This is a genomic window from Porphyromonas sp. COT-052 OH4946, from assembly GCF_000765965.1.
Lineage (GTDB): Bacteria > Bacteroidota > Bacteroidia > Bacteroidales > Porphyromonadaceae > Porphyromonas > Porphyromonas gulae.
Map to the genome: position 1 here is coordinate 57,672 of NZ_JQZY01000017.1, position 57,671 is coordinate 115,342.

Consider the following 57,671-nt stretch of genomic DNA (forward strand, 5'->3'; position numbering starts at 1 on the left):
GCCACTCGTCCCGGATGGATGATAAACACTCACGACAGAAAGATCGCCGAAGTCGGCACGGATAAAACGACCTTCCGCATCGTATTCTTCCATACCCATACCGTATTCTATATGATCAGGCTGATGCTTTGTGATGATGGCGACACCGCTATATCCTTTCTTTTGGGCCGAAAAAAGATAGGAGCGGTAGCCCAATGCTTCAAATTCTTCTTTTTCGAACTGGTCATTCTGCATCTTGGTTTCCTGCAGGCACAGCACATCGGGATTCTCTTCTCGAAGCCAACCGATCAGATCTTTCTTCATCGCAGCCCGAAGGCCATTGACATTATAACTGATAATTTTCATTCTTCTATATGTTTACACTATCCAAATAATTAGGAAACTGGTTATCTCCCTTTTGTGATCATACCACTTCCGTAGCAGAGATGGTGGTTTTCATCGTAGATCACACAATATTGCCCGGGAGCAATACCCTGGATTCGATCTTCGCTCTCAAGGCGATAGCCTTTTTCGCCCTTATAAAGCAATCCGCGTGTGAATTCGGGTGTATGCCGGATCTTGAACGTCACGGGTGTAGCATCTTCCCGATCCCAATACCCTGCATCATAGGCATCCTCGGTAATGAAGTCGAAGGTCTCCATCTCTATCGTCTTGCCGTATTGGGTATCAGGGTCGTACCCTCTGCTAACGAGGATGATATTACGTTTGATATCTTTCTTGACTACGAACCAAGGCCCTCCACTGAGTCCCAATCCCTTGCGCTGCCCTATCGTATGGAACCAGTAACCCTGATGGCGGCCTATTACTTTCCCTGTTTCCAGTTCGATTATCCGGCCTTCTTTCTTTCCCAGATAACGTTCTATGAAGTCATTGTAGTCTATCTTTCCAAGAAAACAAATACCCTGACTGTCTTTTCTTTTGGCACTCGGCAATCCGGCAGCATCGGCAATAGCACGCACTTCGGACTTCAACAGATGGCCAATGGGAAACATGAGTTTGGATATTTGAGCGAAGTTAATCTGCGCCAAAAAATCCGTTTGGTCCTTCACTGGATCTTTGGCTGTAGCCAGATAAGTCTTTCCGTTCAGGATGTCGGTCGTAGCATAATGTCCTGTGGCGATTCGATCGAATTGGTAACCCCAACGCTCTTCGAAACAGCCGAATTTGATCAGCTTGTTGCACATCATATCGGGATTGGGTGTCAATCCCCGGCGAACAGTTTCCACCGTATAACTGACCACACGCTCCCAATACTCCTTGTGGAGATCGACTACCTCAAAGGGGCACCCATAGCGAAGTGCAATCAGTGTCGTCAGTTCTATATCCTCTTCTGCCGGACAATCTATATAACCATCCTTATCCTCCATTCCTATCCGGATGTAGAAGATAGCAGGCTTATATCCCTCCTCACAAAGACGATGAACGACTACGGAGCTGTCCACTCCTCCCGACACCAATGCTGCTACATTCATCTGCTTACATCCTTTCGGGCATCTCGATGCCGAGGAGAGCGAAACCTTTCCGCATCGTGAGAGCTACAACCTCGGAAAGAGCCAGACGGAATGCACGGACACGTTCATCTTCCTCCTTGAGCACCGAAAAGTCGTGATAGAACTGGTTGTACTCCTTCACCAAATCGTATATATAGTTTGCTATAAGAGCAGGGCTGTAAGAGCGACCGGCTTCACTGACAACCTCAGCATATTCGCTCACTTTTTGAATCAGAGCCTCCTCCTTCTCGCTCAGGGGAAGGTCCGCAGGCAGCTGAGATGGGATGTCATAGCCCGCAGCCTCTGCACGCCGCATCAGCGAACGAATACGTGCATAAGTGTACTGGACAAAAGAACCCGTATTGCCATTGAAATCAATAGACTCTTTCGGGTTGAAAGTCATGTTCTTACGCGGATCTACTTTGAGGATGAAATACTTGAGAGATCCCAAGCCTACGATACGGGCTACCTCACGAGCTTCCTCTTCGTCCATTTCTGCCGCCTTGCCGGCTTCGGCAGCTATCTCGGCAGCTGTTCTGATCATTTCATCCATCAGATCATCCGCATCAACGACTGTACCTTCGCGACTTTTCATCTTCCCTTCGGGCAACTCCACCATACCGTAGCTGAAGTGTACCAGCCCTTTGCCAAACTCAAAGCCAAGAAGATCCAACAGGATGGACAGGACTTGGAAGTGGTAGTTCTGCTCATTGCCGACTACATAGATCATACGGTTGATAGGATAGTCATTGAAACGCATCTTGGCCGTACCTATATCCTGTGTCATGTACACCGATGTACCATCAGCACGCAAAAGCAATTTTTCATCCAAGCCATCCTTTGTCAGATCCGCCCACACAGAACCATCCGAATGTCTGACAAACAAGCCTTCCTCCAAACCCCTCAGCACTTCTTCCTTGCCGACGAGATAGGTCTCAGATTCATAGTATATCTTGTCGAAGTCTACACCCATCATCTTGTATGTGGCATCGAATCCGTCGTATACCCACTGATTCATCGTACGCCAGAGATCGACGACCTGCTCGTCTCCTGCCTCCCACAATCGTAGCATCTCACGAGCTTCAGCCATGAGGGTGCTTGCGGCTTCGGCTTCTTCTTTGCTCTTACCTTCAGCCATAAGGGAATTGAGTTCGGCTTTGTAGTGCTTATCGAAAAGGACATAGAAGTCTCCGATCAGATGATCACCTTTCTTACCGGCCTTCTCCGGCGTTACACCATCTCCCCACTTTTGCCAAGCGAGCATGGACTTACAGATATGAATGCCTCGGTCGTTTACGATATTAGTCTTGACCACACGATAGCCATTGGCTTTCATGATCTCGGAAAGACTATAACCCAATAGGTTGTTACGTACGTGCCCAAGGTGTAACGGCTTATTGGTATTCGGAGATGAATACTCCACCATTACCAGCGGGCTATCCTCTGTAGCGACCTTATGACCGAAGTTGATGTCCGCTCGGATCTCGTTCAGCAACTCCAACCACACCCTCGGAGCAATGGTCAGATTGAGAAAGCCCTTTACCACTTCGATGGCAGATACTGCCGACTCGTTTGCAAGCAACCATTCTCCTATTTCTGTGGCAGTCGCTTCGGGACTTTTTCGAGACATCTTGACAAAAGGGAAAACCACCAAAGTCAGGTGTCCTTTGAATTCGCGCTTGGTCTTTTGTAATTGAATCTGCCCTTCCATAGGATCTGTTCCGTAAAGGGCTTTCACTGCTGCTGCAGCACTATTCTCCAATTTTTGCAGGATGGACATATATTTCTAATTGTCGTTATCTGTTTTTTCCTTTTAATCTAAATGTACACAAAGGTAGGCTTTTTATTGCCTTCCAAGTTAAGAGAAGGTCAGACTGATCACAAAGCCAAAAGCGCATCCGAAGAGGTAAAGAATAAAGGCAAATACAGCCATGGGGTGATCCGAATACGATCACACACAACCTCTTTCTTTCAAAACAGTTGGGATTTCCCTCTTCGGAGGGATATCTGTCAAGGTGAAATCACCCTTTTTGTAGTATCATTCGTCAGATGAAAGGTGTGCTTCCTATCGGCCAACTTCTCCATGGTCAGAAGGAGGCGATCGCAAGTCACCTCATCAGTATTGATCAGGATATGGCTGCGGTCGTGATAGGCAGATATAGCAGCCTCTCCCTCAGAAGGATGCCAATAGAATATTTTGGCAGGTTTCTCTGCCACCGGAGTCTTCCTCAGACCACGAAGCATCAAGGCAAGGGCCGTACGCGCTTTGATGACGACATTGATCAGTCCATGAAGCAGCGGGTTCATCTTGTTTCTATAGTATTTATCGAAAAACAAACCCATCGCCCCATAGAACGAACGAAGATATTTAACATCGGTGACCGACGAACTCTCTCCTTTGTAATGAAGAATAGGAGTCGGATAGTAATAGTTGTCGTATCCGCCCAATATCAAGCGATAAGAGAGGTCGATATCCTCGCCATACATAAAAAAACGCTCATCGAGCAACCCGACCTTATCCAATGCCTCCCGACGCATCAGCATAAAAGCACCGGACAGCACCTCTACTTTGTGCACCTCGTCACGGCTGAGATAACTGAGGTGATAGCGATTGAAACGAGACGAATGCGGAAAGAGTCGGTTAAGCCCGGACAACTTACAGAAGGACACCCATGGAGAAGGAAATCCGCGCTTGCTCTCAGGCAAAAAGCGGCCATGGCCATTGAGCATCTTTACGCCCAGTCCGCCCGCATTAGGCTTCGAATCCATAAAGTCCACCACTGTACGCAGTGTACTTTCTCCGATAAGGGTATCGGGATTGAGCAAGAGCACATATTGCCCCTTGCTGAGACGGATAGCCTGATTGTTGGCACGAGAGAAGCCTACATTCTCTTCGTTGGCCACAAAATGAACTTCGGGAAAACGACCTTGAAGATACTCTACCGAACCATCCCCCGAATTATTGTCTACGACCCATACCTCCGTATCAATCCCTTGGGCAGACTTTCGTACGGAAAGAAGGCACTGTTCCAAGAAATACGGAACACGATAATTGACAATAACGATGGATAGTTTCATGAATGCGCTATCCGTGTATTCAGTCCACGATGATCAGATAATAGCTTTTCTTGCCTTTTTGCGCCAGCAGATAGCGGTCGGACAAGAGGTCGCCCTCCCCTACCGTCTGTTCCGCATCGGCTACTTTCTCTTTGTTCAGGCTCACTCCGCCGGCTTTCACCGTCTTGCGCAATTCACCTTTGGACGGGAATATATCGGTAGCATCGGCCAGCAAATCGACCAATGAAATTCCCGTGGCTATCCTGCTGCGCTCCACATGATACTGCGGCACACCGGCAAAGACATCGAGGAGAGTGGCCTCGTCAAGCTTGCGCAATTGCTCTGTAGTACTCTTGCCAAAGAGGATCTCACTGGCTTCGACAGCAGCATCATAGGCTTCACGACTGTGTACCATGACGGTGATCTCTTCTGCCAATCTCTTCTGCAAGGGGCGTAGATGCGGAGCCTCGGCCTGACGATTTGCCAGTTCTGCTATCTCGTCCTGATTCAGTCCCGTGAAGATTTTGATATACTTTTCGGCATCGGCATCGCTCACATTGAGCCAGAACTGGTAGAAGGCATAAGGAGAAGTTCTGGCAGGATCCAGCCAGATGTTGCCGCTCTCCGTTTTTCCAAACTTACCACCGTCGGCTTTGGTAATAAGCGGACAAGTAAGGGCGAAGGCCTCTCCTCCGTCCTTGCGCCTGATAAGCTCCGTTCCGGTGGTAATGTTACCCCACTGGTCCGAACCACCCATCTGCAAGCGGCAGTCCTCATTCCGATATAGATAGAGATAGTCGTAGCCCTGCAGAAGCTGGTAGGAGAATTCCGTAAAGGACAGACCGGTGCTGCTCTCGGCACTAAGGCGTTTCTTCACAGAATCCTTTGCCATCATATAATTGACGGTAATATGCTTGCCGATGTCCCGAATGAAACCGAGGAAAGAATAGTCCTTCATCCAATCGTAATTGTTCACGAGCTTCGCGGCATTGGGTGCATCGCCATCGAAATCGAGGAACTTGGCCAGTTGCTGCTTGATGCAGTCCTGATTATGCCGAAGAGTGGCTTCGTCCAAGAGAACTCGTTCGGCCGACTTCATCGAAGGATCCCCTATCATTCCCGTAGCACCACCTATAAGAGCGATGGGCCGATGGCCGGCACGCTGGAAATGGCGCAGCATCATCACACCCACGAGGTGCCCGATGTGCAACGAATCAGCCGTAGGGTCAATGCCGACGTATGCCGACGTCATACCTTTGTTCAAGTGTTCCTCTGTACCGGGCATAATATCGTGGATCATACCCCGCCAACGCAGTTCTTCTACAAAGTTCATTTGTTTGTCGTATGTGTATTTTGGAAATGCATCCGAAGCCTACAGCCATGCGGTTGCGGCTCCTTGACGAGCAAAGGTAAGCATAATGCATATATTGCCATTCCTAAACCAAACGAGGATGTCGCAAACCTTATTGCCTGAACGATAACGTCAGTTCGATCCAGCCCCAAGTTCCCTATTTGCACTTAGATCGAACTGACATTCAATACGAGTATAGTCCATTATTATCTGTACCTCAGGAGCAGAGGGAACCGGCCGAAAGCCGGCTTTAGAGAGTTATTCTTTCTCTGCGAGCCATGCTTCGAAGAGAGGTTTCGATCGGTTGGTATAGGTTATGCCGACTGTTAAGAGCCGGGGCGACTTAATGCCCTGCAATCGGCGTTTTCGCCCTAAGACAACCAATACCTGAGACACCGGGGCAACCGGCTCAATACAGTGCCTGAACCCGTACTCGGAAGTCCGAGAAAGTACACATCGCTACGCCCTCCCCCTGCGATGGTTTAGGCTCCAAAAATTGCCGGCTTTACAGCCATGAAAGTGTGGCGCGTATTTTTTTTACGTTTTGGCTCGGGAGGGAAAATTTTTACGCGCCAAAGCGAAAAAATTCTCGCGCCGTTTTCTCAGGATTCGCAGACCACAATCCGGGCATTTTCGGTTCGTAATTTATCGAAGTGACAGATTTTACCGCATTAAGATCAGAGATGTCAGTTCGATCTAAGTGCAAATAGGGAAGTCGGGGCTGGATCGAACTGACGACTAACTATACCACAAGGATTATAGCGGTATTCCGTAGAGGATGATGAGCTATCCCGTACAGCTCTTCGAGCTACGCTGTAGGGCTCAGCGAAGTATGCTCTACGGCGTAGCGAGCCGAACCGTAGAGTTCCGCTCTGCGAGCCGTAGAGGTGGCCGAGCTGAGCCGTAGAGCCCGACGCGACAAGCCCTACAGCGTAGCTCGAAGAGCTGTAGAGCGTAGCTCGGTACGCTCTACGGCGTAGGTCAAGTAGCTGTAGGGCGTAGCTCGACCTCCCCTCCGAAAAAACAAATCCATCAGCAAGGTCGGGCCTGCTGATGGATCAGGGAAAAATTTATTCTTGTCCTAATAGCTGTAAAGCTTTTGTAGGACGAGACAAAAGTATTTTTAGTAGCAGATATTGCAGGAGCCGCACCGCATGCAGCCTCCGCGGAACCGATGTTCGATAATGTCGCGCAGACGTTCACGAAGTTGCTCGATATGAACCAGCTTGACTACATCATCGGTAAAGGCCACGCTAAGCATAGTCTTGGCTTCAGCCAGAGGAATGCCGCGCTGACGCAGATAGAAGAGAGCGTCGTCGTCCAGCTGCCCCGTAGTCATACCATGCGAACACTTCACATCATCGGCATAGATCTCCAACTGCGGCTTGGAGTACATGCGAGCCGTATCATCCAGAAGGAGGTTACGATTGTTCTGATAAGCTGCCGTTTTTTGTGCCCCTTTCGCCACATAGATTCGTCCGGAGAAAGCTCCCTGCGCCTGCCGGCTGAGAACGTATTTGAAGAGTTCGTTGCTTTGGCAGTTGGGAACGAGGTGCTCTATCCTGCTGTAGTTATCGACATACTGTTTCCCTTCGGCAATGGCCATTCCACCCAAGGTCAGATCAGCCCCTTCCCCTTCAAGATGGCAGTAGTAGTTGTTGCGTGTCAGACCGTTGTGAATCGTCATGCAGTTGATCGTCACATTCGAATTCTCAGCTTGACGTATATGGACTGAAGCTATACGCTTGGTGTTTTTGCTGCTTTCTTCAAGATCGTACAAGGCAAATCGACTGTTCTCCGCAGCGAATATCTCTACAACTTCCGTTACGAGGAAAGAATGTGTATCCAGGGTGTGTTCGCATATCAGCAGAGAGGCTTCGGCATCTTTGCCCAGGACGATGAGCAACCGACGATTAGCGAAGATCTCCATGTCGGCTCTGAGCAGTTGTACAAGCTGGATCGGATTCTTCAGTACAGCACCATCCGGCAGATATATGACGAATCCATCTTGAGCAAACATCGTGTTGAAAGCAATGATGCCATCGTGATCAGGTGCAGCGGCTTGAGCATAATAACGAGCTGCTATCTCCGGATGGTTGAGGGCAAAATCGCTCAGACTGCCGACAAATGCTCCTTCCGGCAGCTCGGATACGCGACTCCATTCGTTGTCGTACGCATCATTGACAATGTAGCAAAGGTCCGTGTCCAAATCCGGCAACGTACAATGAAAAGCTTCTTTCTGTCTGATTGGGAAATTGACACGATTCAGGTTTACTCCGTAGTCATAACCGAATAGTTCAGACAAATCGGTACGCTGATAGTTCTCGGTGCCATACCGAGGCAACCCCTTCGAGGCGAAAGCCACTGACGCCTTCTCCCGTTGCTCATTGAGCACTCGGGGAGAGTGGCTGTCTATTGCTTCGCGATTCTCTCGGAAGAGTTGCAGATATTGTTCTTCTACCTTCATATCCGATTATTCTCCTATCTCTTCCTTGATCCAGTCGTAGCCTTTTTCTTCGAGCGTGAGAGCCAGTTCGGCTCCTCCCGACTTGACGATGCGCCCCTTGTAAAGGACGTGTACGAAGTCCGGCTTGATATACTCGAGCAAACGCTGGTAGTGGGTGATTACAATAGCAGCATTCTCCGGAGAGCGGAGTCGGTTCACCCCACCGGCTACGATGCGGAGAGCATCGATGTCGAGTCCGCTATCGGTTTCGTCCAAAATAGCCAGTTTGGGTTCGAGCATAGCCATTTGGAAGATTTCGTTTCTCTTTTTTTCTCCACCGGAGAAGCCTTCGTTCACAGAACGGCTGGCCAATTTGTTGTCCAGCTCCACAATAGCACGTTTTTCGCGCATCATCTTGAGGAAGTCGCTTGCCGATACGGGTTCTGCTCCGATCGCTTTCCTGTGTTCATTGACAGCTGCCCTCATGAAATTCACCATACTGACGCCCGGGATCTCAACCGGATATTGGAAGCTGAGAAAGAGTCCGAGGTGTGCACGTTCTTCCGGTTCGAGTTCGAGCAGATCGATTCCATTGAATGTCACCTCTCCTTCCGTGACTTCAAAGGAGGGATGTCCCACCAAAACGGAAGAGAGTGTACTTTTTCCTGATCCGTTAGGCCCCATGATGGCATGAATCTCTCCGGCATTGATCTCCAGATCGATCCCTTTCAATATCTCTTTGCCCTGTACTGTGGCGTGGAGGTTCTTTATCTTAAGCATACTTGAGTGTTTTTTATTTTGAAATGATTGCAGAGATCTCTATCCGACCGATCCTTCCAGAGAGATACTAAGTAGTTTCTGTGCCTCTACGGCAAACTCCATCGGCAGTTTATTCATCACTTCTTTGGCATAACCATTGACGATCAGACCTACGGCCTCTTCCGTACTGATTCCTCTTTGGTTGCAGTAGAATATCTGCTCTTCGCTGATCTTGGATGTCGTAGCTTCATGCTCGATGATAGCCGTGTCGTTTTGGACATCCGCATAAGGGTATGTATGAGCACCGCAGTGGTCGCTAAGCAGTAGGCTGTCGCATTGCGAATGATTACGAGCATTGACCGCATTCTTGGAGATTTTGACCAATCCGCGGTAGCTGTTCTGACTGGAACCGGCCGATATACCTTTCGATACGATACGACTGCGGGTATTCTTGCCGAGATGGATCATCTTCGTACCCGTATCTGCCTGCTGGAAATTATTGGTAACGGCTACGGAGTAAAATTCCGCTATCGAATTGTCGCCACGCAGGACACAGCTGGGATATTTCCAGGTGATGGCAGAACCTGTCTCGACCTGTGTCCAGGATATTTTGGAATTATCGCCTTTGCAGACACCTCGCTTTGTGACGAAGTTGTAGATACCGCCCTTGCCCTCTTTGTCACCGGGATACCAATTCTGTACCGTAGAATACTTGACTTCCGCATTGGTCTCGGCAATGATCTCCACGATTGCAGCATGAAGTTGATTTTCATCTCGCTGGGGAGCCGTACAGCCTTCAAGATAGCTCACATAAGAATCCTCATCGGCAACGATCAGCGTTCGTTCGAACTGCCCTGTATTGGCCGCATTGATTCGGAAATAGGTAGAAAGCTCCATCGGACATCTGACGCCTTTGGGGATATACACAAAGGAGCCGTCGCTAAATACGGCCGAATTGAGAGCCGCAAAGAAATTGTCTTTACTGGTAACGACCGTACCGAGATATTTCTTGACCAAATCGGGAAAATCTTTTACGGCTTCGCTGAAAGAGCAAAAGATGATTCCCTTCTCTGCCAGTTTTTCCTTGAAAGTTGTTTTCACCGATACGCTATCCATCACAGCATCCACAGCCATTCCGCTCAAAATCTTCTGCTCTTCGAGCGGAATGCCGAGCTTGTCGAATGTCTTCAGTAGTTCGGGATCCACTTCGTCCAGACTCTTGGGACCCTTTTTCTTTTTCGGAGCGGCGTAATAGATAATATCTTGGTAGTCTATCGGTGGGATATTGAGGTGTGCCCAGTCGGGCTCTTTCATGGTGAGCCAGTGTCTATAGGCATTCAGGCGGAATTCGAGAAGCCACTCCGGCTCTTCCTTCTTCGCAGATATGAGACGGACAGTGTCTTCGGAAAGCCCGCGTCCTATAGTTTCTGTTTCGATGTCGGTTACGAAGCCGTATTTATATTCACTGCCTGTAACCTCATCCAATATATTATTGTTATTGTTCTCTTGCATATTTGAAGTCTCTGAGTAAGCTCTTTACGGATTTCAATTCATAAACAGCCGATGGGGGCTAAAGGTTGGGACTATGTTTTTTACATGGTCGTACAGCATCGAAGTATTGCGGAGGGACGGATTGTCGCTGTCTGTTCCATCTCTTGAAAAGACATTGTCGGCAATCAGGAAAAGATAGCTCATCAGAATAGCTGCTATACCTATCCCGACTATTCCGCCGGCCAAGTGATTGAGAAAGCCGATAGGAGTCTTGCCAACGATTTTCGAGACCTTATTGCCGACCATCGGGATGATAATCAAAATAGCCAGAAACCCAATGATCAAAGCAAAAGTATGAGCCACGCCTCGAGAAAGGCCGAAAAAGGGCCCGATCCACGTCTCTATGGGAACGGCTAATAAGGTGCAGCCATACGTGGCAACGACTATGGTTATAAGCGAAACTGCCTGTTTGATGATACCATCAAACAGGCCTTTCAGTAATCCTATCGCCATTATTATCAGTATGGCTAAATCGATCGCGTTCATGGGTGGTACCCCGTCGGTTCGATTTTAGAGAGTCTTCTTGATTTCGATCTCGTCGAAAGCTTCGATTATATCACCATCTTGGATGTCGTTCGAGTGAGCCAGATTAAGACCACATTCGAGTCCGGCTACCACTTCCTTGGCATCGTCCTTGAATCGTTTCAGAGAGCCAAGCTCTCCGGTGTGGATCACTATACCGTCGCGTATGAGACGAACCTTGCTTGTTCGCTTGACCTTACCTTCCTTGACCATACAGCCGGCGATCGTACCGACCTTACTGATCTTAAAGGTCTGCAATACTTCCAGAGAGCCGGTGACCTCCTCGCGGATCTCAGGCGAAAGCATACCCTCCATGGCAGACTTGATGTCTTCGATCGTGTCGTAGATAATAGAATAGGTACGGATCTCTACGCCATCGGTTTCCGCTTGCTTGCGAGCAGCTACGCTGGGACGAACCTGGAATCCGATGATAATGGCAGATGAAGCAGCTGCAAGCACCACATCCGACTCGGAAATCTGTCCCACTGCTTTGTGGATGACATTGACTTGGATTTCCTCTGTAGAGAGGCGAATGAGCGAATCGGACAAGGCTTCTACCGAGCCGTCCACGTCACCTTTGACGATCAGATTAAGCTCTTGGAAGTTGCCTATCGCACGGCGACGGCTGATGTCTTCGAGCGTGAGTATCTTGTGCGTACGCAGTCCCTGCTCGCGTTGGAGTTGCTCTCGGCGGTTAGCTATTTCGCGAGCCTCCTGCTCCGTCTCCAATACATTGAAAGTATCACCGGCAGCCGGTGCACCGTTCAGACCGAGGATAAGCACCGGTTCGGACGGTCCCGCTTGCTTCACGCGCTGATTCCGTTCGTTGAACATGGCTTTGATACGTCCGTGGCAGGTACCGGCCAGCACCACATCGCCCATATTGAGCGTACCGTTCTGTACCATGACGGTAGAGACATAACCCCTTCCCTTGTCCAGAGAAGATTCGATGATGGAGCCAATGGCACGGCGGTTCGGATTGGCTTTCAGCTCCAAAATGTCTGCTTCGAGCAAAACCTTCTCCAGCAATTCGGTGATATTGAGGCCTTTCTTGGCCGAGATCTCCTGACTTTGATATTTGCCACCCCAGTCCTCAACGAGGTAGTTCATGTTTGCAAGCTGCTCTTTGATCCTCTCCGGATTGGCAGCCGGTTTGTCTATCTTATTGATAGCAAATACCATCGGTACACCTGCCGCCGAAGCATGATTGATGGCTTCGACAGTCTGTGGCATCACATCGTCGTCAGCAGCAACGATAATGATGGCAATATCCGTAATCTTCGCACCACGGGCACGCATAGCCGTAAAGGCCTCGTGTCCCGGCGTATCCAAAAATGTAATACGGCGGCCGCTGGGAAGTTTCAGACCATAGGCTCCGATGTGCTGGGTGATACCCCCTGCTTCCCCTTCGATCACATTCGTATTCCTAATGCGGTCCAGTAATGAAGTTTTACCGTGGTCTACGTGTCCCATGACCGTAACGATCGGAGGACGGGCTACGAGGTCTTCCTCATTATCCTCTTCGGGAGCAATGGCTTCTACCAAATCCGCGCTGACGAACTCCGTCTTGAAGCCAAATTCTTCGGCTACGATATTGATCGTTTCGGCATCGAGACGCTGATTGATCCCCACCATCATGCCGATACTCATACAGGTGGCGATGACTTCGTTCACGGGGACGTCCATCATATTGGACAGGTCGCTTACGGTAACGAATTCGGTCAGCTTCAGTGTGTGCTGCTCTTCGCTGTTCAGCTCCATGGCATCCTGAGCTGCACGAGAAGCCGCATCACGCTTGTCTTTCCTGTATTTGGCTCCACGCCCGAGCGTGGTACTTGTCTTTTTCGTCGTGAGGCGTGCCAGCGTCTCTTTTACTTGTCTCTGTACATCTTCGTCCGAGATCTCCACCTTGGGAGGGATAGACTGACGCTTGTTGTTCTTGCGACCTCCTGAAGCATTGGACTGCTGCTGAGTCGTACGGTTGTTCTTATTGCCGGACGGATGGCTTCCTCCTCCGGCATTACGTTTGCCCTGCTCCCCACTCACCTTTGCCGCCTCTTTCTTGACATCTACGGCAGCTTTGTTGATGCGCTTGCGTTTCTTCTTGCCATCGGCATCGTTCTGCTCACGCTGGCGATCTTCCTTCGTCTTCTTTTTGGGACGTGTGGATGAATTGATCGAAGAGAGGTCTATCTTTCCGACTACCTTTACTTGAGGCTCCTGCGTATTGGTTTTGAGGCGGAAAACCTCTTCGGTGTCTTCTTTTTTCTCCATCTCTTGAGCAGGAGGAGTTTCGGCTTCTTGAGGTTTCTGTGTCACGACTGGCTGCTGTGGTTTCTCCGCAGGTTTTTCGACCGGCTTGGTTACAGGAACTACCTGTACAGGTTCTTCCCGTTTGGGTTCTTCCCGTTTAGGCTCTTCTTGCTTCGGTTTTTCTTCCTTGGGCTTATCTTCCTTGACGGGAACGACCTTTGTTTCCTCTTTTACAGGTGCAGTTTCTTTGGCGGGTTTGTCCTCACGCACGATGTCAGGCTCCTTGCCCTTGGGCGAAGGAGCCGGTGCAGCTGGCTTTTCGGTCTCTACTTTCCCTTTGATCGTGAAGCGAGGTCGCATGTCCTGGGGTACTTCCGTAGCTATTACCTGAGCTTCTTTCGCTGCCGTCCCCGCGGTTTCCTCTTTGGCGGACGGAGCAGATGCAGGAGCACCTTGCTTTTGCTTGACGAATTTCTTGCGAATGCGCTCGGTCTCACCCTTGGGCAGCGACTTGCCAAATTCGGTCAGCAGCAGATCGAACTCTTCATTCTCAATGCGAACATTGGGATTGTTGTCCTCCACATCGAAGCCTTTTTTCCGAAGAAAGCCGGCGAGGGAGCCTACTCCTACATTTAACTCTTTAGCTAAGCTGAATAATTTTATTGACATACTAACCTTTTCTTCTTCTGTGATTTATGCTGCACTTTTGTGAGGATTGTACTATGAGATGAGGGATGGGGAGGAGATCGCTTTTGTTCTTCTTACTCTTGCTTCAGGTCGTCTTCCGCAGAGAAATTGTCCATATCGTCCAAATCGTCCGAATCAGCACCTTGGTCATCAGTCACCTGATCCTCATCGGCAAATTCGGCACTCAGGACTCCGAGTACATAGTCTATCGTGGAGTCTTCCAAATCCGTCTCCTTGATCAGATCTTCCCTATTCTTGTTGAGTACGCTCTTGGCCGTGTTGCAGCCGATATTCTTGAATATGTCGATGATCCACTGGTCGATCTCGTCGTTGAATTCGTCCAGATAGATGTCCTCTTCGTCCATATCGTCTATGTCGCGGAACACTTCGATCTGATAACCCGTCAGCCCCGATGCCAGCTTGATGTTCGAAGCATTCTTACCGATGGCCAAAGGCACTTCTTCGGGACGCAGGAATACTTCGGCCTTATGCTCTGCTTCGAGCAGGCGAATCGAAGATATACGTGCCGGACTAAGTGCTCGCTGGATGAAGAGGGCGGTGTTCGTTGTGTACTGCGTAACGTCGATATTCTCACCTCTCAGTTCGCGTACGATGCCTCGTATGCGCGAACCGTTCATACCCACACAGGCTCCTACGGGGTCGATACGGTCGTCGTAAGACTCTACGGCCATCTTGGCCCTCTCTCCCGGGATACGGGCTACGCAGCGGATGGTGATCAAACCGTCGGCAATCTCGGGCACATTCAGCTCGAAAAGCCGTTTGAGGAACTCTCCGCTCGTACGCGATACGATGATCTTGGGATTGTTATTGGTATTCTCCACGCGCTCCACAACGGCATGAACAGTCTCACCCTTGCGGAAAAAGTCGCTTGGGATCTGCTCATTCTTCGGCATCAGGAGTTCGTTGCCATCGTCGTCAATGAGCAGAGCCTCGCGCTTCCATACCTGATATACTTCAGCCGAAATGAGCTGCCCGATACGTTCCGTGAATGTATTGAACAGGTTTTCCTTCTGAAGCTCCATAATTTTGCTGGAGAGAGCTTGGCGAAGATTGAGAATGGCACGGCGACCGAAGGAAGCGAAGTTCACGGAGTCCGTTACTTCCTCCCCGACCTCCGCCTCGGGGTCAATCTCGTGAGCATCCGACAGAGACACCTCGCGGCTTTCGTCCTCTACGGCACCGTCTTCTACTACCTGACGGGTGCGCCATATTTCGAAGTCGCCTTTCTCAGGATTGATGATTACGTCGAAGTTGTCGTCCGATCCGAAGATTTTTGCCAGAACATTCCGGAAGGAATCCTCCAGGACGTTGATCATCGTCTCTTTGTCAATGTTTTTCAGCTCTTTGAATTCTGCCAGCGATTCTATCATGCTGATCGTCTCTTGCTTCTTGGCCATAGGACTCTCTTTATGGTGTATTCTCTTGATTCTTTTTTTATTACTGCTTATATGACGCGCACGGCCTGTTTGATGTCGGCCATGACTATTGTCAGCTCTTGAGTTTCAGGCTTTTTGCGCTTGGCTCCTTCCGGCTTCACCATGCGCACCACCTCCAGCTTGATTGCTTCGGGAGTGACAGCAACAAGGCGACCGGTCTCCTTCATCCCATTGGTCAGCAGTACAGACAGCTCGCTATCGATGCAGTTCTCCCACTGGCGCATCACTTTCAGAGGAGACGTCAGTCCGGCCGAGCCTACTTCCAGTTCGTAGTCCTCTATATCCCGATCCACTTGGGATTCGATGTGCCGACTCAGTGCTACGCACTCATCTATGCAGACCCCTCGTGCGCTATCCAGCTCTACGACGATTCTGTTGCCCGGATGTATCGCCACCTCCACGAGGAAAGTCTCCCCTATGGACAGATAGTCCGAAACGATCCGAACGATTTGTTCTCTGTCTATCATCTCGCTCTGTACTTACTTAGACATTGGGATAAACAAAAAGGAGGAACCTTGATCGGGTCGCCTCCTCCATCCATCCGTAACAGCTGCAAAGGTAATCTTTTTTTACTATGGAACAAATAGCTTGTCTTTGCTATTTTTCAGCATCGTACACCTATTTATATATAGCGTGGGCAGATGCGTGCTGTAGCCTTCACTGTCGAAAACTTTTTGGGTAGACGAGCGAAACCCGCTTTCCTATAATTGCGGTGCAGAAAAATGCCTGCTTATGGAGCTGAAAAACATGGCGCGAAAAAAGATCAGAAGTTAGACCAAAAGCAAAAAAATCTCGCCTGTAAAAAATTTTCTTTTCGTTCGAGTTTCTGAGATTTCAGGCTCGGCAATTCTCCGTTTTGCGGTGCCAAAAACAAGCCGACGCGTCCTCTCCGATAAGCAATTGCTCCGACATCGCACCATCGGGCAGTGGCGGATCGGCTTATGGCCTATTTACCAAACGATTAGGGGGTATACGGCTATTTGCGTCCAAGTGGTTGCAAATGGATGAACCAAGGGCTTCTAACCTCATTGGCACGGGACCGGAGAAAAATTTATTTTGGGCGGATTAACTATGGAATTATTTGATACCTTTGTTTTTGTGGTTTAGCATACCACAGTCGGTATTTATATAAAGGAAGAAGTCAAATACACAACACGAAATCACTTGAAACCAATATGAAGAAGGAAATCAAATTCAGTCTGATGTACCGCGACATGTGGCAGTCGTCAGGTAAGTACCAACCGCGAAAAGATCAATTGGAACGCATCGCTCCGGTTATCGTGGAGATGGGTTGCTTTGCGCGAGTGGAAACGAATGGGGGGGCATTCGAACAGGTGAACCTCCTGTACGGAGAGAACCCCAACAAAGCTGTGCGCGCCTTCACCAAGCCATTCAACGAAGCGGGCATTCAGACCCATATGCTGGACCGCGGACTCAACGGCCTTCGCATGTTCCCCGTGCCGGCTGATGTGCGTCGCCTGATGTACAAAGTGAAGAAAGCCCAAGGAGTGGACATCACGCGTATATTCGATGGTCTGAATGATGCTCGCAATATCATTCCATCCATCAAATATGCACTGGAAGCCGGTATGATCCCGCAGGCTACGCTTTGTATCACGTTCTCTCCCGTACACACAGTGGAGTACTACTCCAATCTGGCCGATGAGCTGATCGCAGCAGGAGCACCGGAGATCTGCCTGAAAGATATGGCCGGTATCGGGCGTCCTCACTTCCTCGGTCAGCTGGTGAAGTCCATCAAGACCAAGCATCCCGATGTGATCATCGAATATCACGGCCACTCAGGCCCCGGCTTCTCTGTCGCTTCCATGCTGGAGGTATGCGAGAATGGGGCTGACATCATCGACGTAGCTATGGAGCCTATCTCTTGGGGCAAGGTGCATCCGGACGTGATCACCATCCAGCAGATGCTCAAGGATGCCGGCTTCAAAGTGCCGGAGATCAATATGGATGCCTACATGAAAGCCCGAAGCCTGACACAGGAGTTTATAGACGACTTCTTGGGCTATTTCATGGATCCGTCGAACAAAGAAACAAGCTCACTGCTCGTGGGATGCGGTCTCCCCGGCGGTATGATGGGATCTATGATGGCCGACCTGAAAGGGGTACATGCAGGTATCAATATGTTCCTCAAAGGAAAGGGCGAACCGGAGATGACCATAGATCAGCTGCTGGTACGTCTCTTCCAAGAGGTAGAATATGTGTGGCCGCGCCTCGGCTATCCTCCGCTGGTAACTCCTTTCAGCCAGTATGTGAAGAATGTTGCCCTGATGAACGTGTACAACATGATCCGGGGCGAAGGGCGTTGGCAAGCCATCGACCAGAATACATGGGGTATGATCCTCGGCAAATCGGGTCGTTTGCCCGGCAAACTCGATCCGGAGATCATCGCTTTGGCAAAAGAGAAGGGAATGGAATTTTCGGATGCCGATCCTCAGCAATTTTATCCTGACGCCTTGGACGAATTCCGCAAGGAAATGGATCAGAACGGCTGGGAGTATGGCCCGGACGACGAAGAGCTGTTCGAGCTTGCCATGCACGACCGTCAGTATCGCGACTATAAGAGCGGTGTAGCCAAGGAGCGTTTCAATGCCGATCTGGACAAAGCCAAAGCCGACCGCATGGCTAAGCAGGGATATAGCGACGAAGACATCAAAAAAGCCAAGCGCGCCGGATGCGATCCGATCGTGGCACCCTGCTCCGGACGACTCTATTGGGAAATCGATACGGAAGAGCCATCCATCGCTCCGGCTATCGGTGCCGAATATCGTACCGGCCAGCCGTTCTGCTATATCGAGAACCAATTCGGCTACATCGAGAAGGTCTATTGTACATTTACCGGCCGTATTACAGAGGTAGTGGCACAAGGTACTGTGGTAAAAAAAGGCGATGAGATCGCTTATCTGCGTGCAGCCGAGAAGGAAATCATGTGGGAGGGTGCCAATGAGCATATCGTTCGTGTAGAGACCATGCCTGAGCCGCGCAAGCGCATTACCAAGTCGGCCAAGAAGGGCTAATCCGCACTAAGACACGCGGTATTCGATTAGGAACAAAGGCTGTCGTGGAGGTGGTGGTATCTCCTCGGCAGCTTTTATTTATGGAGGATATAAAATATGAGTGACTGGAAGAACAGACTGGGGGTCATGTACAGTACGAATCCCGATTTCCAATACGAACATGAGGATAGCGAAGAGGTAGCCGAGACGCTTCCTCCGGAGAAACAACGCCTGCGCATCACGCTGGATCGCAAGCAGCGTCGGGGCAAAGAGGTCACCCTTGTGAGCGGATACGTCGGCTCGGACGACGATCTGACCGATCTGTCGCGTCTGCTCAAGCAGCGATGTGGAGTGGGAGGAGCAGCCAAGGACGGAGAAATAATCATCCAAGGCAATCAGGTCGAAAAGGTGAAAGAGATACTACGAAGTTTGCACTATGGTGTGAAGTAGTGATTAGGTACTCCCCTTTTTCACAGCACAATCATTTATCCGCCATCTTATTTTTCGGCTCTTCCTCCTCAGAGGAAAAGCCAAGCCTCGACAGGATAAAGAGCGGATAGAGGCTTTTGAGTTTTGGTATTGTCAAATAATATGTCTAAGTTAGGGGCAGAATAATAAACTGATTGTTGAACCACAAAAAAAGACGAAATTATTCCCATGACTAAGACAATCACATTCAATGAACTGAGAAGAATCAAAGACAGCTTGCCCGATGGTGCTATGCAACGCATTGCCGATGAGTTGGGGCTGCGAGTGGAAACCGTACGCAACTATTTCGGCGGTGCCAATTTCAGAGAAGGTCGTAGCTGCGGTGTTCATATCGAAGCAGGACCGGAAGGAGGTATTGTTGAGTTGGACGACACAACTATCTTAGAGAGAGCTTTGTCTATGCTGGGCGAAGCCAACGCATAGTCTTTGGGGCAGCGCGTTTCCCAAATAATAAACTCGGAGCCACTTCCGGTCTGCAATAAGAAGCGACCGAAGTGGCTTTTTTGCGAATAGCGCACAGATACACAGCACGAAAACAGCGAAAATGACACGATAAAGAACTAACCCTACAACACGTTTATTGATATGAAAGAAGAAAAATTAGTGACCCTGGCTATTCACTCCTATGAGAAAGCCCAGATACTGAAGTCTCTCCTCGAAACCGAGGGCATAGAAGCGTATCTTCACAATGTCAATCAGATACAGCCCGTTATCTCTGCCGGTGTTCGGGTGAGAATCAAAGAGACCGATCTGCCTCGTGCTCTCAGTATTATAGAGGATAACAAATGGGATCAGGAAGATCCCAAAAAGCGAGCGAAAAACACGGAAGAGTATGTGCTCATCCCTGTGGACTTCAGCGAATATACGATGAAGATATGCGAACTGGGATTTAACTTTGCAGCCCGTCGCGGTCTTCGGGTCGTATTGATGCACGTCTACATCAGCCCGTTTTTCTCCACGCCGCTTACTGTAGGCGATACTGCGGTATTCCAGCTAAGCAATGAGGTCAGCCTTCGCAAAGAATACCAGCGTGTACAGCGTCTGATGAACAAACTCAAGAAGGAACTACGCGAAAAGATAACGCGCGAGGAACTTCCCGAAATATCTTTCTCCTCTGTCCTTTTGGACGGTGCTCCGGAGGATGTCATCCTTAGTTACTGCAAGCGGCACAGACCTGTAATGATCGTGATGGGTACACGAGGCAAATCCCGCAAAGATTCGGATCTGATCGGAAGTGTTGCAGCCGAAGTAATTGATTCGAGTAAAGTACCGGTATTGGTTATTCCTGAGGAAGTGCCCTTCAACGATCTGAATCAGGCCAAGCATGTAGCAGTGGCTACCAGCTTCGACCAACGCGATCTGGTGCTCTTCGATGCCATGATGAAGCTGCTGGACAAGAACAACCCTTCGTACAGCATCTTCAATATCTCGGTGGGTACGCCGGAATGGAACCAAGTACAACTCAAAGCCATCAGGGAGTACCATGCGCATCACTATCCCGATGCCACGATCAAAGTGAGCATGCTGGACGAAGGAGACTTCTCCCTCGCTTTGGAAAAATTCATTCGTCAGGAAAAGGTGGATATGATTGTGGTCAATACCTATCGCAGGAATTTCTTCGCCCGTTTCTTCAATCCAAGTATGGCGCGGCGAATGCTCTTCCATGCTGGAACTCCCCTTTTGGTGATGCACAATTAGTGCCCATATAGCTTTTCAGCCGAGGAGGCTCGAATCCGCCCGCAAGAGCGATAAGGCTTAACAGGAAGACATCCTCACATAAGGACTGCCCGAATATCGAATGGCAGTCCTTTTTTCATTTGAAACAGGGTATTCAAAAGGGCGATAACGCCCAAAGATCTGAGCGTTTTTTCTGTCCTGAAAAGCCGTGTTTACAGCCAAGAGAAGTGTGCTTTTGAACACATTTGCAGTATGTATATTTGTGTGAAAGTGCGGAGTTCTCGTTTTTTTTTCTGTAAGTTTGTGCCGAACAATTATGTTTTAACTCAAGATTCAGCCTGATGAATGCAGCTCATGACGCTGATATTTTTGATGTGCTAACGCACTTGGAACGCCTCTTTGGTGATAGAGAGAAACTCTCGGAATTGACCCCAAACGAGGCGATTGAGATTTTTGACAGACTGAGTCGTATCAACGGCATGCTTATTCGTGAAGCATCGAGGCAAAAGGAGCAAACGACGCAGACCGTTGGGCTAACGGAAATAACACCCCAAGAGGGAAGACAAGAGGAGAGACCCTCTCCTGCAGGCTTCGATTTGCAGAAGATAGTCTCTACGTTGGATTTTTTTCGCTTTAGACGGGAGTTGTTTCAAGACGATGACAAGCTTATGCGAGATGTCTCTGCCGATCTCGGATTGCTGTCGTCAGCGGCTGAAGCTATGGCCTATTTGCATCAGCGGATGCAATGGGAGGCAGAGGATCCGACGGTAAATGACTTTGCGGAAGTAGTGTCGGATTTCTTCCGTAGAAGGAGCTGAACCGTAGGATTTGCGATGGAAGGACGTTTGACAGTCGTGCCGACTCCTATCGGCAATTTGGAGGATATTACCTTGAGAGCCTTGAAGGTACTGCGCGAAGCAGACCTGATTTTGGCCGAGGACACGCGTACCAGCAATGTACTGCTCCACCATTACGACATTCACTGTCCGCTCCAGAGCCATCATAAGTTCAACGAACATCGTACGGCCAAGGCATTGGCCGAGCGGATATCCGGAGGTGAACGTATAGCTTTGATCTCCGATGCCGGGACTCCCGGGATCAGCGACCCCGGTTTTTTGCTTGTCAGAGCATGTGCCGAATTGGGTGTAGTGGTAGAATGTCTGCCCGGGCCTACGGCATTGATTCCGGCTTTGGTAGCAAGCGGACTCCCTGCCGACAGATTTGTCTTCGAAGGTTTTCTGCCTGTCAAGAAAGGCCGCCAAACCCGAATGAAAGAACTGGCCGAGGAGCTCCGGACGATGATATTTTATGAGTCGCCCCATCGGGTGCTCAAGACTCTGACCCAATTTGTGGAGACTTTCGGTCTCGATCGACCGGCTGCTGCATGCCGGGAGCTGAGCAAACTCCACGAAGAGGTGATCCGAGGAACACTCGCGGAATTACTGGCTCACTTCGAAAACCACCCTCCAAGAGGAGAATTCGTCCTCATCGTAGGTGGAGCTGTCCCGAAAAGGAGAAACGAAGGAAAGCAATAAGTTAAGAATGAATAAAGTGTCACGCTAATAAAAGTATTACGAACATGAAGAAGAAACTGTTTATCGCCACAGCGCTAACTCTTGCCTTGGTATCATGTGGAAAGAACTCCAGTGCCTATAAAGAGCTGAAAATGCAGTACGACTCTATTGCAGCAGTAAACAGCCAACACGAATCCGAATTGGCAGAGATGGACTCCATTATCAGTGGAATTCTGACCAACTTCCAAGAAATCTCTGCCATGGAAGGCATGATCAATCTCAACCCTCTGAGCGGAGAAATTCGTGCCAGCCAGCGCGATCGTATCAATGACAATATGAGACTGATCAATGAGAAGCTCCAAGCCAACCGCAAGAGCATCGACGATCTGACTGAGAAGCTCCAAAAGAGCGGACGTGAGAACAGCCGTCTGATGAAGACTTTGGCACAGCTTCGCCAGCAACTCGAAGCAAAAACTCAGGAAGTAAACCAGCTGCGTGAAGAATTGGAGCGCAAGAACATCGCCATCGGCATGCTCGACTCCACAGTTATTTCGCAGGGTGCTCAACTTGAGAGCAGCGCGAGAGAGAACGCAGCTTTGGCAGAACAGAATGCTCGTCAGGATCGCGATCTCAACACCGTTCGCTATTGCATAGGGACAAGCAGCGACCTGAAAGAAATGAATATCGTTCGTCGCGGTCAGGTATTGACCGAAGGACACAACGATTCATACTTCACGAAAGCCGATTTGCGCAACCTGAAGGTGATCCCGCTGATGGCCAAGAAAGCAAATGTACTGACCAGCCACCCTGCGTCATCATACGAATTGATTCGCGGCACAGATAAGATGCTCACCCTTCGTATCAAGGATCCTCAGGCTTTCTGGAAAAACTCCAAAATACTCGTTATCCAAACCAATTAATCGGGCGGATCCTTTGAAGTCCTGTATATAGGACATTTCCATAAAGAGGGTGTGTCGGAACGCAAGTTTGGACACACCCTCTTCTCTTGTCTGCTAAAGGCAAAGGTCGCTCGTCCGGCGAATCGATCTGTTTTCGGCCTCGTGCACTTCGGTCTCGGCCACAACATCCAGCCCTCACTCCGTTTCTTTCATGCTAAAACATCTTTTTATCGATCTCGACGATACGCTTTGGGACACTTATCATAACAATAAGAGCAGTCTCGAAGAACTGTATCACACACATGCCTGGGATAGATATTTCGAATCGTTCGAAACCTTCTTCGGCATATATTGGCCTCACAATGAAGCACTTTGGTCTGAGTATCGGTTTGGACAAATCGACAAGCCCACACTTACTTTGGAGCGATTCAGACGACCTTTTGCAGGACATGTCGCTCTGTCCGACGAACAAATACTGGCTTGGAATACAGAATTTCTATCCATAACGGGACGGAAAACGCGGCTTTGTCCTCATGCTTTGGAGACGGTGGAGTACTTACACCGATACTACAATATCTATATCCTCAGCAATGGTTTTCGTGAAGTCCAGCATGCCAAACTGACCAATAGTGGTTTGGCCCCCCATATAGACCGTGTGATTTTGTCCGAAGATGCAGGCATCAACAAGCCGAACAAAAAAATATTCGACTTCGCTTTGGTCAAAGCCAAAGCCAGGAAAACGGAAAGCATCATGATTGGGGATAGCTGGGAAGCCGATATAGTCGGGGCGGCGAATGCCGGTCTTGCCTCTGTCTGGTACAATCCGAACAAACACACATCACCTGATGATAGCATAGGAGCACCCATGCATATTATTTCCTCTTTGTCCGAGCTGATGCGGATATTCTGACCCTCTCTCACCGTTTTTGGTCTTGACAGAGAGGGGACAAACCTTATCTCCGTTCATTCGGATGCATATCGGAATATCCCTCTTATCACCTGTTTGGATTCCTTCTCCCCAAACAGATTTTCTTTCTTATGGTGTGCTTCTTCGATCGGGTGTACTCCGGCTACATGTAGTTCTCGGAAGGGACAAAGCCAGCCAATCACTTTTCCAATCAAGAAAAGACAGCTACCAAACGATTGGGGCTATGCCGTGCTGGCGGAGGTATGAGTTGGCTCGGCTGAAATGCTTGCATCCGAAAAAGCCGCGATGCGCCGACAGGGGCGAAGGATGAGGTGCTTCGAGAATGAGATGGCGACGAGGATCGATCATGGCAGATTTTCGGCGGGCATAACTTCCCCAGAGGAGAAAGACGAGGTGTTCTCTCTGTTTGGCCAAAGCTTCTATGGCCGCATCGGTAAAGGTCTCCCACCCACGTCCTTGGTGGCTACCGGCTTGGCCGGCACGAACCGTAAGGGTAGCATTGAGCAATAAGACACCTTGCTCCACCCACGGCAAAAGACTTCCTCCATCTATATGAGCCGGCTGTCCGGTATCGGTACGAATTTCTTCACAGATATTGCGCAAGCTGGGAGGAATCCTGACTCCGGTCGGCACAGAGAAGGCCAATCCTTCGGCTTGTCCGGGTTCGTGATAGGGATCTTGTCCGAGAATAACGACTTTGACGTGGTCGAAAGGGCAAGTATCAAATGCGCGGAAAATGAATCGAGCCGGAGGGTAAATCGGGCTCTGCCGGTATTCTTCACGTACAAATTCCGTCAGCTTTTCAAAGTAAAATTTGCCAAACTCTTCCTGTAAAACCTTTTTCCAGCCTGCTTCAATTCGCACCTCTCTCATAATATTTTTTCTGTCTTATGTGAACGTGTACACGACCTGTCATGGACGAGGCTTTACCTCGAAAGCCCCCACGGTAGCTGTCCGACGCGGTTCCCCATTCAAATCAGTGGGGAACAGTGCTATAATCGCAGGATCGGCTATTCCGACGAAAGGAGCTTTGGGCAGAGGATGATAGTCGTAGCGAAAGTTGTGTTTCTTTTTGATCAGGTCATATCCTACACTATAATAGATACTGTCCGCGGGGTTCTTCTTGTCAGCTTCCATCACATTATATCCGACATTGAGGATGCTCGACCGAGCACGCACGTAGCTATTGCGCATCGTTAGTCGTGCAAGTACGGAGGCTTCATCATCTGTCTGCGAGCCATCGGACAGGCTGATCTCTCCCCCACTCTCTTTGTCTCCCTGTTTGACTACAGACCGACTGCCATCGACAATACTGTTGGACAAAACCAATCGGCTGTCCGACGAGGGGATATACGACCCACCGGCCACATCGGGAGCGAATGCCGTCACGTAGCGCAAGGCTTCCCCTTGGCGGTTGTCCCATCTATAGAAATTGCAAACAGTGCTTTGAGTCAATTCGCATACACTCCCGAAGAGGGCTACGGTATAGCCGAGGGTATTGCTGATCTCACTGTTCAGAATACGGATATAACCACCTGAAGCAGCCAAGCCTGCCCCTTTCATATTCGTCACCATACAGCCCTCCAAGAGCAGCTTAGGAGTGGTGACATCCTTGCCTCCTTCGGCGATGATTCCCCACCGGCCATTGCGGATGGTAGTATAGCGGAGCTCATTGCCATTGCTTTCTTCAGAAAAAAGGATACCACCCCACTGTCCGGGGACAAGGGTATAAGGAACATCCTGCACGAGGTGATCGTGGCGCAGATTCTCTATCATCACTCGCTTGTCCGAATTGCCCTCCGCCATTAGGCGACCACGCACCTTGATATGGGCTTTATTGGCCATCAGCAGACGGCATCCGGCAGGCAAAGTAAGGGTAGCCCCCTGCTGAACAACAAGACTATCGCGGAGCAAGGTGGGACGATGTGCTCCGAATATCGTATCCCGATCGATAACCAAAGCGGTTACTTCGTCTACATTCTGACGAAAACCCTGCAACAGGACATAGTCCGTACGTCCATTGATAAGGAAACGGAGAGAGTCTTTGACCTCGACCGGATCATCGCTCTCCCCTTCAGGGAAAGTGGCTTCGACGAAGATGAACATACTATCCTTCGGAAGGATAGTCAGATCGGAAAACTTGGTGCCTACATGTCCGTCCACATTCACACGGTAGCCACGGCTTTTGCCTCCCACCAGCTCCACTTCGCTCAGACGTAGCGAACGATTGAGCCGGTTGTACACCATGAATGTCCGAGTGGAAGAACTGACTCGGCTGAAAAGGGTATCGAACTTGATGGTATCGGCAGAAAATTCGGCACGATCTTCCGGAGACTCGGCATATTTGTCGAAATCATCCGAACAGCTACCACTGGCAAGTACGAAACCCGCTGCGAGTAATATGACAGCTATCAATCTACTTATCTCTTTCATAATCCTATACAAAGCTAACGTAACCGAACGGTTGTTTGGTATCTTTCCGGTACCAAATTACTTTCCGAGGAGTCGTTTGTATTCGTCGGGATCATTGAGGAGATCGAGTGCTTTTATATATTCCTTATCCATGCGATTGAAGAAATAGAAGAAGTCGTCCTCCCCCAGAATATCACGTGCGATATAGGCATGGAGCTGATGCTTGATAAGCTCTTCGGCTTCAGCAAAAAGTTCGGTGCTCCATGTGATTTTCTCAGCTTCGGCAAATGTTTTCAGGCTTTCGGTCAGCTCTTCGGGAACGCTAAACGTGGCGTATGACTGTCTGTCGGGGAAGCGTTGGCGCAGTTTCTGACGATGCGTATCCACATACTTGAGCACAGCCCGATTGAAGATACCCTTATTCAGTAGCTCGCGATGCAGCCTGTTGAACAAGGCTGTATCCGTTGGGATGAAAAGATCCGGCATAATGCCTCCCCCTCCATAAACGGTACGCCCCGTGACGAGAGTCTTGTAGCGAAGCGAATCGGGGAAACGGATGCTGTCGCTATGGATGGATTCACCGTGTTTGAAGCGACCGATCAATTCCTGTTCGTATGCTTTGAAATTCCCTTTTGCATAAGGTTTCTGGATGCTACGTCCCGAAGGTGTGTAATATCGGGCTATAGTGAGCCGAATCATCGAGCCGTCCTGCAAAGGCAGCGGACGCTGCACGAGTCCTTTGCCGAAGGTGCGCCGTCCGATAACGACGCCCCTGTCCCAATCTTGTATAGCCCCGGCCAATATCTCACTGGCTGAGGCCGAAAACTCATTGACAAGGACGACCAAAGGCAAGTCCTTCGGCAGGAGGTTATTGCTCGTAGCCTCCATGCGTTCGCTGATCCGTGGCATACGATTGTTCCTGACGGTCAGCACTGTACTCCCTTCGGGCAAGAAAGCGCCGGCCATATCCACAGCCTGATCGAGAATGCCGCCGCCATTGAATCGCAGGTCGAGTACCAGCTGCTGCATGCCGCGCCCCCGCAACAGGGTGATCCCCTCGGCAAACTCTTTGTAAGTGGTGCGGGAGAATCTACTCAGCCTGATATATCCCGTACGTTCGTCGACCATATAGCAAGCCTCACGACTATGAACGGGGATCAGACCTCGCTTCACCGTGATGCTGAGCCTGTCGTTCCCTCGCCATACGCCGAGTTTTACCTTGCTTCCTCGTGGACCGCGCAGGCGTTTCATCACGTCATTGGTCTTCATCTTGACACCCGCAATGACCGTATCATTCACCGACACGATACGATCACCGGCCAACAATCCGGCCTTTTCCGAAGGACCTCCGGCAATCACCTGTACCACATAGACCGTATCCGTGAGCATATTGAACTGCACACCTATACCGTCGAATCCTGCATTCAGAGGCTCCAGTTCGCTCTTTGTTTCCTCCGCATCGGAATAAACAGAGTGAGGATCCAATTCGCTCAAGACCCCTCGAATGGCATATTCTGCCAGTTTGTTGTTGTCCACACTGTCCACATACAGGTTGCTGATGGCATACACAGCCGTTTCCAGCTTACGCAGGGCCTCTTTCATACTGCTACTGAGCTTCTGTGCGGATGCCGAACAGCCCAGCAGGAGCAAGAGTATAATCAATTTGCTTGCTTTATTCATTTTTCACGAAATCCTTTTTATTTCAGCGTCCAAAGATAGTACTCCTTAGCTCAAACGAAAAGTCTATGACCCGGAGCTTCCGTCTTGGTATTTATACACCTCAATACAGCTAATTCCGAAACGGCAATCCATTTCTCATCTATTCATTATATTTTTGTGACTGTTTTACATTTAGAGGAGATAATCGACACAATTAAATAACTAAAAAAGAAAGAGTATGAAAAGAATGCTACTGCTTCTCGTTGTATTATTGTATGGAATTGCAGGCCGATTGGCTGCACAAGACGTTATCAGGCCATGGTCATTGCAGGTCGGAGCAGGATACTCCGATACGGAGAACATCCCGGGAGGATTCACCTATGGTTTCTATTTGGGAAAGCGTATGGGGAGCTTTCTGGAAGTGGGTCTGTCCATGTACAACTCCACACGTCAAACAGCCAACAATGCAGATTCCTTTGCGTCGAACGAGGGTGATGGATCTTTTCAGGTAAATATGTCTTCTCCGAATGAGAAGTGGTCATTCTTCGATGCAGGCAGTGCCAACTGCTATATGATCGTCGTCGGAGTCAATCCTCTCCATCTGTTTTGGCAGAATAGCCGGCACAATTTGTTTCTGGCAGTACAAGCCGGTCTGTCCAATAAGCACAATATCCATTTCATCTATGGAGACAAAGGAGCCAAAGTCAGTATCTACACCAATTCGAATACCTACATCGGTTACGGAGCGCGTGTAGCCTACGAATATCAAATTCATAAAAACGTGGGGGCAGGTGCTGCTGTAATGTACGATCACGGCAATAAGATGCTTACGGCCATGGCCACGCTCTCCACTCATTTTTAATCGCCGAAGCTCGATAGGACATCGCTCCGAAATCCGAGCTTTCGTAACAAAACAAAAAAACCTTGCAGAAGTTAGACCTGCAAGGTTTTTATTTGGACTTTGATCCGGAAAGGCACCTTTTGAGACCGTTATACAATAACCCTTCCCCCCTCATATCGATCAAGACAGATACATGCATTGATTTGACGAAGAAAGGAGAGCTTCATGCGATCTCTCTGCAAACCTCAAGTAATCTGAAAAACNGACAGATACATGCATTGATTTGACGAAGAAAGGAGAGCTTCATGCGATCTCTCTGCAAACCTCAAGTAATCTGAAAAACACTTAAGAATCAGCTCTGCGGCAAAAGACTTCAATGAAAGTCCTATAAAATAGTTGCAAACAGCTGATAGTTAGCGTATTGATGGGAGCAGAGTCAGCTGACAATCGCGTCCTGCATCGTGCAGGGAGCAAGAATCAGTTGACAATCGCGTCCTGCATCGTGCAGGAAGCAAGAATCAACTGACAATCGCGTCCTGCATCGTGCAGGAAGCAAGAATNGGGAGCAAGAATCAGTTGACAATCGCGTCCTGCATCGTGCAGGAAGCAAGAATCAACTGACAATCGCGTCCTGCATCGTGCAGGAAGCAAGAATCAGCCGACAATCGCGTCCTGCATCATGCAGGGAGCAAGAATCAGCTGACAATCGCGTCCTGCATCGTGCAAGAAGCAAGAAACAGCCGACAATCATTCCTTATTTCTCGCCTATCGGCACAAGCATTGATTTGACGAGGAAAGGAGTACTTCTCTAATGGAAACTTGATGAAATTTCTGTTTGCTTGCTGTGTCCATATACCGAAGGTTTGACCTTTCCCGAAGACACTAAGAATCAGCTCTGCAGCAAAAGAGCTCAATGAAACTCCCATGCAACAATCTCCTTTTGGGAACATCCCATCCTGAAACTATCAACTAAGTGGAATATGCAATTGACTTTTTAGAAGGGCAACCGCATCAAAATGTAAGCACCTGATTATCAGTCATATTTTTGAGTGTATTCTTTATCTTTGAGTATAACCTCCAAAATGCAATTATCTGAAAATTAGCAACTTGTATTTTCTCGAAATTTTTGCGGTTGCCCTGTCCCCAATGCGAGTTTCGATTCCCTCGGTTCGCAGTTTTTGCTACATTTGCCCACTGACATGGCAACGATGGAGAGCGTGAAGTTCTCCTCCGGAACTGCTTATCGGATTGACATAGAAAGATATTGACAAACTACTTGACGACTGAACGACAATGAATATGCACACATCCCTCATACATACATCGCCTAATCTATCAGGCCTGATCTACCCCGTACATGTCCCGGTGTTATCCACTCCAAAAAAGGATGTTCCCATGACGAATAAAGAGGAATAGCACTCTCTATAACCCTCCCAAAACATACATGGCACCCGCCGAGTTCTACAAGGAACTCGGCGGGTGTCTTCGTTTTATCCCTCTCCGAAAAGGCCTTTTTGAGCCTACGATCTATATATAAATGACTTACGATCTATATATTTATCGAAAACGATTTATATATAAATCGAAAACCATCTGTATATAAATCGAAAATGATTGATATACAAATCATTATCCGACTTCTCTAAAAGCAGTTTCCAGCCGTAGAAAATTCGCTTTCTCATCTTTTTCACATCAAAACCCACTTCCTTACGACTGCTTATTTGGAATCATTCCAAACACTTCTTCGTTGTTGAAAAGTTTTTTTGGCACGTAATTTCTAATGAACCTAGCACACGAAAAAAGACAAACAACCGAACTTGAGAAGGCTCTTTGAGGTTTTCATTCTAAATATCACCCCCCTGCAATCGACACCGTAATATGCAATGTGCAAATGGCTCTTTTTATGTTTGGGAGAAAGTCGGAAAATAGTTACTTTTGTTTTTATGCGTAACGATTGCTTTTGCCCATTTGGCGGGCGAAAAAAAATATGATCACAGAAAGACAATGAACGAATTCAAAAAATACGCAACCCGACATATCGGGTTGAACGCACAGGCTTTGGACGACTATACCAGAATCCAAAGCAGCTACATCTCTCCGACCATTATCGAAGAACGCCAGTTGAACGTTGCACAAATGGATGTGTTCTCACGTCTCATGATGGATCGGATCATCTTCCTTGGCACTCAGATCGACGATTACACGGCCAATGTCATTCAAGCACAGCTTCTTTATCTCGATAGTGCCGACCCAGGTAAGGATATTTCCATCTATCTGAATTCACCCGGTGGATCTGTTTATGCCGGCTATGGCATATACGATACGATGCAATATATAGGGTGCGATGTGGCTACTATCTGTACGGGTATGGCTGCTTCTATGGCATCAGTGCTGCTCGTAGCAGGAACGAAAGGCAAACGCTTTGCTTTGCCCCATTCCCGCGTGATGATACACCAGCCGCTTGGCGGTATGCAGGGTCAGGCCAGCGATTTGGAGATCGCAGCTCGCGAGATTCTGCGCGTCAAGAAAGAGCTTTACACCATTATCTCTTCTCACAGTGGAAAGCCCGTCGAACAGGTCGAGAAAGACAGTGACCGGGACTATTGGATGACAGCCCCCGAAGCATTGGAGTACGGGATGATAGATAAAATCCTCGAAAAGAATCGGAAGTAGCCCTCTTATCGCAAGGAGACTATATATCTCATGGCAAAGAAAAAGGACGAAGAATACTGTAGTTTTTGTGGCATGCCGAGGACGCAGGTGAATCTGATGCTGGAAGGCGCCAATGGTCACATCTGCGATGAATGCGCCCTCCGTGCCGGAGAGGTAGTTCGGGAAGCACTACAAAAATTCAATTCGGAAAAGGCGAGCGATCTGAAGAGAGAGGATTTGCCTCGACCTATAGAAATCAAAGAATTTCTCGATTCGTATGTTATCGGGCAGGATGATGCCAAACGTTTTCTCTCTGTCGCTGTATACAATCATTACAAACGATTGCTCCAGCAAGAAGACAGCGATGGAGTAGAGATTGAGAAAAGCAATATTATTATGGTCGGCCCCACGGGAACCGGCAAGACACTCTTGGCTCGCACGATAGCCAAAATGCTCCATGTCCCTTTTGCTGTAGTCGACGCTACAGTACTGACCGAAGCCGGCTATGTGGGAGAAGACATTGAGAGTATTCTCACCAGACTTTTGCAGGCTGCGGACTACGATGTCAAACAAGCTGAGAAGGGGATTGTCTTTATCGATGAGATAGACAAGATAGCCCGTAAGAGCGACAATCCTTCTATCACGCGCGATGTCAGTGGGGAAGGTGTACAACAGGGGCTACTGAAGCTACTGGAAGGTTCGATCGTGAATGTTCCGCCTCAAGGCGGTCGCAAACATCCGGAGCAAAAGATGATTCCCGTGGACACGAGACATATTCTCTTCGTTTGTGCAGGAGCTTTCGATGGGATAGAGAAGAAAATTGCTCAGCGACTCAATACTCGCGTGGTAGGATATACTGCCGGACTGCAGAACAGGCATATCGATCGTGAGAATATGCTTCGCTATATTCGTCCGCAGGATTTGAAGTCCTTTGGGCTGATCCCTGAAATCATCGGTCGTCTACCTATTCTGACCCATTTGGAGCCGTTGGATCGGGATGCTCTTAGAAACATCATGACGGAGCCGAAGAATGCTATCACCAAGCAATACGAAAAACTATTTGCCATGGATGGTATCAAGGTGTCTTTTACGTCTGATATGCTTGACTTTGTCGTTGACAAAGCTATCGAATTCAAATTGGGTGCACGTGGACTACGCTCTATCGTAGAGACGATCATGATGGATGCGATGTTCACGATGCCATCAGGTAAAAAGAAGACTTTGGTCGTGGACAAAGCCTATGCCGAGGCTCATTTGAATATCGACGATTTGCTACAGGATCAATAAGTGACCCCAAGAGAATCCAACCCCAAGGAGTTGCTACCCGGAGTGTAGTGTGACACACCTATCAAGTGTTGTATTATGGACATTGTTCTGGCCGAAAAATTACAGCAGTATTTTGGATTTGACCGATTCAAGGGCAATCAGGAGGCTATCATCAGAAATGTATTAGCCGAACAGAACACTTTTGTGCTGATGCCCACAGGAGGCGGAAAATCCCTATGCTACCAGTTGCCGGCCATGCTCATGACCGGCACGGCCATCGTAGTCTCCCCCCTTATCGCTCTGATGAAGAATCAGGTGGATGCCATGCGTAGTTTCAGTGCTAAGGACGGTGTGGCTCACTTCATGAATTCGTCTTTGAATAAGACACAGCTCGAGCGTGTCAAGAACGATGTACGCGATGGACTTACCAAGCTGTTGTACGTTGCTCCCGAATCTTTGACAAAAGAAGAAAACATTGCTTTTCTGCGCGAAATAGACATTTCGTTTTACGCTATAGACGAAGCTCACTGTATATCCGAATGGGGGCATGACTTCAGACCCGAATACAGACGGATTCGCCCTATCATCAATGAAATAGGACCCCGATCGATCATAGCTTTGACAGCTACGGCTACCCCGAAAGTGCAGCATGATATTCAAAAGAGTCTCGGAATGATGGATGCCGATGTATTCAAATCGTCTTTCAATCGTCCCAATCTTTTTTATCATATACGTCCTAAAACACAGGATGTAGATCGTGACGTAGTCAAATACATCTTATCCCAGCCGGGAAAGAGCGGTATTGTCTATTGCATGAGTCGAAATAAAGTAACTACTTTTGCCCAGGTTTTGCAGGCCAATGGGATCAAAGCTCTTCCATATCATGCCGGACTTGACGCCACAGAGCGAGCGACCAATCAGGACGCTTTTCTGAACGAAGAGATAAGTGTGATCGTCGCTACCATTGCTTTTGGAATGGGCATCGACAAGCCGGATGTTCGCTACGTCATCCACTATGATATGCCCAAGAGTTTGGAAGGGTATTATCAGGAGACGGGACGTGCCGGCCGAGACGGAGGAGAAGGCGAATGTATCGCGTTCTATCGTCCCAAAGACCTGCAACGATTAGAGAAATTCATGCAGGGCAAGCCCATTTCCGAGCAGGAGATCGGGCGCCAGCTACTGGCCGAGACCGCAGCATTTGCTGAGAGTAGAGTCTGTAGGCGCAAGCTGCTTCTCCATTATTTCGGAGAGGACTATACCCAGGAAAACTGTGGTGCATGTGATAATTGTACGAGTACGTATAAGCAAGTGGAAGCAAAGGAACTATTGTTAAACGTTTTGGAAACGGTTTCTGCTCTGAAGGAACAGTTCAAAACGGAGTATGTAATTAATGTATTGATGGGCGAATTGACTCCCGATATAGAGTCTTTCGGGCATCAAGATTTAGAAGTTTTCGGTATTGGAAGCGACGAAACGGAGACAACATGGACTGCAGTTATCAGACAGGCACTCCTTTCAGGCTATTTGAATCGAGACATCGAAAACTACGGATTGCTGAAAGTGACAGCCAAAGGCAAGAAATTTGCCAACAAGCCCGTTTCTTTCAAGATAGTCGACGAGAACGAAGAGGACGAGGATGAAGATTCTCCCAAGGCGGGAGGACGTGGTTCCGGTGGTGCCATGGATCCGGTTCTGTTCGCTATGATGAAAGACCTGAGGAAGAAGTTGGGTGCATCTCTCAAACTGCCTCCCTACGTTATCTTTCAAGATCCCTCATTGGAGGCTATGGCTACGTTCTATCCCGTTACGATCGAAGAGCTGCAGAATATCCCCGGTGTAGGTGCCGGTAAGGCTACTCGTTATGGGAAGGAATTCCTCGAGCTGATCCGTCGTCACGTAGAGGAAAACGAGATTGAACGTCCAGAGGACATGCGTGTACGTACACTCGCCAACAAATCGAAGATGAAGGTCTCCATCGTTCAGCAAATCGATCGCAAGGTCGCACTAGATGATATAGCTGTGAGCCATGGACTGGATTTTTCCGAATTGCTGTCAGAGGTCGAGACCATAGTCTACTCCGGCACTCGAATCAATATCGACTACTTCATCAAAGAGGTCATGGATGAGGATCATTTGGAAGATATATTCGAGTACTTCAAAGAATCCACCACAGACTCTTTGGAGGAGGCTATGCAAGAACTCGGCAAGGACTATTCTGAAGAAGAGATTCGTTTGGTGCGGATCAAATTCTTATCCGAAATGGCAAACTAATGCATCGGTTTGTGATGCTATAATACGGTACGAAAGATGAAAAAGAATGGAATGCGTATCTGCATAATCATGTTGTCGCTGCTCTACTGGGCACTCCCCTCCTCCATAGCACAGAAGAACGTGATCGACGAAGTCGTATGGATGGTCGGAGACGAGCCGATTCTGCGCTCAGACATAGAGGCAACCAAGCGTTTCTTGCTTAGTTCGGGACGTCCTCTTGAGGGGGATGCGGACTGCTATATCCCTGAGCAGATTGCCGTCCAAAAGCTTTTTCTCAATCAAGCCAAGATAGACAGTATCGAAGTCAATGAGGCGGATGTAAACCGCTATGTGGATATGTATTTGGCCGATTATATCCAGCAGTTCGGGTCCAAAGAAAAGATGGAAGAATACTTCAATCGGAAGTACACGCAGATACGCGAAGAACAGCGTGTAGAAGTCCGGAACGGGGAGATCGTTCGCATGATGCGAAGAAAAATCGATGAAAACGTCAAGGTGACCCCTTCTGAAATTCGTCAATACTTTGCTTCACTTCCGCAGGATAGTTTGCCTTATATTCCTACTACGGTGGAGGTACAGCTACTGACCATCAAGCCCGTGATTTCACTGCACGAAACGGACGCTATCAAAAAGAGGCTACGGGAATTTTCGGATGAGATCAATGAAGGACGACGCGATTTCACCACGCTGGCTCGTTTGTACTCCGAAGATTCCAAGACTTCTTTACAAGGCGGTGAATACGGCTTTGTCAGCAAGGCTTCGCTCGACGCAGAGTTTGCACGTGTGGTTTTTTCACTCACCGATACGAAGCGTGTTTCCCCGATCATCAAAACCGACGATGGCTATCATATCGTTCAGCTCATAGAGAAACGAGGCGATGTGATCAACTTCCGACAAATCGTACTCAAACCCAAAGTATCTAATGCAGCCTTGACGGAAACGACAAACAAGCTGGATAGCTTATACTCCCTGATAAAAGAAAATAAGCTGACCTTTGAGAAGGCCGTAGCCCAATACTCCGAGGATAACGACACGCGCAATAATCAGGGACTTATGGTCAATAAGATCCAGCAGAGCGATTTCTATAGCTCCTCCCGCTTCAAGTACGAAGAGCTACCACAGGATATCAGCCGAGTTGTCTACAACATGAAGCCCGGTGAAGTCTCCAAGCCCTTTATCCTCAAAACGGACAAAGGCAATGAAGAGGTTGTCATCGTGAAGGTCAAAAACCTGATCGAGGGACACCGTGCCAATATGAACTCGGATTTTCAAACGATCAAGGCCTTAGCCCTGAACAAAAAGAAAGAAGGCGTCATCGATGCATGGATAAAAAAGAAACAGAAAGAGACTTATATCCACATCGAACCGGCCTACCGCAACTGTCAGTTCCGCTATCCGGGCTGGCTTGAAGACAGACAATAATTCGGTCGGGAAGAAAATCTCTTTGGGAAGAGAGATCTTCTTTCCGCATCGAAGACAAATAAATGAGAAAGGGAGAAAAACGCGCGTCTCGGCTCAGCAGCCGACAATTAGGGGCGATAATTCTGATCGTCACTCTTTCTTTTTCTGCCCTTGCATCCCTCCAAGGTCCCCCTCCCAAAGGGAGTAAGGGGAAAGCGCATGTCATCCTCGAACATGCCGATGAACTCCGTTACGACAGACTTTACAACCCCGATATACAGCGTCTGCTTGGCAATGTCGTGATCAAGCATGAAGGAGCTGTGATGCGTTGCGACAGTGCTCATCTTAATCAGAAAGAGAACACTTTCGAAGCATTCGGCCAGGTCTCTATGCAGCAGGGCGATACCGTATCCATGTTCGCTCGCTACCTCCATTACGATGGGAATATCAAATACGCTCGTCTTCGTCATGAAGTACGACTGGAAAATCGTTCGGCTACTCTCTTTACGGATAGTTTGGATTATGATCGGGTCATGAACCTGGGCTACTATTTCGAAGGTGGTAGCATAGTCGACTCCCTCAATACGCTGACCTCCAGCTACGGAGAATACTCTCCCGCCACATCCGATGCCATCTTCCGAGATAATGTCCATTTAGAAAATAAGGATTATACCATGGACACGGAAGAACTTCATTATAATACAGATACCAAAATCAGTCACATTCTGGGGCCTACGAAAATGAGGTCGGATTCCGGCTATATCGTTTCCACGCGAGGAGTATACGATTCAAATACTGATGTGGGCATTTTGCTGGATCGCTCCATTGTTTATTCTTCTAACGGTGCCAAGCAATTGACTGGGGACTCGATCTTTTATGACCGTCGTACCGGCTTTGGCGAAGCCTTCGGCAATATGATCCTGACCGATACGGTGAACCGTTCTTCTCTTTACGGCGAATACGGCTATTACGATGAGAAGAAAGACTATGCCTTCGCGACCGAACGATCTTATATGATCGACTTTTCCAAACCCGACACTTTATGGGCTGCGGCCGACACGCTTGAAATGATCACCCAGCGCCGCGTGCCCGAAGATAGGCGGATAGCACGCGGATACAGACATGTACGGGTCTATCGAACCGATGTCCAAGCTATTGCCGACTCTATGCAGTACGACTCTCGCGATTCGCTGCTCTACCTCTATGACAACCCCATTATGTGGAATGAAGGCTCCCAGTTAAGTGGCGATACGATTCGGTTCAAATTCCGCAATGACAGTCTGGACTATGTCGATGTCCTTACCAAGGCTCTTGCCGTACGGAGGATAGATTCCATCATGTACGACCAGCTGGCCGGTAGACGTATCAGAGCCTATATGCAGGACAGCCTTGTACGCCAGATACAGGTACATGGCAATGCCGAAGTCATCCAATACGAACAGCACAAACGATCGAAACGCTGGTATCTGATGAATCGGATCGAATCCCCCTCTATAATTGCTGATTTCGAAGAAGGCCAACTCAAGAAAGTGCTCTTGCAAGGCGTAGCATCGGGCAAAGGCTACCCGATCAAAATGCTTACACCCGACCTTCAACGCTTGGCATCCTTCCGTTGGGAAGAGACTATCAGACCGAAATCCGAGAAGGATCTTTTCCGCAGGCAGCCTGATTCTGTCTTGCAGGTACATCGATCGCTGTCCGATCTGCGACGCTTTAGCGGTGCTTTGGCAGCTCTTCGTGCTTATAGAGCTTTGGCAGAAGAGGAGAGAAAAGACTCATTGACTGTTGCTGCTCTACAGACTGACTCTATTCCTCCGACTTCTTCGGACAACAAAGAAGTCGCCAATCCTACAAACATGCTCTCTCCCTATATTGCCCGACCTACTACGGACAGCAAAGAGGAAGACTTCTTCGACCTTTTCTTCACTCCACTCATCTTTAATAGAGAACAACTATGGGATTAGGATCATTCTACAAACAGCGCAAGCCTCGGTCTTTTGACCACAAACCCATCTATTACGATCAGCGACGCGATGAGTTGGAGAAACGTATCGAACGCATCAGACGCGAAGTCGAACAAGAGCAAGCAGAGCAAGACGGACAGTCTTCATCACGCGACTACTCCGGCTATCACCCTCGTATACGCGGAACCTTTGTAGAAGGCACCCAACATCTGAAAGAGCGACAGCTACAAGGCGAGACACAATCCACTCGCTCGGGACGAACACTCCGCACGTTGGCTTTGCTCGTAGCCGTTTGCTTGCTATCGTGGCTGGTTTTTAAGGTTATCCTATGAGCGACGTCATACGCCTCCTGCCGGACAGTATCGCCAATCAAATTGCTGCCGGCGAAGTAATCCAACGTCCGGCCTCCGTCGTCAAGGAGCTATTGGAAAATGCTTTGGATGCCGGTGCTTCCATCATCAGGCTGGATGTCAGGGAGGCCGGTCGCGAGCTGATACGCGTCACCGACAACGGCAAGGGTATGAGCCAAAGCGATGCCCGAATGGCTTTCGAACGACATGCCACTTCCAAGATAGCTTCTTTTCAGGATCTGTTCAGCCTTCGGACGATGGGCTTTCGAGGTGAAGCCCTGGCTTCGATTGCAGCTGTTGCACAAGTGGAACTCCTAACCCGAAGGGCTGAGGATGAGCTGGGTACACGCCTTACCATCAATGGCTCCGAAGTAGACGAAGTGGCTACTGTCACCTCACCGCAGGGCTGTATTCTTTGCGTAAAAAATCTCTTCTACAACGTACCCGCACGTCGAAAGTTTCTCAAATCGAATGAAACGGAATTTCGGCACATCCTGACCGAATACGAACGGGTGGCTTTGGTCAATCCGCAAGTTGCTTTCTCTATCTACCATTCGGGGGAGCTGGTGCAGGATCTCCCCCCCTCTCCTCTGAAGAAAAGAATCCTCGATGTATTCGGAAAGAGAATAGAGAAAGATCTGATACCCATCGGGATGAAAAGCCCCATAACCAATATATCCGGCTTCGTAGGGCGGCCTGATGGTGCTCGCAAACGAGGTGCCCTGCAGTACTTCTTCGTGAATGGACGCTACATGCGTCATCCCTACTTCCACAAAGCCGTGATGGCTGCCTATGAGGCGATTATCCCTCAGGGAACAATGCCCAATTACTTCCTATATTTCGATCTTGAACCCTCCCAGATCGATGTCAATATCCACCCGACCAAGACCGAAATCAAGTTCTCCGACGAACAAGCTATCTTCAAACTCATCGGTGTGGTCATTCGTGAAGCACTCAGCTCCAGTAATGCAGTACCGGCCATTGACTTCGACCGCAAAGAACTGATCGACATCCCGGCCTATCAAGGCCCCGGGAAAAACATCGCCCGTCCGCCCGTAGATCTGGATCCATCGTATAATCCATTCAAAGAAACCGGACTGACGGAGCCTATCCGCAGTTCGCGACGCCAATCGCCCGATATGGGCTGGAACGAACTCTTCAAGCAGTTCGAAGCCAAGCGAGATGCCGAGAAGATGACAGAACCACCGATCCGATCGGAAGAGCTGTTCGCCTCGACCGATTTTACCCCTTCGGCCGTATCTGCGACTCCCTCCACCGATATGCTCTGCTATGTCCATCGCGGCCGTTATCTGGTGACTACTCTGAGTCGGGGTTTGGCTCTGGTCGATTATCATCGCGCCCACAAGCGTATTCTTTACGATCGCTTCCTCGCTGACGAATCGACACGCCATATCGAACAGCAGCAACTCCTCTTCCCCGAACTCCTCGAATTCAATCCGTCGGATGCTGCTGCCGTGAAGGCAGCTGTGGACGAACTCCAATCTGTCGGGTTCGATTTGTCGCCCCTCGGTGCCTCTTCCTATTCGCTACTGGCAGCACCCGTACAAATCATAGACTGCGCGGCAGATGTCGTGCGGGATGTCATCCACATCACGCTCGAAGATGGCAGATCGTCACATGAACAAATGCTCGAACTTATTGCCACCAAAATAGCCGAGTATCAAGCCATCCCTCGTGGCAAGACACCGACAGCAGAAGAGGCCAGCGATCTCTTGGCCGAGCTTTTTGCTTCCAATGATTCCACCTATACGCCGGACGGCAAGCTCATCGTCAGTATCATCGATGAGGCAGATATATCGCGCCGCTTCGAGTAAGCATCATCTCTCTTACTGTTTCTTACCCTTCAGTCGCTCGCCCATTCCGAAGGAACGGTCGTAGTGAAATGCCCAAATTGAACAACCGAAATATCTGTCCGACATAAGTGCATTTTGAAGAAAGGGGAAGAGATTGCCAAACAGGCAAACATCTCCTCCCCCCAATCGACAAAAAATTCTCTTTCTGTATCTCCCGGTACTTTTCTCAGAAACTACCGCTTTGGGTGTGCTGAAAAATAAGTCTTACCCAAGGAAGCTCACGGCCTCTTTATCTCTACCTTTTCGGTTGTTGTTTTATTTCCACCGACTACTTTAATCAAGTAGACTCCGTCATTGAGACGTGAAACATCGATTTCCGTTTTCTCCGAATGGGTCTCTTCCCTTAATACGCAAATTCCCAGCGCATTATACAACTCGATTGTTGACTTGTTACGACTCAATCCCTCTATCCTTAAGACATGCGATGCCGGATTAGGATATATTTTCAAGCTTCTATCAGATTGAATATTATCCAAGGATGTGACAGTATAGTTCAGCTTATCGCAAACCGATTGGGACTCGATATTGTCACTATAAACGGCAGTGACACAATACTCCACTTCCACCTGATCGTCTCGTGAAGAATAAGTCTCATCGATATACTCCAAAACAGTCGGGTCTTGTATGTGAACAAGGAGCGAGCCGTTTGCATAGATATTGTAACCGGCAAGCTGCAATCGGTCTTTNTTCCATTTCAAGCGTCCCTTGTTATTCTCAATAAGCGAGACAACGAAATCAGTAACAGGCTCGGGAACAGGCTCAGTAGAACGATAAACCGTAATGTCATCCAATTTCAAGAAAAACATATCCGTGCAATTGTAATGCCGCCATGCGATATATTTAGTCCCTGCAGGCAGGTTGATCGTTCTCTGATACCATGCACCGGCCACTTTCGCGGTCATCGTTTCTTCAAACAACATAACGAAATCTTCGACAGCAGTCCCCGTTGTCGAAACCATCACCGCATAATGTTCCGCTGCCCAATCCGCATCTTGGGCACAGACCCAATACTTGACAAGCTTGGCTCCTTCGAGTCTGGGTGTAACCAAATAGTTGTCCGGAGTTAAAACACCAATCATCGGTAAATATGATGCTGAGGATATGCATTTGCTACTATTATGTCCTGGAATAGTCCAATGAACAAAATCCCAATTCCACGTGTCTCCATCTGCATCAATGAGCGACCAACCTTCAGGAATACTTCCGGCCTCAAAGCCTTCATATAGGATAATGTCCGATTGAGAATCATAAATCAGCTTATCGCAAACCGATTGGGACTCGATATTGTCATTATAAACGGCAGTGACACAATATTCCACTTCCACCTGATCGTCTCGTGAAGAATATGTCTCATCGATATACTCCAAAACAGTCGGGTCTTGTATGTGAACAAGGAGCGAGCCGTTTGCATAGATATTGTAACCGGCAAGCTGCAATCGGTCTTTNGTCTCATCGATATACTCCAAAACAGTCGGGTCTTGTATGTGAACAAGGAGCGAGCCGTTTGCATAGATATTGTAACCGGCAAGCTGCAATCGGTCTTTATCATCAGTCCTATCGGGTTCGTAGCCGTTAGGATAATTCCATTTCAAGCGTCCCTTGTTATTCTCAATAAGCGAGACAACGAAATCAGTAACAGGCTCGGGAACAGGCTCAGTAGAACGATAAACCGTAATGTCATCCAANTTCCATTTCAAGCGTCCCTTGTTATTCTCAATAAGCGAGACAACGAAATCAGTAACAGGCTCGGGAACAGGCTCAGTAGAACGATAAACCGTAATGTCATCCAAGAGCAAGAAAAACATATCGGTGCAATCATAATGCCGCCAGGCAATATATTTTGTTCCTGCAGGTAATGTAATAGTTCGCTCATACCATGCACCGTTAGCCTTAGCGGTCATTGTCTCTTCGAACAAGAGGACAAAATCCTCAACAGCAGTTCCCGTAGAAGAAACCATCACAGCATAATGCTCAGCCGAATAAACAGCATCTCGCGCACTTACCCAATACTTGACAAGCTTGGCTCCTTCGAGTCTGGGTGTAACCAAATAGTTGTCCGGAGTTAAAACGCCAATCATCGGTAAGTACGAAGGGGATGCAATACACTTCTCACTGTCATGTCCATACATAGTCCAAGGATAATAGTCCCAATTAACATTGTCGCCATCAGCATCAATCAACAACCAGCCTTCAGGAATACTTCCGGCCTCAAAGCCTTCATATAAGATAATGTCCGATTGAGAATCATAAATCAGCTTATCGCAAACCGATTGGGACTCGATATTGTCACTATAAACGGCAGTGACACAATATTCTACTTCCACCTGATCGTCTCGTGAAGAATAAGTCTCATCGATATACTCCAAAACAGTCGGGTCTTGTATGTGAACAAGGAGCGAGCCGTTTGCATAGATTTTGTAGCCGGCAAGCTGCAACCGGTCTTTATCATCAGTCTTATCGGGTTCGTAGCCGTTAGGATAATTCCATTTCAAGCGTCCCTTGTTATTCTCAATAAGCGAGACAACGAAATCGGTAACAGGTTCGGGCTCTGATGCAGGAGTCCCGAATACAGTGATATCGTCCAACTTCAAGAAATATATATCGGTACAGTTGTAATGCCGCCATGCGATGTACTTAGTCCCTTCAGGTAAGTTGATGGTTCTTTCATACCATGCGCCGGTCGGCTTCGCAGTCATGGTTTCTTCGAACAATATGACGAAGTCTTCAACAGCAGTCCCCGTTGTCGAAGCCATCACCGCGTAATGTTCCGCTGCCCAATTGGCATCCTGCGTACTTACCCAATACTTGACACGTTTGGCTCCTTCGACCTTGGGAGTAATCAGATAGTTGTCGGGAGTCACAGGGCCTATACCCGAAACATAAGAAGCCGACAAGGAGCAATGGCCTCCATTATGGCCGGGAAAAGCGTCGTATGCATTCAAATAGTGTCCCCAGCTAAATCCATCTCCATCAGCGTCTATCACAAGCCAACCATTGGGAACAGGCCCATTCTCAAAATTTTCATAAAGGATGGCATCCGTGGCGTAATGCAGCGTGCCACATACGGTCGAAGATTCTATGCTTTCATCGTAAACGGCTGTAACGCAGTACTCCACTTGCAAGGGATTGTCTCGCAAAGAGTAAGTGCTGTCCACATACTCCAGTATGGAGACATCTTTTATTTGTGCCAGTAGTGTACCGTTCGCATAGATGTTGTAGCCGCTAAGCTGCAACTCTTCATTCCCCTTTCCTTCCGGCTGATAATCCTCCGGATAGTTCCAAGTCAATCGTCCCACATTCTGTCCGATATTGATTACTGTGAAGTCGGTAGCAGGTTCGGGCCCTTCGATCGACCTGTACACAGTGACATCATCCAATTTCAAGAATTCTGTGTGTGAGTCGGTGACTTTGTAATGTCGCCATGCAATATATTTGGTCCCTTCTGGTAAGTCCACGATTCGTCTACGCCATACAAGAGGAGTCGGTTTCCCTGTTATGGAATCATCAAACAACAAAACAAAGTCTTCAATGGCAGTCCCCGTTGTCGATACCATTACTGCGTAATGTTCCGGATTGGTACTATATTGATTGCATACCCAGTACTTGACGCGTTTGGCTCCTTCTATATTGGGTGTAATCAGATAGTTGCCCGCTGTTGAGATACCGGAACGTATTTGGGAGTAGGTGCAAAGGCCATTGTGTCCGTAAGGTACAGAGAAAGAGCCTGATGGGCTTCCCCAAGTGGCACCATCAGCATCAGCATCTATCTCAAGCCAGCCATTGGGAACAGGCCCATTCTCAAAACTTTCATATAAGATAGTATCCGGTTGAGCCGGAGCAGCCAGACAGGATGCCATGCCTGAGATCTTTTGAGCAGTCGGATTCGTGATCGCTGCCCACGAGAGCAAAATCGTTAGAAATGCTCTAAAAACAATACTTTTCATCATGATAGCTATTATTTGATTCGTAATTTTTCCGTATCTATAATTTTCTGATCAACATTTAGCGTTACCAGGTAGAAACCGGGATCAAAGTTGGATGTATTGAACTGTATGCTGTAATAACCTTCGGATAGATGTTTGGGCAACCCGGTTATATCAGCCGAGGCTCCATTTATTCCATATATTTTTATTACAGAGCAGGAAGGGTTATCGGTATAGTAGATTATTGTTACAACAGCTTTCGCCGGATTGGGCGAAATAGAGATTATCTTGGATTTATCAAGGCTTGATTTGTTGCATTCTAATGGAGGCAGGAGAGTACCTGTTGATTTGGGAAGAGTTGACAACAAATAATTTTTTACATTTTGATGGCTTTCGAGCGATTTCCTTTGTTCACAGGAAAGTATGTTCAAGTCTATACCAGTCCCTCTGAGTGAGTCTAACTGCATATTCCAATAAATGTCACCAAGGTCAATGACTGCAAAAACACTGTCCTGATAGGAGATTTCACTATTCAAGCGATTTTCGTACCAATCGATGGCAGACTGATAGTTTTCACACACAATATCGCATCGTGCAGACAGGAAATCAGCTGTCGGGAACAAGTTCTGGGAAGAGATGATGGTTGGATTGGATCTGAAATAATCTTTCAAGCCTTCGTAATCGTTGCCTGACATTTTCTCTATCCTGAACAATTCCTTCAAAGCAGCTATTGCAAAGTCGGATTCCGGGTAGGTTTCAACCATCATCTTGAGAGCCACTTTTGCCGAAAGATAATCGCTATTGCCAATATAGTCCAATGCTGTTTGGAATTCTACTGCTTCAGCAGAGCTATTGCCCGATCTCCCATTTGGCAATCCATTCCAAAAAGGTATCCAAATGAACAAGTCTGGCGTATTGAAAACCTGATTCGGATCAAACAAATCATTGTTGCCCCAGTGATTATTTGAAACGTCAATATAGCGATTCGTATACGTGTCGTTGTAAATCCATGTATCTGTATCTCCCCCCTGCAAGCTGTTGTAATGGAAGTTGAGAGGAAATGTACCGTTTGATGAATAGAGCTGCCAAGTCCTATTGGAAATAAACGTCTGCTTATCTTCTTCATTGATTACAGGAGCATTATCGAAATAAAAACAACTGTTGTTGAGGAGACGTACTCCTATATGATTGTTACTGATCTTATTCCGGTTGTAAATACCATAGGAATTATAAAGCGTGCTCCCAATCCTACAGTTTTTTATCACATTCCGTGTGATATTGTGGAGTCTGTTCGTTCTGTTGCCACTATTATTTAGTACAAGAGCCTCATCGCAATTGACTATTTTATTACCGGAAATGTAATACTCAGGAATATTGTCTAACTTGATGGCAGCATTGGAGGTTGCTGTTAAGTCTGGCGTGTTAGTGATATGGTAGGCGAAGTTTCCTGTCGCAAAAAAAGTATTGTCGGTAATCTTTGCTTTTGTAGATAATCCAGTGATGGAGCTTGTAGCCATAGGCTTGAATACCGTTATCCCCGAACTGCTAAACATACTGTTTTCAACTCTTAGGTCACAATTCTTTGAAATAATGTCACTTCGATTGGTAAATTCGCAATTGCTTATCTCCACAATACAGTTCGTTGTATACAGCGGGGCACTGTTGAATTTCACACTGTCAAAATGAAATTTGGGCATGACCGAATGCGTAGAAAACAAGTTAAGTCGGTCTATATTGTCTATCTCTACCTGCTTGTTAATCGCAAGGCCATCGCCGTAAACGGTAATAAAGGCGGGCTTAGCACCGGTCTCTCCGGATATTTTAGCCTGATTGCCTATTTCCAGAGTTCCTCCGGACATGACTTGTATGGAGCCATTATTAGTAAAATGCAAAACTCCTTTTTCCGGTATTTTTAGGCAGCCACCATTTTTTATTGTTATCGGACTGCTTATAATGGTGTTGTTTGGTAGTGTAATACAATTACTAACCTCCATGCCATGAGCCATAATGTTTAGTGCAGGGTCGCCAAGCAAATTGAAGTTGAATTTCGAATACGTATCAACAGAATTAGTATTGATAATGGATGATAGCAACATTTCGCCAACAACCGTCGAGAGATTGTGATATAAAGAATAAGGCAAATATTCGTGAAATTTAGATGGAACTGCAGAAATGCTATTTGAGTAAAACCAAGTCTCTCTACTCGCTCCTAAAAAAGAAGAGAAACCTTTATCAGAAGAGAATGTTGTGAGTGTTTCACCAAGCGATTGGAAAGTCGAATCAAAAGAAACAGAACCGCATGATAAACTTGTGCATAATCCCTGCATAGAAGTATTGTTCAAATATGTAGTCAAAGTATCAATATTGAGACCCATAGTCCACGAAGTTGGTGAACCATGTGTATGAAAATAGAAGTATGGTGAACCATTGTTTAATATAGAAAAGAATTTTTTTCTAAACAATATAGGATCATTAATACCATAAATACTTTGGAAATTAGTACCTGATGTTAGTTTTTTCATGAATTCGTAAAAATCTATTTCACCACTACCTCCTTTCCCAGCGGCATAATGAGAGTTCTTTTTAGCAATCGGATCGAAGATCAACTCTTTGTTAATTGTCTTTTCTGTCACATTGTGTAATTCATTATTGTTGGTTACACTAAATCGACCTATAAAAAGGTCACCAATTGAATCTTTTCCAGAAACACAGCTTAAAAAATAGTCAGAAGGAATTATTGAAAATATGGGAGTAAGTGATGTTATCCCATGTTTGAATGACGAGGGGACTTTTGTATTATCAGTGTCAGCCAAATATTTGCTCAATGGTTTTCCGATCAGTAGCACGTATCCCAGTTTGCCATCTAAAGTCCTCTTCGCATTGCTTTGGTTGTAAACTGAGCGAATGAAATTTTTCAGTTTAGTTTCGTTGATGTATGAGGTGGCATTTGATGGAAAGCTATTCAATACGTCCTTTATACTTACAGCAGCTACATCAAAGCCGTTGTAGAAGGCTCTATGTTCGCACAGCCGTTTGATTTCGTCGTGTGGTTGTTGATTTACGTTGAACATATCATCGTAAATAACCAAGTAGTCACAGTTCTGAGGGAGGTTGCTGGCAACATTTCCGCTTATGTACGTTGTTGTACCACGACTGAACACCATATCATTTTCTATCGCCGATTTGCCATCAGCTTCATAATTAATAAATGCAGAGGAGGCTACTTTGTTAAATATGCCGGTGTTTTTTTGTAAAGGTGGCTGAGGATTATCGAAAGTTATTGTAACCTCGATTTTTTTTGCAAATAGAATTTCTTGTCGAACAGGATTGTATCGAAAAGGATACAGGGTAACTTCGATAAATCTTTGTGAGCGAAAATACCCGTCTTGAGAATAGACATAGTGAGTAGAAGGGAGGCTTACATTTTGGCTATAATAATCATTGTTTATCGCGAAAGCCTCTGCCGGATAAGTTCCCCCTCCATCAGGCAACTCCTCTACGACATAGGTAGGATTAGGATAGATATTATAATTGTCGAATGTCTCCGACTCCTTGATATTTACAGCAACGTTAGCTGTTGAAAATTCCGGAACGGCTATCATCTTTTTCAAAACAGGCAATTCAGCTTCGCCCAGATTCCCAAACGAGCCACAACCCGGCATGGAAATGCGCTGAAAGACTTGGTTGCCTTCTCGTTTTTCCACACTATAAAATCCGGGGAAAACAACCTCGAATGTGATTCGGTTACAGCTTGACTCTTGAATACCGATAGAAGGTAGGGCAGCCACTGAGTCCGGATCTCCATGCCAAGTCTGAGATTGTAGACCTAAATGCAGAGAGCACATCATCAAAAAGCTCAAAATTTTTCGCATATCATTTAGTTTTAAGTTAGTAAATGTCTTTTGTGTCAAAAAAATTACACATCTGCAAGCTTTTTGTCTATATTCATAGCCATCTGCCCTCTTTTAGTCACACAAAAAGCTCTTTCCCGCTCCAAATGTAAAACTTAATTTGGAATTAAACACGCTTTTTATGCAACAAATCATCAAAATATTGCCCCCCCCCGAACACCACATCGTCAACAATAATTCCAAATAAAAGCTGGGGAAGGAAGACCGTTTTCGGGCAACTGGGGAATTCAATTGTTGTTTGTCGTTATCTAAGACTGTATCCAAAAAACGAAAACAAACAGGGAGAGGCCATCAGGACAAATTCCCGACAGTCTCTCCCTGTTTGCTTGTGCTTCCTGCGTTTTTAGAACAATCGTATCGAAACGCCTATGTTGAGCACGGGAAGTATCTGTGTCAGATAGACTGCCTCCTGTGCATCTTCGGAAAAGTCAATCAGCAAATTCGGGTCACCCGTTATCACATTGGGAGACGAGATCTGTGCTTTTCCGGAGAAAAGCATTCCAAGATCGGCGAAGAAAGATACCCTCGATACGGGAACGGCGAATCCGTAGCCGATGCCGATATAAGGCTGTACGGCCCTACCCAAATGTACCGATGCTTCCACCTCTGCCGTCGAAGAGGGTTGGATGCTCACCTTATCCGCCGGATTGTCTTTATCCTTGATCGTGATGACAGGCATGTTGTTCGGATTGAGCGTGCTCTGATCGTTCATGATGGATTGTCCTGTATTTTGATTGATCAGCTGTACCTTGGCATTGATTTGCGGACGATTGAAGTACAAACCGGCCGTTACGCGGAAAGCGTTCTTGAACGGATGGTAATCAGCCAATACATGGCCGGAAAAAGAAGAAACCTTCAGATTCCCCCTGATTCCCGGAGTATAGCCCAATGCCGACTGATATGCCTCCAATTCTTGGGGATCATCCGGCACAAACACTTTGTTGTTGACAATGGCCATGGAGGGTATGAAGGCGAAGCCTGCACGAGCCGTCAGTTCGGGCATGAAGCGCGCGCTCCCCTCTATTTTGACGCCGTTCAATACACCTACCGAAACAGTTGTTCCATAATGGATCTTTCCATCATGAAGGTTGTTGTCGTCCTGAGCAATAGCCGGCAGAGCGAACAATAAAGCCAAAACGCCAAACAATAAATTCTTCTTTCTCATAACACTTGGATTATTGATAAATGTAACTGATGACTTATTCGACTACTCTACCTCGATGAAGAAAGTAAAGTGTAGCACCACTGCCAACATATTTACCCCCTCTATGTTCTTGTCCGTCGTAGTCGTCAAGCGGATAGGGAGGCCAGTCGATTGGAGCAGCGGAAGCAGATTGTTCGTTTCTATCTTGAGCGAAAGCTCATCGCTCGACAAAGAAGTGATGGTGGCGATCAACTTATAGTCGGAGCCGGCATAGAGTTTTACCCCTTCGAAGATCGACAAGTCGAACGAACCGGCTACTTTGTTTTTGATCATGACTTTGTCCTTGATCAAAAACTGAGAAACGGCCGAAGAGCTAAGGCCGGATTCATCGACAAACTCCTGCAATTTGATAGGAAGGACGGATTCGTGCAGGATATGTTCGGCTCTTCCTGCAAGCGACTCCTCTCGTCCCACTCCTTCATTGAAAGCTTCTATATCGATCGAGAGGTCAAATCCTTTGCGCACTTCGGCAGAGCCGGATACGCTGAGTTCCTTCTGTTTGCTTTTTGATTCACAGCTCGAAAATGACATAGATACGAGCAAAACAGACAGGATAGCAAATAAAATACTCTTTTTCATACTACAAATGTTTATTACTGATGTTAGGACCTGTTTTTGGGGATGATTTCCACAAGCAATCCATTCCTTGGATCGGTAAATTGGGATTTCGTTCACAATATTACACCATCTGCTTGAAGGAAACAACAAGAGGAGACCGTGCCAACATTTTTTATGTTTCCTTATCGAGAAAAGAAGGAATTCTACATTCAAAATCTTTTGGAAGGCATCCTGTTCCGAATTTTTAGCAGGGCTGAGGCATTAAAGTTACACCACTGTTTGGATGTCTATTTCGGACACGATGCCTCGCACAAGAGATGCAGATTATGGATATCATTCAAAAGATTAATTTACTCATTATAGAGCGACTAAAAACGAATATGAAGTCCTCAATCCCTCGTATCCAAAAGAAACCGGCTCGAATGAAGCCACAACAACTAATGACAATACAATTTTAATGCGTCACCCCTGTACGTAGCCATTATTATCGCTCGATCACTTTAGTCTTTGGGTGTAATCCAGACACTGTGGGTAGCATAGCGTGAGAAGATGAAGACATGATGCTCAATACCTCTCGGGATTATTACTCTTTATTGTCTTGAGCTCGCAACGATAGTTCTTACGAAATCTAATTTTAGCTTTCTCAAGCTTAGGATTAGACCTATTACTGGGAATAGAAGTGGCAACAATACGAGCTAGCACTAGCTTATTGCTATCATGAACAAAGAGGTTATTCTTCAATGTGGCTTCAAGTTGATCTATAGCATGCTCCACATCGTGGCCTTTGAGCTCAACAAATATCTCCAACCAAGACTCCTCTTCTTCTAGCTTCCCCTTTGCTTGCTGCCCGTCTATCTTGAGTGCACACAAAATCAACTTATCGCACTTAGGCGTTGAGGTTTCCTTGGGTATTACTCCCCCATCAATAGCGAAGACACAAGAGCCTAACACTATAGAGGTGGAGGCGGAGCAATCGAGCTCATATCTTTGATTTTTCTCTGTTACGACTAGCTTTTTACGCATCTTCCTAGAAACTAAATCTTGTTCGGGGGTGTATCCTTGTCCTTTAAGGACCTTGTATGTATTACTCGCCATAGAGTAACTCATTGATATAGCTAATACCGTCGTCTACCCAATCCGAAACGCCATCAAGCTCTACCCCGCTAATCATTGGTAGCTCCCGATCAACAAGATCCGAGAGCGTGCCATCAGTATTGATGAAATAGGCTGCATAGTCTTGAGTTTTCAGTGGGCAAGTTCCCAAACCTAAATGCTCTTCTATTTGAGAGGTCAAGTGTGGCTTTTGCTCTATCGCTCTAGCCACAGCAAGTACCATATTGAGCATCGAGAGGATATAGGGGCTATGTGTCGTCATCACGAGCATACTAGAGCTACGCTCAACCTCTGTGATCTGATGAAATCTGCACAGCAGTTTGAGCACAAGATCCCTCTGAGATGAGGGGAAGAGGTTCAGCTCTGGCTCTTCTATAAAGAATTGAACCGAGGCGTATTGGAGCAAAGAAGCTTGGCTAGGTGTATCTCCCGTAGACTTGTAGAGAAACTCCCTCACCTCAGACAAACTAAGTTTAGGTAGCTCCCCAACTTGAGCAGAATAATAGTCCACCATGGCCTCTATGGGCAGGGCAGACTGTATGCCACTAGAGGCATATAGAGTGGAGAGCTTACGTTGGCGTTCTTTGAGATAGATATAGTCCTTACCCCTCTGGTAGAAATAACCCACTCCTTGAGCCACAGAGAGAGGCAACTGGGTTGATGTTCCAAACTTCCTCCTTGCCTCATCCCACTCAAAAATAAAATTGAAAATGAGATCCAGCTCACTAGACTTATATGCTTTGTCAATATTCTGGATAGCTGCCACTAGATTGCGCTCGGAAGGTATGAAGCACAACTTACTATTGTGTCTCCTCTCGGCATAGTTGGCGGAGAGGGTAATACGAGCGTTCTGATTACCTCTCCCTTGCCACTCTATTGACATAGAAGTTCCCCTGTAGCAAATCTCGCTATCCGACGAGAAAAACGAATCATCTAGTCGATGAAAGCTTTTGAGCTCCTTGACAAATCGTTTATACGAAGTGTACCACTTAACCTTGGCTTCATCGATCATAATAGATTTTTCCAGCCAACGGCAGAAGCACAAAATCTTCATCAAAGTGCTCTTGCCTGAGCTCTGCTGCCCAATCAACACCATAACTCGACGAAGCTCAATCAAACCAGTGTCTCTGATTGGTCCAACATTCTTTACACGTATCGTACTCATTAGCAAGTTTTATCCAAAGTTTACTTTATCCCAAATCAAAGCGATTCGGCAGAGATGACATCAACATAACCAAGAGTGGCCGCTAAAGCCACTCGGTTCTCCTCCAGCTCATCTATCGCTACGCGTGGATAAATAGACGCATCATGCCTCAAAGATACAATTTCCCTTGCTACAATCTAGATTATTGTCACTATACAACAGGGCTGACGCATTAAAAACAGCTTTCTAAGTGCTTTTATAGTCGTTAAAGCCCCGTTATGTATCATTCTCTATTTGAAAGCCGCTGCATGGTTCCGGACCCACGGATAGAGCGTAAAAAATTTATCCTCTTGACTTTTTACTCCTGATCGTTTTCCTCTCTACACTCTCAGGCAATACCTCCTGTTATGAGATTGAAGATTATGCCGAGGAATACGAAGAAGAATTGAAAAGTCTATACGAAATGCTTACCGGTCATCAGCTTACGCATACCGAGATCTTTGCACGGCAATTGGTCTGCATTTTGCTTTTTAATTCATTGTATAATAGGAGGTTATTTGTTATATTTGAGTATTAAAAACAGAATAATATNAATGATTCAATCACTTTTTCCCGATTCTTGGGGTTGAAAATGGAAGAGGTTTCTCCCGACCACAGCACCATCAGTCGATTTCGTTCGGCACTGACCGAACTAGGCCTGATGGACAAACTTTTGGTGCAGTTTAATAAGCAACTTTCCCTCCATCACATTTCGGTAAGGGAAGGGGTACTTGTCGATGCAAGCCTTGTGGAGACGCCATATAAACCCAATGGAAGCATTACGATTGAAGTCGCAGACGACAGGGAAGACAATCGGAGCGAGCAGGAAAAAGAGGCGGAGGAGGATTATATATAAACCCAATGGAAGCATTACGATTGAAGTCGCAGACGACAGGGAAGACAATCGGAGCGAGCAGGAAAAAGAGGCGGAGGAGGATTATCAAAAACAGGTTGTCCGTCAGCGTAAAGGGACGGATGAAGAAGCACGTTGGGTGTACAAACAAAAGTGTTATCACTACGGATACAAAAAGCATTGTTTGACCAATGTTCAAGGCATTGTTCAAAGGGTGATAACGACTGCAGCAAACCGCAGTGATACGAAGGAGCTTATTCCGCTATTGGAGAGTATAAACATTCCACAAGGCACAGTCATCCTGGCGGACAAAGGATATGCTTCTCGAGAAAATCGTTCGTACCTGCAAACACATCACCTTCAAGACGGCATTATGCACAAGGCACAACGCAACAGGGTATTGACTGAGCAAGAGAAGCAACGAAAAAAAGCAATCAGTCCGATACGGACTACCATCGAACGCACCTTTGGCAGTATTCGTCGGTGGTTTCATGGCGGACGATGTCGCTACCGGGGGCTTGCAAAGACCCATACCCAAAACATTCTTGAGAGCATCGCCTTTAACCTTTACAGAACTCCGGGGATAATTATGTCCTCATGTGTAGGATAAGACATAATCACCCTTGCGGAGCTCGTTCATGTAGCTCCGTTTACAAGCCCTTTTATCCCTTGCTTCCTCCCAAATTATTCGCTCCTTGTATCCGAAGAATGCCTCTTTCATACATCTCCTTATTTTTCAAAGGTCTCGATAAGAATTTGCACCCGAAATTCTTACACAAAGTTTGTCTCGCATATCCCGAATGTCCTTACATTTGGGGAGATTCGTTCTAAATTCAATCAATAATAATAGTATGAAGAAGAGAAAACAGCTATCACTGGCATTGGCATGGTCGCTGACTTTGCTTCCCGTAGGAGGATACACGGCATTTGCCCAAGCAAATACGACAGTTCAAACGGCGAACCTTCAAAACATAAACCCGATGCAAAAACGTATGTCCTTTCGACAGGAAATGCTCAGTGAACTGACAGACCTATTGGTAAGACGCTATGGCAAGGAGGTTCATTTTCGAGCTGACCGTGGCACTTCACAAGTAGCTGCTTTATGGCGAGCCGGGGATGGCGACGTCGAGGCTTTTCGCACATTCGTACTCGAAAACTTCGAACCTACGCTCGAAGGTCAGCGTCGTATGTATAGTACGCTGGAGCGGAATCTGGAAATCCTCAACGGTTACTTCAACAAGATCGATCTGGCCCTGAAAGAACCCCTCCACCTCAAAGGGCCGGAAATCACCTCTCTGGATATGATCTTCGGCGGATATAGCGCATCAGCACACCTGAGCGATGATCTCTATGCCAATAAGGTCGGGCTGATAGCTGCACTGAACTTCCCCTACTACTCTCTCGCGGAAAAGATGGAGCTGGGAGCAAAATGGAGCAGAGAAGAGTGGGCTTTTGCACGAATGGGTGACCGCTTTGCTTCGCGCATACCGGCCGAAGTACAGCAATACGTATCGGAGACTTTGACACGTGGGGATGCCTACATATCCGAGTACAACATCTGCATGGGCTACCTACGACGTCCCGATGGCTCCACGCTCTTTCCCCGCGACATGAAACTGATCACTCACTGGGGACTACGGGATGAGATCAAGAGCAACTACGCAGACCCCAAAGACGGACTGGAAAAGCAGCGAATGGTATACGCGATCATCAAAAGGATCATCGACCAAAGCATCCCACGAGAAGTAATCAATAAGACGGACTTTCAGTGGGATCCGCTCAGCAATATGCTCTACGACTCGGCCGGCACTGCTACCCGAGGTCATGCCGAACCCGATACGCGATATGAATATTTCCTGGCCAATTTCCGTGCGATGCAAACACAGGATGCGTATATGCCACATCAGCCGAACCAGATCCTGCGTGCATTCGAGGGAGAGATGGAGATTCCGCAAGAAGACGTCAAGCGACTATTCGAGACCCTGCTCTCCTCTCCACAGGTAAAGAAGGTGGCCCAACTGATCAGCAAACGATTGGGACGCCCGTTGGAGCCGTTCGACATCTGGTACAATGGCTTCCGCTCGCAGTCCGGCATGCCGGAGAGCGAATTGGACAAAATCACCGCAGCCAAATATCCTACACCCGAAGCTCTGAAAGCCGATCTGCCGAACATCCTGCGCAAGCTGGGATTCGAAAGCAAAGATGCCGAGCGGATAGCTTCTTTGGTGATGGTGGATCCTTCGCGAGGTGCCGGCCATGCAGCAGGATCGATGATGCGCAATGACTTTGCTCACCTGCGCACACGTATCGCCGATACGGGGATGGACTACAAAGGATACAATATAGCCGTACACGAGTTCGGACACAATACCGAGCAAACCATCACGATGAACGATGTGGACTACTACATGCTCAACGGCGTGCCGAACACGTCTTTCACCGAAGCCGTCGCTTTTCTCTTCCAAAAGTGGGATCTCGAACTTCTCGGAGTCATCAAACCCGATCCGCAGAAAGAGTACAACGAGGCTCTGACCAACTTCTGGAATTGCTACGAGATCATGGGCGTATCCCTCGTAGACATGGCCGTTTGGGAATGGATGTACACGCATCCCGAAGCTGATGCACACGAACTGAAACTCGCCGTCATGGAGGCAGCCAAAACCGTTTGGAACAAGTACTATGCCGGCATTCTCGGAGAAAAGGACGAGACCATTCTGGGCATCTATTCGCACATGATCAATTATCCGCTCTACCTGCCCAACTATCCGATGGGGCATATCATCGACTTTCAGATCGAACAGTACATCAAGGGAAAATCCTTGGCCGTGGAGCTGAAGCGCATGCTCGTACAGGGACGGCTGGTGCCACAGTACTGGATGAAACAGGCTGTGGGTTCTCCCATATCGGTATTGCCCGTACTCAAAGCCGTGGACGAAGCTCTCACGAAGGTGAAGTAATCCATGCAAGCCTCTCGACCTCTTTCAGAGAATAACACTGTGTAATGTAAGGACGATCTAAAACGATTTACCTATAGAATAGAGCCAAGAGAAAGGGGGCTATGTCAAAATTCGATTTTGACATAGCCCCCTTTGCTTTTATGGAGAGCCTAAGGGCTCTTTTTTTATTTAGTGGCGAAGCAATGACTTGAAACCTCCGTCGTTTGCATACTTGGCAAACTCCAGATCCGTAGCAACTTTCTTCATCATGTTGCTGTCGAGGCTGATAGACTCACGAAGAGAGTTTACCACACCATCCAAATTGTTTGTACGTGCAGCCACAACAGCCATGAGATAGTAAGTAGTGGCATCGGGGTTCTTTATCCCGTTCAAGATTTCTTGTGCACGGTTGTAGTCGCGATTGAGGATATTGGCCACGGCAGCATTGTTGCTCTCGGTCTTACCGAAAGCCGCTACGGCCTGCGCATAATTGCCCTCTTGCAGATAGAGCAAACCAAGAGCTTCGCCCAATTCGGGCACATTGGCAGCCGAGCCGAAATACTGCTTAGCCTGCTCCACATTACCCTCGTTGAGAGCCAATAGTCCAAGATTCATATCCGTTTCTGCATTGGGTTTCACGCTTGCAGCCTTTTGGAACCAAGCACGAGCACCCTCCAAATCACCGCTGCGATAACGCATCATACCGATGTTGTTATAAGCGCGATAGTCATTCGGATAGATCTGAGTAGCCACCTTGTAAATATCTTCCTTCTGAGCAGGAGATTCGAGTAGAGTAGCACTGTAGAGCAGTTCCTCCACGGTCAGTCGGCCGGGGCTCTGAGCTGCAAGACGTTTGATCTCGTCATCGCTCTTACCTATGATCTCGACATTGGCGATAAGACGTGAACGACGTAGTTGGGGCAGAATATCATCCGCCAGTTGTCTGAATACGGTAGAGATATTCTTGATCTCCTGCTCACGCTGCTCGGGATCCGGATACATGGAGAGAACGCGCAGAACAAGCTCCTTGTCCTGAATATCACTTTTCTCCACAAGCTGCTTGAAGCCCTCCCAGTCCTGTGCCGTATAGTGTGCATTGATCTCTACATCTTTGATTTTGCTCTTTTGGAATTGTTGCTTCAGAGCCGTGGTCGTGTTTTTCTCGCGCTGCTCGGACAGCTTTTCGTTCAGTTCCACACCGCC

The 57,671-nt window shown here is 47.6% G+C and carries 40 protein-coding genes and 3 pseudogenes (2 of these 43 cut by a window edge); 21 read left to right on the forward strand and 22 right to left on the reverse strand.

Annotated elements, in window-relative coordinates; all coding sequences use genetic code 11:
* The 5 genes from HQ50_RS07550 to tyrS form a co-directional block, all read right to left on the reverse strand.
* Positions 1-345: the 5' portion of an exodeoxyribonuclease III gene (locus HQ50_RS07550; RefSeq protein ID WP_039420187.1), read on the reverse strand. Its footprint begins 420 nt before the window's first position; 345 of the gene's 765 nt are visible here — the first part of the coding sequence; it begins with the start codon at positions 343-345; the stop codon falls past the left edge of the window.
* A 41-nt stretch (positions 346-386) separates the two neighbouring features.
* Entirely contained in the window at positions 387-1,472 is a 1,086-nt protein-coding gene (gene mnmA, locus HQ50_RS07555) for a tRNA 2-thiouridine(34) synthase MnmA (protein WP_039429440.1), read from the reverse strand.
* Between the two features lie 4 nt (positions 1,473-1,476).
* Positions 1,477-3,270, reverse strand: coding sequence for an arginine--tRNA ligase (argS, locus tag HQ50_RS07560; RefSeq protein ID WP_039429442.1), 1,794 nt, complete (start codon positions 3,268-3,270; stop codon positions 1,477-1,479).
* A gap of 230 nt (positions 3,271-3,500) precedes the next feature.
* Positions 3,501-4,568, reverse strand: a complete 1,068-nt coding sequence (locus HQ50_RS07565; protein WP_018964801.1) for a glycosyltransferase family 2 protein — start codon at positions 4,566-4,568, stop codon at positions 3,501-3,503.
* A 19-nt stretch (positions 4,569-4,587) separates the two neighbouring features.
* Positions 4,588-5,880 (reverse strand): tyrosine--tRNA ligase, encoded by a 1,293-nt coding sequence (tyrS, locus tag HQ50_RS07570; protein WP_039429443.1) that lies wholly within the window; start codon positions 5,878-5,880, stop codon positions 4,588-4,590.
* Positions 5,881-6,442: 562 nt separating this feature from the next.
* On the opposite strand from tyrS, the gene HQ50_RS11425 reads away from it, so the two are divergent.
* The gene (locus HQ50_RS11425) at positions 6,443-6,598 is read left to right on the forward strand and encodes a DUF1661 domain-containing protein (RefSeq protein WP_152566908.1); all 156 of its coding nucleotides are present in this window, start codon (positions 6,443-6,445) and stop codon (positions 6,596-6,598) included.
* A gap of 423 nt (positions 6,599-7,021) precedes the next feature.
* Here the strand turns inward: HQ50_RS11425 and sufD are convergent, their stop codons facing one another.
* The 7 genes from sufD to rimP all read right to left on the reverse strand — a co-directional run bounded on the left by sufD (position 7,022) and on the right by rimP (position 16,040).
* Positions 7,022-8,365 (reverse strand): Fe-S cluster assembly protein SufD, encoded by a 1,344-nt coding sequence (gene sufD / locus HQ50_RS07575; protein WP_039429445.1) that lies wholly within the window; start codon positions 8,363-8,365, stop codon positions 7,022-7,024.
* A 6-nt stretch (positions 8,366-8,371) separates the two neighbouring features.
* A complete protein-coding gene (gene sufC, locus HQ50_RS07580; protein WP_004583906.1) occupies positions 8,372-9,124 on the reverse strand; it encodes a Fe-S cluster assembly ATPase SufC in 753 nt (250 codons plus the stop codon).
* A gap of 39 nt (positions 9,125-9,163) precedes the next feature.
* The gene (gene sufB, locus HQ50_RS07585) at positions 9,164-10,615 is read right to left on the reverse strand and encodes a Fe-S cluster assembly protein SufB (protein WP_039429448.1); all 1,452 of its coding nucleotides are present in this window, start codon (positions 10,613-10,615) and stop codon (positions 9,164-9,166) included.
* Between the two features lie 33 nt (positions 10,616-10,648).
* Positions 10,649-11,140 carry a CvpA family protein gene (locus HQ50_RS07590; RefSeq protein WP_039429450.1) on the reverse strand — a complete coding sequence of 164 codons (492 nt, stop codon included), beginning with the start codon at positions 11,138-11,140 and terminating at the stop codon, positions 10,649-10,651.
* 24 nt (positions 11,141-11,164) lie between these two features.
* Positions 11,165-14,098 carry a translation initiation factor IF-2 gene (gene infB, locus HQ50_RS07595; RefSeq protein WP_039429452.1) on the reverse strand — a complete coding sequence of 978 codons (2,934 nt, stop codon included), beginning with the start codon at positions 14,096-14,098 and terminating at the stop codon, positions 11,165-11,167.
* Between the two features lie 92 nt (positions 14,099-14,190).
* The gene (nusA, locus tag HQ50_RS07600; protein ID WP_039423210.1) at positions 14,191-15,534 is read right to left on the reverse strand and encodes a transcription termination factor NusA; all 1,344 of its coding nucleotides are present in this window, start codon (positions 15,532-15,534) and stop codon (positions 14,191-14,193) included.
* A 47-nt stretch (positions 15,535-15,581) separates the two neighbouring features.
* The gene (rimP, locus tag HQ50_RS07605; protein WP_018964794.1) at positions 15,582-16,040 is read right to left on the reverse strand and encodes a ribosome assembly cofactor RimP; all 459 of its coding nucleotides are present in this window, start codon (positions 16,038-16,040) and stop codon (positions 15,582-15,584) included.
* A gap of 708 nt (positions 16,041-16,748) precedes the next feature.
* On the opposite strand from rimP, the gene HQ50_RS07610 reads away from it, so the two are divergent.
* The 8 genes from HQ50_RS07610 to HQ50_RS07645 all read left to right on the forward strand — a co-directional run bounded on the left by HQ50_RS07610 (position 16,749) and on the right by HQ50_RS07645 (position 24,076).
* The gene (locus HQ50_RS07610) at positions 16,749-18,608 is read left to right on the forward strand and encodes an oxaloacetate decarboxylase (protein ID WP_039419680.1); all 1,860 of its coding nucleotides are present in this window, start codon (positions 16,749-16,751) and stop codon (positions 18,606-18,608) included.
* A gap of 96 nt (positions 18,609-18,704) precedes the next feature.
* On the forward strand, positions 18,705-19,037 hold the full coding sequence (locus HQ50_RS07615; protein WP_039420358.1) for a translation initiation factor: 333 nt from the start codon (positions 18,705-18,707) through the stop codon (positions 19,035-19,037).
* A gap of 207 nt (positions 19,038-19,244) precedes the next feature.
* Complete coding sequence (locus HQ50_RS07620) at positions 19,245-19,499, forward strand: hypothetical protein (protein ID WP_004583895.1); 255 nt, start codon at positions 19,245-19,247, stop codon at positions 19,497-19,499.
* A 162-nt stretch (positions 19,500-19,661) separates the two neighbouring features.
* Complete coding sequence (locus HQ50_RS07625) at positions 19,662-20,774, forward strand: universal stress protein (protein WP_018966050.1); 1,113 nt, start codon at positions 19,662-19,664, stop codon at positions 20,772-20,774.
* A gap of 320 nt (positions 20,775-21,094) precedes the next feature.
* Positions 21,095-21,571, forward strand: a complete 477-nt coding sequence (locus HQ50_RS07630) for a hypothetical protein (RefSeq protein ID WP_039419682.1) — start codon at positions 21,095-21,097, stop codon at positions 21,569-21,571.
* Between the two features lie 15 nt (positions 21,572-21,586).
* Positions 21,587-22,288, forward strand: a complete 702-nt coding sequence (gene rsmI / locus HQ50_RS07635) for a 16S rRNA (cytidine(1402)-2'-O)-methyltransferase (protein ID WP_018966048.1) — start codon at positions 21,587-21,589, stop codon at positions 22,286-22,288.
* Positions 22,289-22,332: 44 nt separating this feature from the next.
* On the forward strand, positions 22,333-23,187 hold the full coding sequence (locus tag HQ50_RS07640; RefSeq protein ID WP_018966047.1) for a hypothetical protein: 855 nt from the start codon (positions 22,333-22,335) through the stop codon (positions 23,185-23,187).
* A gap of 190 nt (positions 23,188-23,377) precedes the next feature.
* Positions 23,378-24,076 (forward strand): YjjG family noncanonical pyrimidine nucleotidase, encoded by a 699-nt coding sequence (locus tag HQ50_RS07645; protein ID WP_039419685.1) that lies wholly within the window; start codon positions 23,378-23,380, stop codon positions 24,074-24,076.
* A gap of 222 nt (positions 24,077-24,298) precedes the next feature.
* Here HQ50_RS07645 and ung read toward each other — a convergent pair whose 3' ends face one another.
* The 3 genes from ung to HQ50_RS07660 are packed head-to-tail and all read right to left on the reverse strand — an operon-like array spanning position 24,299 to position 28,186.
* On the reverse strand, positions 24,299-24,967 hold the full coding sequence (gene ung / locus HQ50_RS07650; protein WP_018966044.1) for a uracil-DNA glycosylase: 669 nt from the start codon (positions 24,965-24,967) through the stop codon (positions 24,299-24,301).
* 39 nt (positions 24,968-25,006) lie between these two features.
* Positions 25,007-26,527: a hypothetical protein gene (locus HQ50_RS07655; RefSeq protein WP_039429455.1), complete on the reverse strand. Its 1,521-nt coding sequence runs from the start codon at positions 26,525-26,527 to the stop codon at positions 25,007-25,009.
* A gap of 57 nt (positions 26,528-26,584) precedes the next feature.
* On the reverse strand, positions 26,585-28,186 hold the full coding sequence (locus HQ50_RS07660; RefSeq protein ID WP_039429457.1) for a S41 family peptidase: 1,602 nt from the start codon (positions 28,184-28,186) through the stop codon (positions 26,585-26,587).
* A 217-nt stretch (positions 28,187-28,403) separates the two neighbouring features.
* Between HQ50_RS07660 and HQ50_RS07665 the strand changes: the two genes are divergently transcribed.
* The 8 genes from HQ50_RS07665 (at position 28,404) to mutL (ending at position 40,748) form a co-directional block, all read left to right on the forward strand.
* Positions 28,404-29,027 (forward strand): hypothetical protein, encoded by a 624-nt coding sequence (locus HQ50_RS07665; protein ID WP_004583881.1) that lies wholly within the window; start codon positions 28,404-28,406, stop codon positions 29,025-29,027.
* A 1,983-nt stretch (positions 29,028-31,010) separates the two neighbouring features.
* Positions 31,011-31,679, forward strand: a complete 669-nt coding sequence (gene clpP / locus HQ50_RS07675) for an ATP-dependent Clp endopeptidase proteolytic subunit ClpP (RefSeq protein WP_010956008.1) — start codon at positions 31,011-31,013, stop codon at positions 31,677-31,679.
* Between the two features lie 30 nt (positions 31,680-31,709).
* Complete coding sequence (clpX, locus tag HQ50_RS07680) at positions 31,710-32,945, forward strand: ATP-dependent Clp protease ATP-binding subunit ClpX (RefSeq protein WP_039429460.1); 1,236 nt, start codon at positions 31,710-31,712, stop codon at positions 32,943-32,945.
* Between the two features lie 75 nt (positions 32,946-33,020).
* On the forward strand, positions 33,021-35,198 hold the full coding sequence (recQ, locus tag HQ50_RS07685) for a DNA helicase RecQ (RefSeq protein ID WP_039429462.1): 2,178 nt from the start codon (positions 33,021-33,023) through the stop codon (positions 35,196-35,198).
* 36 nt (positions 35,199-35,234) lie between these two features.
* Positions 35,235-36,620, forward strand: coding sequence for a peptidylprolyl isomerase (locus tag HQ50_RS07690; RefSeq protein ID WP_039429464.1), 1,386 nt, complete (start codon positions 35,235-35,237; stop codon positions 36,618-36,620).
* A 62-nt stretch (positions 36,621-36,682) separates the two neighbouring features.
* Positions 36,683-38,563, forward strand: coding sequence for an OstA-like protein (locus tag HQ50_RS07695; protein ID WP_039429467.1), 1,881 nt, complete (start codon positions 36,683-36,685; stop codon positions 38,561-38,563).
* Positions 38,554-38,895, forward strand: coding sequence for a hypothetical protein (locus HQ50_RS07700; RefSeq protein WP_039429469.1), 342 nt, complete (start codon positions 38,554-38,556; stop codon positions 38,893-38,895). Before HQ50_RS07695 ends, HQ50_RS07700 begins: the two co-directional genes overlap by 10 nt.
* Positions 38,892-40,748 (forward strand): DNA mismatch repair endonuclease MutL, encoded by a 1,857-nt coding sequence (mutL, locus tag HQ50_RS07705; protein ID WP_039429471.1) that lies wholly within the window; start codon positions 38,892-38,894, stop codon positions 40,746-40,748. The genes HQ50_RS07700 and mutL overlap by 4 nt, the downstream gene beginning before the upstream one ends.
* Before the next feature lie 257 nt (positions 40,749-41,005).
* Here the strand turns inward: mutL and HQ50_RS12190 are convergent, their stop codons facing one another.
* The 4 genes from HQ50_RS12190 to HQ50_RS12195 all read right to left on the reverse strand — a co-directional run bounded on the left by HQ50_RS12190 (position 41,006) and on the right by HQ50_RS12195 (position 50,404).
* Positions 41,006-44,644: a choice-of-anchor J domain-containing protein gene (locus HQ50_RS12190; RefSeq protein ID WP_235317958.1), complete on the reverse strand. Its 3,639-nt coding sequence runs from the start codon at positions 44,642-44,644 to the stop codon at positions 41,006-41,008.
* A gap of 98 nt (positions 44,645-44,742) precedes the next feature.
* Positions 44,743-48,582: a C25 family peptidase propeptide domain-containing protein gene (locus HQ50_RS07715; protein ID WP_039429474.1), complete on the reverse strand. Its 3,840-nt coding sequence runs from the start codon at positions 48,580-48,582 to the stop codon at positions 44,743-44,745.
* A gap of 382 nt (positions 48,583-48,964) precedes the next feature.
* On the reverse strand, positions 48,965-49,786 hold the full coding sequence (locus HQ50_RS07720; RefSeq protein ID WP_039429477.1) for a hypothetical protein: 822 nt from the start codon (positions 49,784-49,786) through the stop codon (positions 48,965-48,967).
* Between the two features lie 42 nt (positions 49,787-49,828).
* On the reverse strand, positions 49,829-50,404 hold the full coding sequence (locus HQ50_RS12195) for a hypothetical protein (RefSeq protein ID WP_235317960.1): 576 nt from the start codon (positions 50,402-50,404) through the stop codon (positions 49,829-49,831).
* Positions 50,405-50,647: 243 nt separating this feature from the next.
* Here HQ50_RS12195 and HQ50_RS10820 point away from each other — a divergent pair.
* Positions 50,648-50,841: pseudogene (locus tag HQ50_RS10820) on the forward strand (ISAs1 family transposase); the annotation flags it as partial.
* A 106-nt stretch (positions 50,842-50,947) separates the two neighbouring features.
* Here the strand turns inward: HQ50_RS10820 and HQ50_RS07730 are convergent.
* Together HQ50_RS07730 and HQ50_RS07735 are read right to left on the reverse strand one after the other, a co-directional pair.
* Complete coding sequence (locus tag HQ50_RS07730; RefSeq protein WP_081960067.1) at positions 50,948-51,490, reverse strand: hypothetical protein; 543 nt, start codon at positions 51,488-51,490, stop codon at positions 50,948-50,950.
* Complete coding sequence (locus HQ50_RS07735) at positions 51,468-52,661, reverse strand: AAA family ATPase (protein WP_039418862.1); 1,194 nt, start codon at positions 52,659-52,661, stop codon at positions 51,468-51,470. Before HQ50_RS07735 ends, HQ50_RS07730 begins: the two co-directional genes overlap by 23 nt.
* A gap of 257 nt (positions 52,662-52,918) precedes the next feature.
* On the opposite strand from HQ50_RS07735, the pseudogene HQ50_RS10825 reads away from it, so the two are divergent.
* The 3 genes and pseudogenes from HQ50_RS10825 to HQ50_RS07745 all read left to right on the forward strand — a co-directional run.
* Positions 52,919-53,133: pseudogene (locus HQ50_RS10825) on the forward strand (transposase family protein); the annotation flags it as partial.
* Positions 53,134-53,220: 87 nt separating this feature from the next.
* Positions 53,221-54,142 (forward strand): annotated as a pseudogene (locus HQ50_RS10830) (IS5 family transposase); the annotation flags it as partial.
* A 241-nt stretch (positions 54,143-54,383) separates the two neighbouring features.
* Positions 54,384-56,489: a hypothetical protein gene (locus HQ50_RS07745; RefSeq protein WP_039429484.1), complete on the forward strand. Its 2,106-nt coding sequence runs from the start codon at positions 54,384-54,386 to the stop codon at positions 56,487-56,489.
* A gap of 168 nt (positions 56,490-56,657) precedes the next feature.
* Here HQ50_RS07745 and HQ50_RS07750 read toward each other — a convergent pair whose 3' ends face one another.
* On the reverse strand, positions 56,658-57,671 hold the 3' portion of the coding sequence (locus HQ50_RS07750; protein WP_039429487.1) for a hypothetical protein. Its footprint extends 684 nt past the window's final position; the window shows 1,014 of its 1,698 coding nt (coding positions 685-1,698); the start codon falls outside the window, past its right edge — the gene reads right to left on this strand; it ends in the stop codon at positions 56,658-56,660.

What these genes read in the sequence shown, in the direction of transcription:
- HQ50_RS07720 (WP_039429477.1), bottom strand. Translation starts at nt 49,786, where the DNA reads ATGAGAAAGAAGAATTTATTGTTTGGCGTTTTGGCTTTATTGTTCGCT.
- HQ50_RS07645 (WP_039419685.1), top strand. Translation starts at nt 23,378, where the DNA reads ATGCTAAAACATCTTTTTATCGATCTCGACGATACGCTTTGGGACACT.
- HQ50_RS07700 (WP_039429469.1), top strand. Translation starts at nt 38,554, where the DNA reads ATGGGATTAGGATCATTCTACAAACAGCGCAAGCCTCGGTCTTTTGAC.
- rimP (WP_018964794.1), bottom strand. Translation starts at nt 16,040, where the DNA reads ATGATAGACAGAGAACAAATCGTTCGGATCGTTTCGGACTATCTGTCC.
- HQ50_RS07660 (WP_039429457.1), bottom strand. Translation starts at nt 28,186, where the DNA reads ATGAATAAAGCAAGCAAATTGATTATACTCTTGCTCCTGCTGGGCTGT.
- HQ50_RS07565 (WP_018964801.1), bottom strand. Translation starts at nt 4,568, where the DNA reads ATGAAACTATCCATCGTTATTGTCAATTATCGTGTTCCGTATTTCTTG.
- HQ50_RS07615 (WP_039420358.1), top strand. Translation starts at nt 18,705, where the DNA reads ATGAGTGACTGGAAGAACAGACTGGGGGTCATGTACAGTACGAATCCC.
- sufC (WP_004583906.1), bottom strand. Translation starts at nt 9,124, where the DNA reads ATGCTTAAGATAAAGAACCTCCACGCCACAGTACAGGGCAAAGAGATA.
- HQ50_RS07665 (WP_004583881.1), top strand. Translation starts at nt 28,404, where the DNA reads ATGAAAAGAATGCTACTGCTTCTCGTTGTATTATTGTATGGAATTGCA.
- HQ50_RS12195 (WP_235317960.1), bottom strand. Translation starts at nt 50,404, where the DNA reads ATGAAAAAGAGTATTTTATTTGCTATCCTGTCTGTTTTGCTCGTATCT.
- recQ (WP_039429462.1), top strand. Translation starts at nt 33,021, where the DNA reads ATGGACATTGTTCTGGCCGAAAAATTACAGCAGTATTTTGGATTTGAC.
- HQ50_RS07620 (WP_004583895.1), top strand. Translation starts at nt 19,245, where the DNA reads ATGACTAAGACAATCACATTCAATGAACTGAGAAGAATCAAAGACAGC.
- mnmA (WP_039429440.1), bottom strand. Translation starts at nt 1,472, where the DNA reads ATGAATGTAGCAGCATTGGTGTCGGGAGGAGTGGACAGCTCCGTAGTC.
- sufD (WP_039429445.1), bottom strand. Translation starts at nt 8,365, where the DNA reads ATGAAGGTAGAAGAACAATATCTGCAACTCTTCCGAGAGAATCGCGAA.
- HQ50_RS07590 (WP_039429450.1), bottom strand. Translation starts at nt 11,140, where the DNA reads ATGAACGCGATCGATTTAGCCATACTGATAATAATGGCGATAGGATTA.
- HQ50_RS07735 (WP_039418862.1), bottom strand. Translation starts at nt 52,661, where the DNA reads ATGAGTACGATACGTGTAAAGAATGTTGGACCAATCAGAGACACTGGT.
- nusA (WP_039423210.1), bottom strand. Translation starts at nt 15,534, where the DNA reads ATGGCCAAGAAGCAAGAGACGATCAGCATGATAGAATCGCTGGCAGAA.
- HQ50_RS07695 (WP_039429467.1), top strand. Translation starts at nt 36,683, where the DNA reads ATGAGAAAGGGAGAAAAACGCGCGTCTCGGCTCAGCAGCCGACAATTA.
- infB (WP_039429452.1), bottom strand. Translation starts at nt 14,098, where the DNA reads ATGTCAATAAAATTATTCAGCTTAGCTAAAGAGTTAAATGTAGGAGTA.
- HQ50_RS07715 (WP_039429474.1), bottom strand. Translation starts at nt 48,582, where the DNA reads ATGCGAAAAATTTTGAGCTTTTTGATGATGTGCTCTCTGCATTTAGGT.
- HQ50_RS07625 (WP_018966050.1), top strand. Translation starts at nt 19,662, where the DNA reads ATGAAAGAAGAAAAATTAGTGACCCTGGCTATTCACTCCTATGAGAAA.
- HQ50_RS07730 (WP_081960067.1), bottom strand. Translation starts at nt 51,490, where the DNA reads ATGAGTTACTCTATGGCGAGTAATACATACAAGGTCCTTAAAGGACAA.
- clpX (WP_039429460.1), top strand. Translation starts at nt 31,710, where the DNA reads ATGGCAAAGAAAAAGGACGAAGAATACTGTAGTTTTTGTGGCATGCCG.
- HQ50_RS07690 (WP_039429464.1), top strand. Translation starts at nt 35,235, where the DNA reads ATGAAAAAGAATGGAATGCGTATCTGCATAATCATGTTGTCGCTGCTC.
- clpP (WP_010956008.1), top strand. Translation starts at nt 31,011, where the DNA reads ATGAACGAATTCAAAAAATACGCAACCCGACATATCGGGTTGAACGCA.
- HQ50_RS07630 (WP_039419682.1), top strand. Translation starts at nt 21,095, where the DNA reads ATGAATGCAGCTCATGACGCTGATATTTTTGATGTGCTAACGCACTTG.
- HQ50_RS07640 (WP_018966047.1), top strand. Translation starts at nt 22,333, where the DNA reads ATGAAGAAGAAACTGTTTATCGCCACAGCGCTAACTCTTGCCTTGGTA.
- ung (WP_018966044.1), bottom strand. Translation starts at nt 24,967, where the DNA reads ATGAGAGAGGTGCGAATTGAAGCAGGCTGGAAAAAGGTTTTACAGGAA.
- tyrS (WP_039429443.1), bottom strand. Translation starts at nt 5,880, where the DNA reads ATGAACTTTGTAGAAGAACTGCGTTGGCGGGGTATGATCCACGATATT.
- HQ50_RS07655 (WP_039429455.1), bottom strand. Translation starts at nt 26,527, where the DNA reads ATGAAAGAGATAAGTAGATTGATAGCTGTCATATTACTCGCAGCGGGT.
- HQ50_RS07610 (WP_039419680.1), top strand. Translation starts at nt 16,749, where the DNA reads ATGAAGAAGGAAATCAAATTCAGTCTGATGTACCGCGACATGTGGCAG.
- HQ50_RS07745 (WP_039429484.1), top strand. Translation starts at nt 54,384, where the DNA reads ATGAAGAAGAGAAAACAGCTATCACTGGCATTGGCATGGTCGCTGACT.
- mutL (WP_039429471.1), top strand. Translation starts at nt 38,892, where the DNA reads ATGAGCGACGTCATACGCCTCCTGCCGGACAGTATCGCCAATCAAATT.
- rsmI (WP_018966048.1), top strand. Translation starts at nt 21,587, where the DNA reads ATGGAAGGACGTTTGACAGTCGTGCCGACTCCTATCGGCAATTTGGAG.
- argS (WP_039429442.1), bottom strand. Translation starts at nt 3,270, where the DNA reads ATGTCCATCCTGCAAAAATTGGAGAATAGTGCTGCAGCAGCAGTGAAA.
- sufB (WP_039429448.1), bottom strand. Translation starts at nt 10,615, where the DNA reads ATGCAAGAGAACAATAACAATAATATATTGGATGAGGTTACAGGCAGT.